Annotated in this window: 47 protein-coding genes (1 of these 47 running past the window's edge); 30 read left to right on the top strand and 17 right to left on the bottom strand. The window is 31.5% G+C overall.

Features of this window, described 5'->3' with window-relative positions; translation table 11 throughout:
* From Q4Q40_RS09075 to Q4Q40_RS09055, 5 genes are all read left to right on the top strand, one after another.
* On the top strand, nucleotides 1–64 hold the final stretch of the coding sequence (locus Q4Q40_RS09075; RefSeq protein WP_303301478.1) for a peroxiredoxin family protein. Its footprint begins 911 nt before the window's first position; the window shows 64 of its 975 coding nt (coding positions 912–975); its start codon lies beyond the left edge, outside the window; it ends in the stop codon at nucleotides 62–64.
* A gap of 79 nt (nucleotides 65–143) precedes the next feature.
* Nucleotides 144–1,376 carry a hypothetical protein gene (locus tag Q4Q40_RS09070; protein ID WP_303301477.1) on the top strand — a complete coding sequence of 411 codons (1,233 nt, stop codon included), beginning with the start codon at nucleotides 144–146 and terminating at the stop codon, nucleotides 1,374–1,376.
* Between the two features lie 200 nt (nucleotides 1,377–1,576).
* Entirely contained in the window at nucleotides 1,577–2,836 is a 1,260-nt protein-coding gene (locus tag Q4Q40_RS09065; protein WP_303301476.1) for a DUF8696 domain-containing protein, read from the top strand.
* Between the two features lie 352 nt (nucleotides 2,837–3,188).
* Nucleotides 3,189–5,411, top strand: a complete 2,223-nt coding sequence (locus tag Q4Q40_RS09060) for a TlpA family protein disulfide reductase (protein WP_303301475.1) — start codon at nucleotides 3,189–3,191, stop codon at nucleotides 5,409–5,411.
* Nucleotides 5,412–5,773: 362 nt separating this feature from the next.
* Nucleotides 5,774–8,548 (top strand): outer membrane beta-barrel protein, encoded by a 2,775-nt coding sequence (locus tag Q4Q40_RS09055; RefSeq protein ID WP_303301474.1) that lies wholly within the window; start codon nucleotides 5,774–5,776, stop codon nucleotides 8,546–8,548.
* A 50-nt stretch (nucleotides 8,549–8,598) separates the two neighbouring features.
* Here Q4Q40_RS09055 and Q4Q40_RS09050 read toward each other — a convergent pair whose 3' ends face one another.
* The 5 genes from Q4Q40_RS09050 to Q4Q40_RS09030 form a co-directional block, all read right to left on the bottom strand.
* A complete protein-coding gene (locus tag Q4Q40_RS09050) occupies nucleotides 8,599–9,429 on the bottom strand; it encodes a TPM domain-containing protein (RefSeq protein WP_303301473.1) in 831 nt (276 codons plus the stop codon).
* A 10-nt stretch (nucleotides 9,430–9,439) separates the two neighbouring features.
* Nucleotides 9,440–9,877 (bottom strand): TPM domain-containing protein, encoded by a 438-nt coding sequence (locus Q4Q40_RS09045; RefSeq protein ID WP_303301472.1) that lies wholly within the window; start codon nucleotides 9,875–9,877, stop codon nucleotides 9,440–9,442.
* The gene (locus Q4Q40_RS09040; protein WP_303301471.1) at nucleotides 9,877–10,464 is read right to left on the bottom strand and encodes a LemA family protein; all 588 of its coding nucleotides are present in this window, start codon (nucleotides 10,462–10,464) and stop codon (nucleotides 9,877–9,879) included. The genes Q4Q40_RS09045 and Q4Q40_RS09040 overlap by 1 nt, the downstream gene beginning before the upstream one ends.
* 107 nt (nucleotides 10,465–10,571) lie before the next feature.
* Entirely contained in the window at nucleotides 10,572–10,901 is a 330-nt protein-coding gene (locus Q4Q40_RS09035; RefSeq protein WP_303301470.1) for a MerR family transcriptional regulator, read from the bottom strand.
* Entirely contained in the window at nucleotides 10,901–11,872 is a 972-nt protein-coding gene (locus Q4Q40_RS09030) for a M23 family metallopeptidase (RefSeq protein ID WP_303301469.1), read from the bottom strand. Before Q4Q40_RS09030 ends, Q4Q40_RS09035 begins: the two co-directional genes overlap by 1 nt.
* A 228-nt stretch (nucleotides 11,873–12,100) precedes the next feature.
* Between Q4Q40_RS09030 and alaS the strand changes: the two genes are divergently transcribed.
* From alaS to Q4Q40_RS09000, 6 genes are all read left to right on the top strand, one after another.
* Nucleotides 12,101–14,716, top strand: coding sequence for an alanine--tRNA ligase (gene alaS, locus Q4Q40_RS09025; RefSeq protein ID WP_303301468.1), 2,616 nt, complete (start codon nucleotides 12,101–12,103; stop codon nucleotides 14,714–14,716).
* Nucleotides 14,717–15,742: 1,026 nt separating this feature from the next.
* Nucleotides 15,743–16,138 (top strand): GxxExxY protein, encoded by a 396-nt coding sequence (locus Q4Q40_RS09020; RefSeq protein ID WP_303301467.1) that lies wholly within the window; start codon nucleotides 15,743–15,745, stop codon nucleotides 16,136–16,138.
* Between the two features lie 48 nt (nucleotides 16,139–16,186).
* Nucleotides 16,187–17,152 carry a GSCFA domain-containing protein gene (locus Q4Q40_RS09015; protein WP_303301466.1) on the top strand — a complete coding sequence of 322 codons (966 nt, stop codon included), beginning with the start codon at nucleotides 16,187–16,189 and terminating at the stop codon, nucleotides 17,150–17,152.
* 573 nt (nucleotides 17,153–17,725) lie between these two features.
* Nucleotides 17,726–18,340 carry a DUF4230 domain-containing protein gene (locus Q4Q40_RS09010; RefSeq protein WP_303301465.1) on the top strand — a complete coding sequence of 205 codons (615 nt, stop codon included), beginning with the start codon at nucleotides 17,726–17,728 and terminating at the stop codon, nucleotides 18,338–18,340.
* Nucleotides 18,341–18,349: 9 nt separating this feature from the next.
* A complete protein-coding gene (locus Q4Q40_RS09005) occupies nucleotides 18,350–19,285 on the top strand; it encodes a pyridoxal-phosphate dependent enzyme (RefSeq protein WP_303301964.1) in 936 nt (311 codons plus the stop codon).
* A gap of 21 nt (nucleotides 19,286–19,306) precedes the next feature.
* Nucleotides 19,307–20,059 carry an enoyl-CoA hydratase/isomerase family protein gene (locus Q4Q40_RS09000; RefSeq protein WP_303301464.1) on the top strand — a complete coding sequence of 251 codons (753 nt, stop codon included), beginning with the start codon at nucleotides 19,307–19,309 and terminating at the stop codon, nucleotides 20,057–20,059.
* A 7-nt stretch (nucleotides 20,060–20,066) separates the two neighbouring features.
* Here the strand turns inward: Q4Q40_RS09000 and Q4Q40_RS08995 are convergent, their stop codons facing one another.
* Nucleotides 20,067–21,824: an aromatic amino acid hydroxylase gene (locus Q4Q40_RS08995; RefSeq protein ID WP_303301463.1), complete on the bottom strand. Its 1,758-nt coding sequence runs from the start codon at nucleotides 21,822–21,824 to the stop codon at nucleotides 20,067–20,069.
* 131 nt (nucleotides 21,825–21,955) lie between these two features.
* Between Q4Q40_RS08995 and Q4Q40_RS08990 the strand changes: the two genes are divergently transcribed.
* On the top strand, nucleotides 21,956–23,059 hold the full coding sequence (locus Q4Q40_RS08990) for a bestrophin family protein (RefSeq protein WP_303301462.1): 1,104 nt from the start codon (nucleotides 21,956–21,958) through the stop codon (nucleotides 23,057–23,059).
* A gap of 358 nt (nucleotides 23,060–23,417) precedes the next feature.
* On the opposite strand, the gene Q4Q40_RS08985 is transcribed toward Q4Q40_RS08990, so the two are convergent.
* Nucleotides 23,418–23,978: a DUF4136 domain-containing protein gene (locus Q4Q40_RS08985; protein ID WP_303301461.1), complete on the bottom strand. Its 561-nt coding sequence runs from the start codon at nucleotides 23,976–23,978 to the stop codon at nucleotides 23,418–23,420.
* A gap of 140 nt (nucleotides 23,979–24,118) precedes the next feature.
* Nucleotides 24,119–24,268, bottom strand: coding sequence for a C1orf53 family protein (locus Q4Q40_RS08980; protein ID WP_303301460.1), 150 nt, complete (start codon nucleotides 24,266–24,268; stop codon nucleotides 24,119–24,121).
* Nucleotides 24,269–24,407: 139 nt separating this feature from the next.
* On the opposite strand from Q4Q40_RS08980, the gene Q4Q40_RS08975 reads away from it, so the two are divergent.
* On the top strand, nucleotides 24,408–24,746 hold the full coding sequence (locus tag Q4Q40_RS08975) for a hypothetical protein (RefSeq protein WP_303301459.1): 339 nt from the start codon (nucleotides 24,408–24,410) through the stop codon (nucleotides 24,744–24,746).
* Nucleotides 24,747–24,986: 240 nt separating this feature from the next.
* On the opposite strand, the gene Q4Q40_RS08970 is transcribed toward Q4Q40_RS08975, so the two are convergent.
* Complete coding sequence (locus Q4Q40_RS08970; protein ID WP_303301458.1) at nucleotides 24,987–26,441, bottom strand: hypothetical protein; 1,455 nt, start codon at nucleotides 26,439–26,441, stop codon at nucleotides 24,987–24,989.
* A gap of 366 nt (nucleotides 26,442–26,807) precedes the next feature.
* Here Q4Q40_RS08970 and Q4Q40_RS08965 point away from each other — a divergent pair, with 366 nt between their 5' ends.
* From Q4Q40_RS08965 to hemL, 3 genes are read left to right on the top strand one after another with little or no spacing between them, the layout of a single operon-like run.
* Nucleotides 26,808–27,719, top strand: a complete 912-nt coding sequence (locus tag Q4Q40_RS08965) for a 1-aminocyclopropane-1-carboxylate deaminase/D-cysteine desulfhydrase (protein WP_303301457.1) — start codon at nucleotides 26,808–26,810, stop codon at nucleotides 27,717–27,719.
* Complete coding sequence (locus tag Q4Q40_RS08960; RefSeq protein WP_303301456.1) at nucleotides 27,712–28,515, top strand: glucosaminidase domain-containing protein; 804 nt, start codon at nucleotides 27,712–27,714, stop codon at nucleotides 28,513–28,515. The genes Q4Q40_RS08965 and Q4Q40_RS08960 overlap by 8 nt, the downstream gene beginning before the upstream one ends.
* Before the next feature lie 18 nt (nucleotides 28,516–28,533).
* Nucleotides 28,534–29,820: a glutamate-1-semialdehyde 2,1-aminomutase gene (hemL, locus tag Q4Q40_RS08955; RefSeq protein WP_303301455.1), complete on the top strand. Its 1,287-nt coding sequence runs from the start codon at nucleotides 28,534–28,536 to the stop codon at nucleotides 29,818–29,820.
* 157 nt (nucleotides 29,821–29,977) lie between these two features.
* Here the strand turns inward: hemL and Q4Q40_RS08950 are convergent, their stop codons facing one another.
* Entirely contained in the window at nucleotides 29,978–30,427 is a 450-nt protein-coding gene (locus Q4Q40_RS08950) for a DUF4890 domain-containing protein (protein ID WP_303301454.1), read from the bottom strand.
* Nucleotides 30,428–30,749: 322 nt separating this feature from the next.
* Nucleotides 30,750–31,967: a hypothetical protein gene (locus Q4Q40_RS08945; RefSeq protein ID WP_303301453.1), complete on the bottom strand. Its 1,218-nt coding sequence runs from the start codon at nucleotides 31,965–31,967 to the stop codon at nucleotides 30,750–30,752.
* A 294-nt stretch (nucleotides 31,968–32,261) separates the two neighbouring features.
* Between Q4Q40_RS08945 and Q4Q40_RS08940 the strand changes: the two genes are divergently transcribed.
* The 3 genes from Q4Q40_RS08940 (at nucleotide 32,262) to Q4Q40_RS08930 (ending at nucleotide 34,510) form a co-directional block, all read left to right on the top strand.
* Entirely contained in the window at nucleotides 32,262–33,140 is an 879-nt protein-coding gene (locus tag Q4Q40_RS08940; RefSeq protein ID WP_303301452.1) for an alpha/beta hydrolase, read from the top strand.
* The gene (locus Q4Q40_RS08935) at nucleotides 33,100–33,921 is read left to right on the top strand and encodes an alpha/beta hydrolase (RefSeq protein WP_303301451.1); all 822 of its coding nucleotides are present in this window, start codon (nucleotides 33,100–33,102) and stop codon (nucleotides 33,919–33,921) included. Before Q4Q40_RS08940 ends, Q4Q40_RS08935 begins: the two co-directional genes overlap by 41 nt.
* Before the next feature lie 148 nt (nucleotides 33,922–34,069).
* Nucleotides 34,070–34,510: a hypothetical protein gene (locus tag Q4Q40_RS08930; protein ID WP_303301450.1), complete on the top strand. Its 441-nt coding sequence runs from the start codon at nucleotides 34,070–34,072 to the stop codon at nucleotides 34,508–34,510.
* A gap of 115 nt (nucleotides 34,511–34,625) precedes the next feature.
* On the opposite strand, the gene lysS is transcribed toward Q4Q40_RS08930, so the two are convergent.
* Nucleotides 34,626–36,317, bottom strand: coding sequence for a lysine--tRNA ligase (lysS, locus tag Q4Q40_RS08925; protein WP_303301449.1), 1,692 nt, complete (start codon nucleotides 36,315–36,317; stop codon nucleotides 34,626–34,628).
* Nucleotides 36,318–36,595: 278 nt separating this feature from the next.
* Here lysS and Q4Q40_RS08920 point away from each other — a divergent pair, with 278 nt between their 5' ends.
* The 3 genes from Q4Q40_RS08920 to lipB are packed head-to-tail and all read left to right on the top strand — an operon-like array spanning nucleotide 36,596 to nucleotide 38,257.
* Nucleotides 36,596–36,754, top strand: coding sequence for a YqaE/Pmp3 family membrane protein (locus Q4Q40_RS08920; RefSeq protein WP_303301448.1), 159 nt, complete (start codon nucleotides 36,596–36,598; stop codon nucleotides 36,752–36,754).
* A 44-nt stretch (nucleotides 36,755–36,798) separates the two neighbouring features.
* Nucleotides 36,799–37,554: a hypothetical protein gene (locus tag Q4Q40_RS08915; protein ID WP_303301447.1), complete on the top strand. Its 756-nt coding sequence runs from the start codon at nucleotides 36,799–36,801 to the stop codon at nucleotides 37,552–37,554.
* A gap of 4 nt (nucleotides 37,555–37,558) precedes the next feature.
* Nucleotides 37,559–38,257 (top strand): lipoyl(octanoyl) transferase LipB, encoded by a 699-nt coding sequence (gene lipB, locus Q4Q40_RS08910; protein ID WP_303301446.1) that lies wholly within the window; start codon nucleotides 37,559–37,561, stop codon nucleotides 38,255–38,257.
* Here the strand turns inward: lipB and Q4Q40_RS08905 are convergent.
* The 5 genes from Q4Q40_RS08905 to rnhB all read right to left on the bottom strand — a co-directional run bounded on the left by Q4Q40_RS08905 (nucleotide 38,254) and on the right by rnhB (nucleotide 44,314).
* Complete coding sequence (locus Q4Q40_RS08905) at nucleotides 38,254–38,643, bottom strand: hypothetical protein (protein ID WP_303301445.1); 390 nt, start codon at nucleotides 38,641–38,643, stop codon at nucleotides 38,254–38,256. The two genes, lipB and Q4Q40_RS08905, sit on opposite strands and share 4 nt — an antisense overlap.
* 56 nt (nucleotides 38,644–38,699) lie before the next feature.
* Nucleotides 38,700–39,635, bottom strand: coding sequence for a zinc metalloprotease (locus tag Q4Q40_RS08900; RefSeq protein ID WP_303301444.1), 936 nt, complete (start codon nucleotides 39,633–39,635; stop codon nucleotides 38,700–38,702).
* A gap of 169 nt (nucleotides 39,636–39,804) precedes the next feature.
* On the bottom strand, nucleotides 39,805–40,854 hold the full coding sequence (locus Q4Q40_RS08895; RefSeq protein ID WP_303301443.1) for a nucleoid-associated protein: 1,050 nt from the start codon (nucleotides 40,852–40,854) through the stop codon (nucleotides 39,805–39,807).
* Nucleotides 40,855–41,210: 356 nt separating this feature from the next.
* Nucleotides 41,211–43,607: a ribonuclease HII gene (locus Q4Q40_RS08890; protein ID WP_303301442.1), complete on the bottom strand. Its 2,397-nt coding sequence runs from the start codon at nucleotides 43,605–43,607 to the stop codon at nucleotides 41,211–41,213.
* A 104-nt stretch (nucleotides 43,608–43,711) separates the two neighbouring features.
* Nucleotides 43,712–44,314: a ribonuclease HII gene (gene rnhB / locus Q4Q40_RS08885; RefSeq protein WP_303301441.1), complete on the bottom strand. Its 603-nt coding sequence runs from the start codon at nucleotides 44,312–44,314 to the stop codon at nucleotides 43,712–43,714.
* A gap of 574 nt (nucleotides 44,315–44,888) precedes the next feature.
* Between rnhB and Q4Q40_RS08880 the strand changes: the two genes are divergently transcribed.
* The 8 genes from Q4Q40_RS08880 (at nucleotide 44,889) to Q4Q40_RS08845 (ending at nucleotide 57,462) form a co-directional block, all read left to right on the top strand.
* Nucleotides 44,889–45,500 carry an RNA polymerase sigma factor gene (locus tag Q4Q40_RS08880; RefSeq protein WP_303301440.1) on the top strand — a complete coding sequence of 204 codons (612 nt, stop codon included), beginning with the start codon at nucleotides 44,889–44,891 and terminating at the stop codon, nucleotides 45,498–45,500.
* Nucleotides 45,501–45,806: 306 nt separating this feature from the next.
* Complete coding sequence (locus Q4Q40_RS08875) at nucleotides 45,807–47,015, top strand: FecR family protein (RefSeq protein ID WP_303301439.1); 1,209 nt, start codon at nucleotides 45,807–45,809, stop codon at nucleotides 47,013–47,015.
* A gap of 223 nt (nucleotides 47,016–47,238) precedes the next feature.
* A complete protein-coding gene (locus tag Q4Q40_RS08870) occupies nucleotides 47,239–50,769 on the top strand; it encodes a SusC/RagA family TonB-linked outer membrane protein (RefSeq protein ID WP_303301438.1) in 3,531 nt (1,176 codons plus the stop codon).
* 11 nt (nucleotides 50,770–50,780) lie between these two features.
* On the top strand, nucleotides 50,781–52,280 hold the full coding sequence (locus tag Q4Q40_RS08865) for a RagB/SusD family nutrient uptake outer membrane protein (protein WP_303301437.1): 1,500 nt from the start codon (nucleotides 50,781–50,783) through the stop codon (nucleotides 52,278–52,280).
* A gap of 27 nt (nucleotides 52,281–52,307) precedes the next feature.
* On the top strand, nucleotides 52,308–53,189 hold the full coding sequence (locus Q4Q40_RS08860; protein WP_303276127.1) for a substrate import-associated zinc metallohydrolase lipoprotein: 882 nt from the start codon (nucleotides 52,308–52,310) through the stop codon (nucleotides 53,187–53,189).
* 12 nt (nucleotides 53,190–53,201) lie between these two features.
* Nucleotides 53,202–54,602 carry a DUF4302 domain-containing protein gene (locus Q4Q40_RS08855; RefSeq protein ID WP_303301436.1) on the top strand — a complete coding sequence of 467 codons (1,401 nt, stop codon included), beginning with the start codon at nucleotides 53,202–53,204 and terminating at the stop codon, nucleotides 54,600–54,602.
* A gap of 299 nt (nucleotides 54,603–54,901) precedes the next feature.
* Nucleotides 54,902–56,728: a putative porin gene (locus tag Q4Q40_RS08850; RefSeq protein WP_303301435.1), complete on the top strand. Its 1,827-nt coding sequence runs from the start codon at nucleotides 54,902–54,904 to the stop codon at nucleotides 56,726–56,728.
* 557 nt (nucleotides 56,729–57,285) lie between these two features.
* Complete coding sequence (locus Q4Q40_RS08845) at nucleotides 57,286–57,462, top strand: hypothetical protein (protein WP_303301434.1); 177 nt, start codon at nucleotides 57,286–57,288, stop codon at nucleotides 57,460–57,462.
* Nucleotides 57,463–57,671: the final 209 nt, after the last annotated feature.

Here is a 57,671-nt window from a genome sequence, read left to right as displayed (position 1 = left end):
TATTATTTCTATAAACCCAACTGAAGAGGAACTAAAAGAACAGTTAAATCAATTATTAAAATAAAATACGTAATAAATAGTTTTTTAAAAAACAGTTTTAAATTTTAACAAACAATAATTTAATTATCAATCAAAAATCGAACATGATAAAAAATGTATTCATCCTTTTATTGTCATTAATTTGTACTTTTTCATTTGCACAACAAACAATTGAAAATCCAGATTATAGTTATAGTACCGTTCCAGGAGATTTAACTAAAATAGAAATTTTAGAAGATGCTACAGTATTGCATTTTCACATTAAGTACAAACCGAAATATTGGATTTTTATACCTAAAAAAACGTTTATAAAAAACGTCGATTCAGAAGAGAAACTTTTCATTACTAAAGCTGAAGGGATTCCTTTGTCCAAACGTTTTTTCATGCCAGAGTCAGGTGAAACTAGGTATAAATTATATTTTCCTAAATTAAATAAACCTATAAATAAAATTGATTTTGGAGAAGTCAATGATGGAGGTACTTGGTTTATGTATGATGTAATTATTAATGAGGATGAAAATGATTCAATGTTGCCAAGAGTGTTGCGTGGAGATTGGTTATTAACAGACGGTAGTAACCGTTGGGATTATACTTTTAATCCAAAAAATGCGATAGTAGATAAACGTGTTTGGACTTATAAGTCGGTTGAAAGTAAAGGAAAGACATATAAAATAACTCATGAGAGTTCTGGGGAATTTAAAATAGTTTATGGAAAGCTAAGTAAAAAAGGGAAAGTGGATTTTGGGTTAACCCCTAAAGCATTACAGACTTATAGTTTAGAAAAAACAAATAACCCTAAATTTAAGTTAGAAAATGATGAGGTTTTTAAAGCATCTAATATTCTTAATAAAGATTCAGCAATCTATTCTGGTGTAATAAAAGGTTACACAGAAAGAGTCGGTATGAAAACAGGAATGGTCTATGTTAACAATGTTTTTAAAGGAAATCAAGAATCTAATTTGGTTAAAATTTCTGCAGATGGTAGTTTTTCAATTAAACTTAATTTGAGGCACCCTCAGTTTGTTCTTGTAAGAATAGCAGGCCTTAATGAGTTTGTTTTTGTAGAACCTGGAAAAGAAACATTTCATTTTATAAATGGTAAAAAATCGCTTTTTATGGGAGATTGTGCTCAAGTAAACTCTGATTTATATGCAATGAAAGATATACGATATTTTGATTCCCAATCAGCAATAGACAGTATAGGGATAACATCTCCTGAAGCATACAAAAAAATGTGTTTTGATGTTATGGATGAAGAGTTGAAAGCAGTTAAGGAGCTTGCAGAAAAACAATTTATTAGTAATAATATCAGGAATCCCTCATTATACTTTAGTTAATAAAAAAGGAGAGATTGTTAAGCCTAAAATGGGGCATAACTCAAACGGAAAACTTAAAACTATTTTAGAAAAACAAATTAAAAGTGACATATAGTTTTTTGTATAAAAAAGAACAGTAAAAATTGTAGTATTAAAGAAAAGAGTATTGAATTAATCTAAATATTTCGATCGATAGATTTCGTGCTTTATTAAAACCAGCGATGAAAAAGAAACTCAATATAATACTTTTAATTTTATTTATTTTTTTAGGTTTAAAATTACAAGCTCAATTAGGGTTTTGTACAGGTAATTCTGGAGACCCTATTTTTAGTGAAGATTTTGGAGTTGGTTATAATGATGAACCAATATCTTCTGGTAGTACGACATATAATTTTACTACAGGAATACCAAGAAATGGGTATTATAAAGTATCTAGTAATACAAATTGGTTTGGATGGTTTAATACTAGAGATCACACACCAAATGATAAAAATGGAAGAGCTCTTATTGTAAATGCAAGCACTGAACCAGGAGAATTTTTTAAAATTTCAGTTTCTGGTTTATGCGAAAACACAACCTATGAATTTTCATCTTGGTTAATTAATTTGTTTCCTTATAATCATAAAGTATGTGGTTTTTTTAAAAATGAAAGTGCCATACCAATAAATGTAACATTTGAAATTTGGGATAGTACAGATACTGTGCTGATAAAAAGTGGAGATACAGGAAATATAAAAGGTTCTTATGCCCCAAATTGGGAGCAATATGGGTTAGTATTTCAAACAAAACCAGGACAAACATCGGTGATTTTAAAAATGAGAAATAATAGTATAGGTGGTTGTGGTAATGACCTAGCTATAGATGATATCATGTTTAAAACGTGTGGCGATTCTGTTATTATAGAAGATGCATCAGGAAATAAAAACAATATTTCTTTATCTAATAATGAATTGCCTTATTCTACAATACTTAAAGCTGCTCCAGACTTTTCAGTTTTTTCGACACATTTTTATCAGTGGCAAAAAAGTGAAAATGGTATTGATTGGGTTAATATTATAGGAGAAAATAGAAGTGATTTTTCAATAAAAAAGATAAGTACTTTAAGTTATTATAGAGTATTGGTTGCTGAAGATGCTGTTAACTTATTGAATTCATCATGTAATTCAACTTCAGAAATTTATAAGGTTGAGATTCCTCAACCAAAGAAAGGTGCCAAAATTCGAGAAAAAGTAACTCGAATTAATGTTATAAACCCAAAGGAGAGTATTAAAACTAAAAAGCAAGTTACCATAGTGATGAATGGACATAAAATTATTAATCATGAAGTATGGATTGATGGTGCTCTAGGTAAATATGTACAAACAAGTGAAAAGATAATAAAGCAAGGAGATATTAACGCAGGTGCAATTATAGAAGAAACTATTTATTATAAAACGGTTTACGGTTATAATTCTAAAAAAAGGATTTATAGTACAAAATAAAATTCAGCTGTTTTATTCTGAATAGAACCAATTATACAATGGTAAAAAGGAGGGGGGAGAAACTAAAATGAATCTTTTTGATGGGGAAACAGCTTGGAGTTTCTACAGATGAATGGAATTACTTAGCAGTGAAGTTCACTACATCGTTCCTTTGGAGCCATCAGAATGGCCTTTTTTGGCAGTTTTGGTTGGGGTGAAATTTTTGCCTCTAAAGGCAAAATGAAACTGGCGAAAACCTGTGCTGAGCGGAGCCGAAGTATACTCCTATGGCTAGCCTAGTGGATAGTCAGTATTTAAGAAAAATTATAAGATAAATATTTATATTTATTAAAAACACTTTTAATCATCAATTATGAAAAAAATCACATTTATTTTTTTACTAACTTTATTATTAGGCTTCAGTATTAACGCCCAAAAAACAATTAAGAACCCTTCTTTTGAAGTCACCATTAGTGGCATAACACATATCTCAAAAATAGAATTAAATATAAATGATACCAGAATATATATTCACAGTACCTTTTTACCAAAATGGTGGGTGAATTTTGAAAAAGATTTGTTTATTAAAGATTGCGAAACAGGAAAGAAGTATACCATAAAGGAAGTTGAAGGTGTAGCATTTGGAGAAAGAATATTTATGCCCGAATCTGGAGAGAAAACAAACGTTTTAATTTTTCCTCCCTTAGACACAAATGTAAAAAAGATAGATTATAGTGATCAGATTTTTGGAATCTCATTACTTAAAAAGAATAAAAGGCTAGTCAAAACAAAAGAAGTTCCAGAAAGTGTCTCTAAATGGCTGGGAGAAGAACTGGCTAAAGTTACTGCACCACCAGTTAAAGATTTTAATGCTTCTCAGTTTTTTAATAAGTCTGCTGCTAGATTAGTAGGTTATATAAAAGGCTATGACCCTCGTTTAGGTTTTGAAACTGGCATCATGTATATGGGTAACGACATAACCCGAGAAGATTATCCAGTAGTTATTCAAGTGCATCCGGATGGTCGTTTTGAAGCAGATATTCCATTAACGAACCCAATATATTCCCGTATGTCTTTTAAAAGAAGTATGACTTTTAATTTATATCTGGAGCCTCAACAAACTCTGGCTATGATTATAGATTGGGAGGAGTTTTTAATTGCTGATAAATTTAGAAATAAACGCCATAAGTTTAAGAATGTAATATTTAAAGGACCATTAGCAAGAATTAATGAAGATTTGTCTGGTTTCGAATTAAAAGAAATTAACTATAAGGCTTTTAACAAAAAGATAAAAAAATTATCTCCTGAAGCATTTAAAAAAGAAAAGTTAGGAGACCTTAAAGAAAATAAAGATAATCTAACAGCTTATTTAAGTAATAATACCATTACACCCAAAGCAGCGGTGCTATTAAAGAATAATATGCTTTTGGAACATGCAACGCAATTATTCGATTTTATAAGAAAAAGAGACTATGAGGCTAGAAAAGATACCATTAATGACATTTTAAAGACACCAGTAGCAAATGATTATTATGACTTTTTACAAGACATGCCTTTAAATAACCAAAGTCTTTTAGTATTGGATAAATTTGGAACGTTTGTTAATCGTTTTGAGTTTAGTAAACCTATACTTATTTATCCTAAAAGGAAGAAAAGTGCCTTAAACTTAAAACCAGAAAAAACATTATTAGAATATTTTAAAGAAGCAGGAATCATAATATCAGAAAAAGATAAAGAATTAATAGAGCTTCAAAAAAAGAACCCTCTTAAATCAGCGAAAGAGTATAATGAACAGCGTAAACTGTTTAGTGATGCCTATAAAAATGGATCAAAAGCATATTCAAAAAAATATGTTCAGCCTTTAATGGATGCGCAATCTAAGGTCGAAAAAATATCAATGGAAAAATGGAGATTAAGAGATTCTGTAGTTACTAATATCTTTAAATTGGAAAAAAATCTTGTTTATGATATGGTAAAAATAAGAGCACTTGATTTTGATATAAAAAGATCTAATAGTAAATCAGCACATGAATATTGGGAAACTCTGAAAAATGAAATTGTCCATCCTTTTTTAAAAGAGGAAGGTGATAGAGTTGTAAACAAAAAATTTCCTATGATATCCACGCAGAAGAATATAGATGGTAATATGAATACAAGAGAAAATATTCAAGCCATAACGACTAAATTACCAGAAGGTAGGGCGACAGATGTTTTTAGAAAAATTATAGAACCATTTAAAGGCAAAATATTATTTGTAGATTTTTGGGCAACATCATGCGCACCTTGTGTTGGAGGAATTAAAAGAATGAAAGACACCAGAAAGGAATATGAAGGCAATAAAGATTTTGATTTTATATTCATCACAGACGAGCGTTCTTCAACAATAGGGAAGTACACAAAATTTGTAGAAGAGCAAGAACTTAAAAATACATATAGACTATCGTTAGACGATTATAATTATTTACGCCAATTATTCAAGTTTAATGGTATTCCCAAATATGTGGTAATTGATAAAAATGGTGATGTTATTAATGATAATTTTTCTATGTATCTTTTCGATTATTTATTGGATGGGATTCTTGAAAAATATAAATAAAAACGATTATTAGTGACACTCAATTTTGAGAGGTCTAGCTAGACCTCTCAAAATTGTAAGTTGAACTAATCCCGCTTTTTAGCAGGATCTAGGTTTAATAGCTTATTATAATTATATGCCTTTGAAGTCGAGTTGCGATATTTTCTTACTAAAAAGGAAAAGGTATTCTAGTATATTATAGAAGATCATTCATTCTTTAATACTAATCTAAGCTTAAGTTGCCTTAATTAGTGCATTATATTCGTCTAAAACATATTAGGTAGTAAAAAAACGTCTTTTCGTTTTATTCGGTATAATATTTGATAGCTATAATGCTATTAGTCAATCAATCAATCAATCAATCAATCAACGAATCAAACCAAATGCAAAAAGTTATTTTCTGCCTAACATTTTTATGTGCTACGTTATCCTTTTCCCAATCAAATTCATTTAGTATTTCAGGAATATTAATTTCTGAAGAAGAAAACATCCCTTTAGAATCGGCAACAGTATATCTAAAACGAGTTAGTGATAGTACTTTAATTACTTATACAATTTCTGATAGGAACGGGAAATTTATATTGGAAAATAAAACGTCTGATAAAAAAGCAAATCTCTATGTGTCTTATGTAGGCTATCAAACGTATTTCAAAACAATTAATTTAGACAAACAGGTCATAGATATAGGTAAAATAAACCTAAAAATAAATACAGATGCTTTAGATGAAATTGTTATTACATCTGTAGCGCCTATTACAATTAAGAAAGATACTTTAGAATTCAATGTGAAGTCCTTTAAAACAAAAAAGGATGCCAATATAGAAGATTTACTAAAAGAAATTCCAGGTATAGAAATTGATGAAGAAGGAAAGATAAAAGTAAATGGTAAAGAAGTTAATAAAGTATTAGTTAATGGCAAACCATTTTTTGGAGATGATCCAACAATTACGACTCGAAATTTAACAAAAGATATTGTTGAAAAAATTCAGATTTTAGATACTAAAACCAAAGATCAGGCTTTTACAGGCGAGGAAGTTGATGGCGAGAATAAGACGGTAAACCTGGTAATAAAAAAAGAAAACAATAAAGGCGTTTTTGGTCGGGTAGCTGCAGGAGCGGGTACAGAAGATCATTATGAATATGCAGGGATGTTTAACTATTTTGATAACGATCAACGCATAAGTGTTTTGGCTGGAGGTAATGATATTAATTCTCCAGGTTTTAGTTTTGGTGAAATACGTAAAATGTTTGGTGCAGCTAATAGTATGAGTGTTAGTTCTAATGGATCATTTAGTATAGATGGTCGTTCTTTTGGCGGTGGACAAGGGATTACAGAATCTCAAAATTATGGAACAAACTATGCCGATAAGTTTGGTGAAAAAGTAGATGTAGCTGCAAATTATTTTTATTCAGGAAGTCATTCAGAAAATAAAAAGACTAGTAATAGAGAGAATATTTTAGCAGATTCCAGATATTTTACAACGTCTGGTTCTAGTTCTTTTAGCGATAGCGATAATCATAGTGCAAATTTTGAGTTTGATATAGAAGTGGATTCAACGCTTTTAATAAACATAGAGCCTTCTTTTAAATATGCAAAAAGTAAAACCATATATTTTGAAGACAATACATCATCAGATGAATTTAATGAGTTAATAAATAGGTCTACTTCAAAATCAAATGTTGAAACTTTTGGTAAAAACTTCAGTAATGATATTGATATTACAAAACGATTTGGTTCAAATGGCGCATTTTTAAGATTCAGTATAGAAAATGAAATAAATGTTAGAGAAGGTGATGATTTTTTAGAATCCTTGACTGAAATATTAGAAGATGATACAGAGAATATTGAAAGAAATCAATATACAGATAGTGAAAATAAGGTTAATAATTTTAGCTCTGATGTTACTTACAGATTACCACTAATAGGGAAAGAGTTCTTTTTAAAATTTAAATATGATTATAACAGGAACAAACAAGAAGACAGGAAAAGTACATTTGATAAAGATACAGACACTAGTTTGTATTCTGAGTTTAATACAGAATTAAGTACCGATTTTGAGTATATTAACGAAACCAGTACACCATCTTTTGAGCTTGAATACAAAAAGAAAATCTGGTCTGCTAGTTTTGAAACATCTTATGTTTTTAGAACTTTAGAAAATAGAGACTTGCTAAGACCTGAGTACAATCTAAAAAGGGATTTTGAAGCAGTGGAACTAAGATCCAGATTTCGTTACAAGTTTAGTCCTAAATCATCACTTAGTATGGGGTATTACCTAAGAAACAACCCACCACAATTATCCCAATTACAATCATTTAGAAATGTTTCAAACCCACTAAATGTTATAGTCGGAAATCCTAATTTAGAACCACAAAATAATCATAGTATTTATATGCGTTATAATGCTTTCGATTTTCAAAAAGGCTCTAGATTTAATGTGTATTTCAGGTCTGTTTTCCAAAATAATAAAGTAGTTTCAACAAGTATAATAGATGAGAATTTAGTTAGAGAAACGACATACGCTAATGTAAATGGATCTTATAATATTTATGGATATATATCGGTTAGCAAAAAAGTAAAAATTGATAACTTAAGAACAGTCAGTTTTGATATAGGAGTTGGACCTAATATTACAAGATCTATAAATTTTAATAATGGTATTCAGTATGCTAGTAATAATACGTCTTTATCTCCTAGCTTGAGATTAAGGCTAGTTTGGAAAGATGTTTTAGAGTTTAATCCTAGATATGTAATGTCGTTTACAAGAAATACATTTGATCTTGACAATTTTGAAAATCAAGAGTTTTTAAAACATTCATTAAATTTAAATACGGTGACTTTTTTGCCAAGAAAATTCGAATGGCGGAACGATATTCAATTTAGTTACAATCCTAATATAGCAGATGGCTTTCAAAAAAGTGCTTGGTTTTGGAACTCTACTTTAGCATATTCTGTACTTAAAGATAAAGGAACCATAACGCTTAAAGCTTACGATGTATTGAATCAAAATACCAATGCTAGAAGGGTGGCCACTCAAAACTATATAGAAGATGTGGAAAGCACTGTATTGCAACAATATTTTATGCTAAGTTTTAGCTGGAAATTCAATAGCTTAGGAAAGGCAGGAGAAATAAGAGACCGAGTAAGGTATAGGTAGATTTTAATTATTGCCATTTTTAAAATTGGGAACAATAGGGCTATCAATAATTACCAACCGCCAGAAGCGCCGCCGCCGCCGCCAGAGCCACCTCCAAAGCCGCCACCAAAACCCCCTCCAGAGAAACCGCCACCTGAATTTCCTCCAAAGCCGCCAGAAGAACCACTTCGGTAATTACCACGTCCCATATTGCTTAAAATAATAGCTTCTAAAATATCAACACCACTAGATCTGTTTCCTCTATTGCCTCCACCGCCACGCCTATTCTTAGACACCGAAATGAGGATAATGATAAATATAAAAATGAAGATAAATATAAGCTTACCGGGGAAATCACTATTATTGGACTTACGAGTGCCTTGATATTCTCCATTAAGTACTTCAAAAATAGCATCAGTTCCTCTGCTTAAGCCACCATAATAATCATTTTGTTTAAAATAAGGAATAATGTCTCTTTCTATAATACGTTTAGATAATGCGTCGGTTAAAAGATGTTCTATCCCATAGCCTGTATTTATTCCAATTTTCCTGTCATTCTTTGCTAATAATATTAGTATACCATTATCTTTTTTTACTTGTCCTATACCCCATTCTTTGAGCCATTGGGCTCCTAAAAAATTAATATATTCTCCTTCAGTAGAATTGATAATGGCAACAACGATTTGTGTAGAAGTAGTATCTGAATATTTCCTTAACTTAACAGCTAGTTCAATACTATCTTTTTTTGAAAGGAGTTTAGGATTAGTATAGTCGTATACAAAAGTTTGCTTTTTGTTAGAAGGTCTTTTAGGTATTTTATATTGAGCCGAAATTGTTCCTAAGGCGAAAAAAGTAAGGAACAAAGAAATAATAATACTTTTTTGTTTAACAATTAATTGCATACTTTAAATTCTATCCTTTAGAAATGTCGTTTGTAAGTTCATTGATGTCCGAATTTGTATAAGGAAAATAGTGTTTGAGTTGTTCTCCGCACTTAAAAACTCCATCAATCAATCCTTGTTTAAAATTGCCTTGTTTAAAATGTGACTGTATAACATCTTTGGTGCTATCCCAAAAATCATTCTCAACAACCTTGTTAATACCTTCATCACCGTAGATAACAAATGTTTTTTCTGCAATTGCTACATAAATTAACACCCCATTTTGGAGCTTAGTATTATCCATTTTTAGTATGTGGAAAAGCTCAAGAGCACGATTAGTAGCATCTTCTTTAGATGTTTTTTCTATATGAACTCGTATTTCTCCAGAAGTATTTAATTCTGCTAATCTTATAGCTTCAACAATTTCTTGTTCTTCAGCAGTAGAAAGAAAATCTTCAACTTTAGACATTAAAACTCTACTTTAGGGGCATTTTTACTATCTGGGTCAGATTTATATAAAGGCATGCCTTCAAATCCACCTATACTTGCAATAAAATTAGTAGGGATTTTTTTTATAGTAATATTATATTCACCTGCTATCTTATTAAATCTATTTCGTTCAACATTAATTCTGTTTTCAGTGCCTTCCAATTGTGATTGTAATTCTAAGAAACTTTTATCCGCTTTTAAATCAGGATAACGTTCAACAGTTAATAATAATTTAGATAATGCACCACTTAAACCTTGTTGAGCTTGCTGGAATTGTGCCATTTTTTCTGGAGATAAATCACCAGCATTAATTGTTGTTTTTGTAGCTTCAGAACGTGCTTTAATAACACCTTCTAAGGTTTCTTTTTCATGAGAAGCGTAACCTTTCACGGTAGCAACTAAATTAGGTATTAAATCAGCTCTCCGTTGGTAAGAACTTTCAACATTTGCCCATTGAGCTTGTGCTAATCCTTCTTTTTCAACAAGCATATTGTTTACTCCAACTCCCCATTTAACCAATAACAGAATTAAAGCAATTATAATAATCCATGGTAAAAATTTCTTCATAATAAAATTAGTTTTAGTATAATTTGTTAGTGGTTACTTATGTGAGACACTTAATTTTTAAAAATGTTACATAATTAAATGTATTTTTTAGTTAGAGTAGCCAATTCTTAAAGATGTTGCTTTATTTTAATAAGTTGATTTTTAACGTCTTCAAGTTTACTAATAATTTCAAAATTAGAAAGCGTATCTTTTTTGTCTTCTTTTAAATGCGTTTTTGCACCTTCGAGAGTAAATCCACGTTCTTTAACAAGGTGGTAAATAAATTTAAGATTCTTTATGTCTTCAGGAGTGAACTTACGATTGCCCTTAGCATTTTTTTTAGGTTTTAATACATCAAATTCTTTTTCCCAAAAACGAATCAACGAAGTGTTTACATTAAATGCTTTGGCGACTTCGCCAATAGCATAATATCGTTTTTCAGGTAAATCTATATGCATTAGTCCAGAGATTGATTTTCTAAAGAAGCATGCTCCAATAGTTTATTAAATTCTTCAGCAGTTAAACTACCGTAATAGAAGTTTATAGGGTTTATACGTGCGCCATCTTTAAAAATCTCATAGTGTAAGTGCGGTCCTTCAGAACGCCCTGTACTACCTACAAAACCAATCAAATCACCACGTTTAACCTTTTGGTTTTTTTTCACATTATATTTATATAAATGTGCATATAAACTTAAATATCCAAATCCATGATCAATTCGTATATGCTTCCCATAGCCGCTAGATCCAGAATCGGCACGAACAACTTTTCCATCGCCACTAGCATAAATAGGTGTGCCCCTTGGAGCCGTAAAATCCATGCCCCAGTGCATTTTTCGAGCTTTAGTAAACGGATCGGATCGCATACCGTAACCAGAAGCCATTCTAGTTAAATCTTCATTACTAACTGGTTGAATGGCAGGAATGGCAGCCAGAATCTTTTCTTTCTCTTCAGCTAAGATAGCAATTTCATCGAGTGATTTAGATTGTACCACAATTTGTTTTTGTAATATATCGATACGTTTATTACTTTCTATTATTAATTTAGAATTATCAAACCCTTCCAAATCTTTATACCTGTTTATTCCTCCAAATCCAGCTCTACGCTGTGCTTCAGGGATGGGGTTTGCTTCAAAATAAACACGATAAATATTATTATCTCTCTCTTCAATATTTGTTAAAACAGCTTCAGCTTCAGCCATTTTTTTATCAAGCAATTCATACTGTAGTTGCATGTTCTGCAACTCACGTTTCATAGCTTTTTCTTTAGGAGATTCAATATACTGACTAGCAATAAAAACGAAAATAAAAGCGAAGAAAGCACAGCCTAAAATAAAGAAGGACACATACTTAAAAGTAGTTCTCTTTTTTCGTTCTATTTTTCGGTATGAGAGCGATTCAGAATCGTAATAATATTTTACCTTACTCATTTCTTAAATTATACTATTTTTGCAACTAAATTGAGGTAATAGCAATCATTGCATTTAATATGCAAACGGGCAAACCTACAAAAAAATAATTATAATCTATTTACGATTATTTTTCAATGTAGGATTACGATACCTTAAATTTAGGGTAAATTTGAAGAGTAAATATAAAATAAAAATTGCTTCCTTTTAAAAGTAATTTAATAGAAACAAGATTTTTAATAAAAATACATGAAATCACAAGATATACGATCAAAGTTTTTAAGTTTTTTTAAGGAAAAGAAGCATAGTATAGTCCCATCTGCACCCATGGTGTTAAAAGATGACCCTACTTTAATGTTTGTAAATTCTGGAATGGCACCTTTTAAAGAGTACTTTTTAGGAAATGCGCAATCAAAGAATAGTCGAATTTCCGATTCTCAAAAGTGTTTGCGTGTTTCAGGAAAGCATAACGATCTGGAAGAAGTTGGTTACGATACCTACCACCATACGCTTTTTGAGATGCTTGGTAATTGGAGTTTTGGTGACTACTTTAAAAAAGAGGCGATTGCTTGGGCCTGGGAATTATTAACAGAAGTTTATGGTATTGATAAAGAGATACTATATGTGACTGTTTTTGAAGGGAGTGATGATACCGATAACCTTCCAATGGATACTGAAGCTTACGATATTTGGAAACAATACATTGCAGAAGACCGTATTTTAAAAGGTGATAAAAAGGATAATTTCTGGGAAATGGGAGAACAAGGACCTTGTGGGCCTTGTAGTGAAATACATGTTGATATTCGATCTGCGGAAGAAAAAGCGAAAATTCCTGGCAAAGATTTAGTAAATCAGGATCATCCACATGTTGTAGAAATTTGGAATCTGGTTTTCATGCAATACAACAGGAAAGCAAACGGTAGTTTAGAAGATCTTCCAGATAAACATATTGATACAGGAATGGGCTTTGAACGTTTGTGTATGGTGTTGCAAGGAGTGCAATCTAATTATGATACAGATGTTTTTATACCTTTAATTAGGGAAATAGAAACGATAGCTAAAATGAAGTATGGCAAGGTAGAAGATGTCGATGTAGCCATTCGTGTTATAGCCGATCATGTTAGAGCTGTAGCTTTCTCTATAGCAGACGGACAACTCCCCAGTAATACAGGAGCAGGTTATGTTATTCGTAGAATTTTACGACGTGCCATCCGTTATGGTTTTACGTTTTTAGATAAAAAAGAAGCCTTTATTTACAGATTAGTAGATGTTTTGAGTAAGAAAATGGGAACAGCTTTCCCAGAATTGAAAGCTCAAAAACAACTTATTGAAAATGTTATTAAAGAAGAAGAACAATCTTTTTTAAGAACTTTAGATCAAGGTTTGGTATTGTTAAACCGAATTGTTGAAGAAACTAAAGGTGATACGGTATCTGGAGAAAAGGTTTTTGAATTATATGACACCTATGGATTTCCGATAGATTTAACGGCGCTTATTTTAAGTGAAAAAGAATTAAAACTTGACGAAAAAGGTTTTGATGCAGAACTTCAGAAGCAGAAGAATCGTTCGCGTGCAGCTAGTGAGATGTCAACCGACGATTGGACCATTTTATTTGATGATGCCGAAGAAGAATTTATAGGTTATGATACGCTTGAAGCCAATGTGAAATTAACTAGGTATAGAAAAGTGGTGTCTAAAAAGGACGGTGAAATGTATCAATTGGTATTTAATATTACACCATTCTATCCCGAAGGAGGTGGTCAAGTAGGCGATAAAGGGTATTTAGAAGATGCCCACGGGGATGTTATTTATATACTAAATACTAAGAAAGAAAACAATGTGATCATTCATTTTGCTAAAAACTTACCAAAGCATATTGAAGAGACGTTTAAGGTTGTTGTAGATTCTAAACAGCGATATCGAACTGAGTGTAATCATACCGCTACGCATTTATTACATCAAGCTTTAAGAGAGGTTTTAGGGACACATGTAGAGCAAAAAGGAAGTGCCGTGCACTCAAAGTATTTGCGTTTTGATTTTTCTCATTTTTCAAAATTAACAGTTGAAGAATTACGTGATGTTGAAAATTTTGTAAACGCGAGAATAGCTGGGAAATTACCTTTAATAGAAAAACGGAATATACCTAAGGAAGAAGCTATAGCAGATGGAGCTATGAGTTTGTTTGGTGAAAAGTATGGCGATACGGTTCGTGCCATTCGTTTTGGACAATCTATTGAGCTTTGTGGTGGAACGCATGTAAAAAATACGGCCGATATTTGGCATTTTAAAATAGTATCTGAAGGAGCGGTAGCATCGGGAATCCGTCGTATTGAAGCCATCACCAATGATGCTGTTAAAGATTTTTATTTTGAAAATAACCGTGCTTACTTTGAAATGAAGGATTTGCTTAACAATACAAAGGAACCTGTAAAAGCATTACAAAGTTTACAAGAAGAAAATACGAGCCTTAAAAAACAAATAGAATTACTTTTAAAAGATAAAGCCAAAAATATAAAAGGCGAACTTAAAAGTGAGTTGCAAGATGTTAATGGCATTCAGTTTTTAGCTAAAAAAATAGATTTAGATGCAGGAGGCATAAAAGATGTTGCTTTTGAGCTAGGGAGTCAGTTTGATAATTTATTCCTGTTATTTGGAGCAGAGCAAAACGGAAAAGCCTTGTTGTCTTGTTATATATCAAAAGAACTAGTGGCTAGTAAAGAATTAAATGCTGGACAAGTAGTTAGAGAACTTGGAAAATATATCCAAGGCGGTGGCGGCGGACAACCATTCTTTGCAACTGCAGGAGGTAAGAATCCAAACGGGATTAATGACGCTTTAGAGAAGGCAAAAGATTATATAGAATAGTTTACCGAAGACGCAAAGCCGCAAAGTTATATGGATGTATTGTGAATATCCAAGATTGGATTAAATGCTGATCTGCAAAAACAACAACAAATAAAGCCTTTTTTTAAGCTTAGCGCCTTAGCGCCTTAGCGAGAAAAAAACATTACTAAATCACTCTAACAATTAAAAAAAACAAAATTGCATGGGGTAATGAAGGGGTTTTTAAAATGGTCTCGCGAAGCCGCAAAGACGCAAAGTTATACGGCGTATTGTGAATATCTACGATTGGATTAAATGCTGATCTGCAAAAAAACTAAATTAAGCCCTCTTTTTAAGCTTAGCGCCTTAGCGTCTTAGCGAGAAAAAAATATTACTAAATCACTCTAACAATTAATAAAAACAAATTGTATGGGGTAATGAAGGGGTTTTTAAAATGGTCTCGCGAAGCCGCAAAGACGCAAAGTTATATGAATGTATTGTGAATATCCAAGATTGGATTAAATGCTGACCTGCAAAAAAACTAAATTAAGCCCTCTTTTTAAGCTTAGCGCCTTAGCGTCTTAGCGAGAAAAAAATATTACTAAATCACTCTAACAATTAATAAAAACAAATTGTATGGGGACAAATGAAGCGCTTTTTTAAATGGTTTCGCGAAGCCGCGAAGCCGCAAAGTTTTATGGATGTATTGTGAATATCCAATTGGATTAAATGCTGATCCGTAAAAAAGAAAAACAAACAAATAAAGCTCCTTTTTTTAGCTTAGCGCCTTAGTGTCTTTGCGAGAAAAAAAATTACTAAATCACTCTAACAATTAAAAAAAACAGAATTGTATGGGGACAAATGAAGCGCGTTTTAAAATGATCTCGCGAAGCTACGAAGCCGCAAAGTTATATGATGTATTGTGAATATCCAAGATTGGATTAAATAGCTAATCCGCAAAAAGAAAAACAAACAAATAAAGCCCCTTTTTTAAGCTTAATGCCTTAGTGCATTAGCGAGAAAAAAAACATTATTAAATAATCTAAATAATTAAATAAATAAAATTATATGGGGAATAAAGAAGTGCTTTTTGAAAACTACTTAGCTACAAAAATAGTTGATTGTTGTTATCATATTCATGTTAATTTAGGTCCAGGTTTGTTGGAGTCCGTTTATGAAGAAGTTTTGTTTTCTGAATTAACTGAAAAAGGGTTTGTAGTAGAACGTCAAAAGCAGTTACCGGTAGTTTGGAAAAACAAAAAATTAGATTTAGGGTTTAGAACTGATTTAATTGTTGAAAACAAAGTGATTATTGAAATAAAATCCGTTTTAGAAATTCACCCCGTTCATCCAAAACAATTAATGACGTATTTGAAGTTAAGCGGTTTGAAACTAGGGCTTCTAATTAATTTTAATAGCCCTTTAATAAAAACAGGAATAACCAGAATGGTTAATGGTTTATAAAAAGAAAACTTTGCGACTTTGCGTCTTTGTATCTTTGTGAGAAAATAGATGAAACTTCAAACCAAAATATTATTACAAAAACAGTCTAATAATCTAATAGACTATAACTCTAATATGCTTCTATTAGGGTCTTGTTTTGTGGAAAATATTGGTAAAAAGTTAGATTATTTTAAATTTAAAAATACCCAAAACCCACTAGGTATTTTATTTCATCCTAAAGCCATTGAAAATTTAGTTTCTGATGCAATAAATGAAAAGACATATACAGAAGAAGACATCTTTTTTCATAATGAACAATGGCATTGTTTTGATGCACATTCAAAATTAAGCAACACCTCAAAGGATGATTTGTTGATTAATTTAAACAAGAACATAAGATCAACAAAACAACAGATTCAAGAATCAACGCATGTGGTTATTACTTTTGGTACTGTCTGGGTATATCGTTCTGTTGAAACCAAAGAGATTGTAGCAAATTGCCATAAGATTCCTCAAAAACAATTTACAAAAGAATTGCTTTCGGTAGGAGAGGTCTATACATCTATAAAAACACTAGTAAGTTTAATTAAAAGTATAAATTCTGAAGCGTCAATTATTTTTACTGTATCACCCGTACGACATATAAAAGATGGTTTTATTGAAAACACACAGAGTAAAGCACATTTAATAACAGGAATACACCAGTTTTTAAATCAAAAATCATCAATTGCTAATCGTCAATCATTCTACTTTCCCTCTTATGAAATTATGATGGATGAACTTCGCGATTATCGTTTTTATACAGAGGATATGATTCACCCAAACAAAACAGCTATCAACTATATCTGGGAACGTTTTCAAGAGGTTTGGATGGCTTCAATAGCATATAAAACAATGGGAGAAATCGATGTTATTCAAAAAGGATTACAACATAAGCCATTCAATCCAAATTCAGAAGCACACCAAAAATTTCTTCAAAATATAGCCGTTAAAAAAAATGAAATCCAATCCCAGTTTTTACATATCGTATTTTGAATATACTTATCAATTATAGAGGTTTTAATGAGAAAAATATGCCTTGGTACTGTTGGTAAGTATCTCTGTATTTGATATTTATTAATTAAGAGTGGTAAATAATATTATAACGCTTTATCTTTTTTAATAACGCTTTATCGAAAAATTGCGGATTCTAAAACTAATAATTGTACGTTTAAAATGCTATTAATCAGTTCATATCAAAAACATCAATGGTTTAAATCGATAAAAAGATTTACAATTGGTGTTTTTTTTATGCCATTTTTTTAGCCTTAAACATCCGAAATTGATTGTGTTATTGGGAGTTATATTATAACTTTAGTTTAACTTTTACTTAATATCACTGTTAAGCAAGTTTATTATTTTTGACTTGTTAGTTAAAATTTCATAAATGCATTAGTTTAGACTTCTTATGTCGGAGAAAACTAATGTTTTTTTGTTTAAACGAGAGAACAATTCTTCTGAAGCATGCGAGTGAGTATGAACAGAAGTTGTCATTCTAGTGAAAGTGAGAATGTATATTTAAGTATATATTGAAGAAGTATAGTTCCAAAATATTTCTTTACTTAGCATATGAGAAAAATTCTATTTGGCGTTATAATTACTTTAATTGTTCTGTTTACTTTTAAGTATTGTGGAGATAATCAGAAAGATAAAATAATACTTCAAGAAAGTTCTACACTAATTGAAGAACAAATTAAAAATGTTGGAAAGTTGGTTGTGACCGAAGGTCATTTTAGTGAAGTCTTTAATTATAAGAATTCTAAAGAGATTTTTGGTGACTATTTTACTTCAGAAAAAAAAGCATTAGTTGTTGTGAATGCAGATGTTACCATAGCTTATGATTTAAGCGAAATTGAATTTGAAATAGACGATGTAGGCAAAACATTAACTATTTTGAGTATTCCAAAAGAAGAAATAAAAATTAGCCCAGACTTTGAATATTACGATATTCAGTCAGATTTCTTAAATCCTTTTGAAGCTAAAGATTATAACGAGATAAAGCATATTGTAAAAACATCATTAAATAAGAAATTAGAAGCTTCCGATTTAAAAGCAAATGCTAAAAATAGGTTAATAAGCGAGTTGTCAAAATTTTATATTCTAACAAACTCTTTAGGGTGGACCTTAAAATATAATGAAAACCCAGTGTCTACACTAGATGCTTTACAAGGTTTAAAATTGTAGTTACTAATGATGGATAAACTTACCTTGCAAAAAGTTCACAATCTTATAAAACCCTATATTCATAGAACCCCAGTTTTAACATCACAGTTATTAAATACGATATGTGAAGCTGAGGTTTTTTTTAAGTGTGAAAACTTTCAAAAAATGGGAGCGTTTAAAATGCGAGGGGCGGTACATGCTATTTTAAATTTAACCGATGAACAAAAAAGAAAAGGCGTTGTTACACATTCTTCGGGGAATTTTGCTCAGGCCTTATCATTGGCAGCCAAAAGCCTGGAAGTGACTGCCTATATAGTAATGCCCAAAAATGCACCGCAGGTAAAAAAAGAGGCTGTAAAAACTTATGGAGGTGTTATTATTGAATGCGATTCTAATATAAATGCGAGAGAAAGTGGAGCAGCACGAATTCAAAAAGAAAAAGGCGCAACTTTTATCCATCCTTCAAATGACGATACTGTTATTTACGGTCAAGGAACCGCAGCTATAGAATTGCTAGAAGATTATAGCGATCTAGATTATATATTCACGCCAGTAGGCGGTGGTGGGTTGTTGGCAGGAACTATTTTAGCAGCGAATCACTTTTCTAATACGTGTAAAGTAGTTGCAGGAGAACCTAAGGCAGTTGATGATGCCTATAGATCATTGATTTCTGGAAATATTGAAAAAAATGAGACCTCTAATACCATAGCAGATGGTTTGCGAACTTATTTAGGAGATAGAAACTTTCCAATTATAAAAAAACACGTTGAAAAAATAATACGCGTTGAAGAAGATGAGATTATTAATGCCATGAAATTGATTTGGGAGCGTATGAAAATTATAATTGAACCATCAAGTGCGGTTGCCTTTGCTGCTGTTTTAAAGGATAAAAAAAAGATTAAAAATAAAAGAATAGGAGTCATAATATCGGGTGGAAATGTAGATGTTTCTAACCTGCCTTTTTAAATAATTATTGTAATTTACATCATGTCAAAATCATACGTTAAGTTAACCATTAGTAGCGATATAGGGTATATTGAATTCTTTCACCCAAATCGCAATTCTATGCCAAGTGATGTTTTATCTCAGTTGGTAAAAACCATTCAAGAAGCAGGGAACAATGATGCTATTAAGGTTATTGTTTTAAAAAGCGGAGGCGATAGAACCTTTTGTGCAGGAGCTAGCTTTAATGAATTAATAGCCATTGAAAATGCTAAAGTTGGTAAAGTTTTTTTCTCGGGTTTCGCTAATGTTATTAATGCCATGCGCAAATGCCCTAAACTTATAATAGGTCGTGTTCAAGGAAAATCTGTAGGTGGTGGCTTAGGCTTAGCTGCTGCAACCGATTATTGTATGGCAACAGTATATGCCTCAATAAAACTAAGTGAATTAAGTATCGGTATTGGGCCTTTTGTTATAGAACCTGTAGTTACTAGGAAAATAGGATTATCAGCCATGTCTCAAATGACAATAGATGCTGAAACTTTTTTTTCTGCGGAATTTGCAAAAGAAAAAGGACTTTATGCAGATGTTTTTGAAACAGTAGAAGAACTTGATGAAGCTGTTATAACATTGGCGACTAAACTAGCGTCTTATAATCCTGAAGCCTTAACAGAAATGAAAACTGTTTTTTGGAAAGGTACAGACCATTGGGACACTTTATTAACAGAACGTGCCGAAATAAGTGGCAAATTAGTGTTAAGTAAATTCACAAAAAAGACTTTAAAACGGTTTAGGTAATTTCTCGCTATACGCTAACAGTTTGTTTAACAATTTCTAAACCATCGTCAATTAAAAGGCCTACTTCTGGTCTGTTTTGTTTTACAGTTTCCAGATGATTTAAAATACTTTCACAAAGATTAGATTCGTTAGCGGTAAAAGCCAATTCGTAGAGTTCTACTGATAATAACCAATCATTAGGGTGTTTTTCAATCAATTGTTCTAAGACCTTAGTTCTGGAAATGGTTTTGTTTTTATTTTCTCTGTAATCTCTAATTTGTTGGTATAAAGCTTCTAATTGTAATTGTTCAGTTGATTTTTTTACATGAATTGTTTTAGTAGATGGTACATGTGTTATCAGATCAAAACTATTTAGATCGGCTGGTCCAGAATATGCAGAAACAATATCTTTACCTACAGCCATATCGTAAACACCCCATTCAGGAAAAAACAATGTAGTTTCATTATGTGTTACTGTACAGTTTTTAAAACTGATCAATATTATTTTACCTTGCAGATTTCGTTTCCCAGTAATAATTTCGCCAGAAACTTTTATGCCGCCTTCAAATTCTAAGGTGATACGTTGTTCTTCATAAATGGCATAGGCAGATAAGTCACGAGGGCTCATATCTTCAATCGCTAAATTAATGCCTTTAAGTTTTCCAACAGGAGATCCAAAACCTCTATGATGTGTGTTAGTACCATGTCCAACTAATTCTTTTTCTCTATAGGCTAAAGCCGTTTCTCCTGTGGTTTGTATATAAATAGGATTTCCATTGCTTTCAATTATACTGGTAAATATTCCAGAAATTTGTAACCCTGTACTTAGTTCTATGGTGCCTAAAGCTTCAGATTGTATGAGTTTGTTAATTCCAGAAAGTCCACCTTTACGCAAAGACATGGTATTTGCAAATTCCTCTAAAACAAGACTTAAATGTGCAAAGTCTGGTATAACAAAAAGTTGAGGTTGTGGTTTGGTGATATCAAAATCTTTATAAGCGGCATTGATATCGTAAGGAAGTTTTTTAACTTCATCAGTCATACACCAGGCACTTTCACCAATAGAAGAGAGTAGCCCAGCGCCGTATATTTTTGGATGTTCCAGAGTTCCGATCAAGCCATATTCAACCGTCCACCAATGCAGGTTTCTAATAAGTGCCATTTCACTTGGTTCACCCATGTTTTGTTGTAAATCTTCTACTTTTTTTTCCGTTGCAGCGATGTCGCTTTCACTAGAATTTGGTGCTTCTTTAATAATAGATAAAGCTCTTACGGCTTCATATAATTGATAGTCTTTAGCAGATGAAATGGCTTTACAACCAATTTCTCCAAAACGTCTTAAATACTCAGCATATTCTGGATTTGCAATTATGGGTGCGTGTCCTGCGCCTTCGTGAATAATATCTGGAGCGGGGGTGTATTTTATGTTTTCTAACTGTCTAATATCACTAGCGATAACCAATACATTGTATGCCTGAAACTCCATGAACGCATTTGGAGGAATAAAACCATCAACAGCAACAGCTGCCCAACCAATGTCTTTTAAAATCCTGTTCATGCCATACATGTTAGGAATGCTATCAATAGAAATTCCCGTTTGGTTTAAGCCGTCGAGGTAAGACTTATGAGCTACTGTACTAAGAAAATCAACATTTTTACGCATTACATAACGCCAAACAGCTTGGTCTATGGCAGAATAATCCTCGTAATTTTGAGGTTTTATAAACTGCATTAAATGCTTAGGCAAGCGATTTAAAATAGGATTAGATTCAATAGTGTTAGACATAATTAATTTAACTTAGACTTTTATGTAGTAAAAATACGAAATCTTTAAACGATTGTCGATTTTTTTGTGTTTTTAATAATGTTAAAGGGAATGCTTATTTTAGTGTTTTTATATTTTAAACCTTAAAAATTATGTATACAAAACGTATCTTTCCTATAGCAGGAGTTTTAAAATGGACTCGAAGACATATTTTATTATTTATAGTTTTAGCTTTTATTCCCGTTTTTTTATTTGATGTACTAGGTTTAAAATGGTTGCATGTTCCTTGGTTGCCATTAGGTGTATTAGGTACTGCAGTGGCATTTATTGTGAGTTTTAAGAATAATGCTTCTTACGATAGGCTGTGGGAAGCCCGAAAAATATGGGGAGGCATTGTTAATGCATCACGTTCTTGGACGATAATGGTGAAAGATTTTATAAATAATGACCATACTGATAAAGATAGAACAGAGGAGGAAATACAAGCAATTAAACGGGAGTTGGTGCATAGACATGTGGCTTGGTTAACAGCTTTGCGATATCAGATGAGAGAAGAAAGACCATGGGAAATGCATCTTAAATCTAAGCGGTCTAATATAGAATTTAGAGCTTCAAAATATAGAGTTTGCGAAGATGTGGAAGATTTAGAAGGTGCTATAAAATCATATATTTCGGAAGCGGAGTATAAAGAGGTTTTAGCAAAAGGAAATCAAGCATCTCAATTATTAGGAATTCAATCGCGACGTTTAAAAGAATTAATGAATCTAGGTTTAATTGAGGATTTTAGGCATATGGAAATGACGAACATGTTGGTAGAGTTTTACACGCTTCAGGGTAAAAGCGAACGTATTAAAAACTTTCCATATCCAAGACAATTTGCGACACTTAACTATTTATTTGTTTGGATTTTTATTTTATTAATTCCTTATGGAATTATGGAGGAATTTGAGAGTTTTGGTGAGAAAATCTTAGGATTATTAAGTAAACATGAAGAGCGTTCCTCTTTAATGCACGTTACACAAGAAGCTATTGCGAAGCATTTTGTATGGTTTTCTGTGCCTTTTAGCGCTTTAATCACCTGGGTATTTTATACTATGGAAGCTATTGGAGAAAATACAGAGAACCCTTTTGAAGGTGGTCCTAATGATGTGCCTATTACAGATTTGAGCAGGGGTATAGAGATAGATATAAGACAACTTATTGACGATACCGATATTCCAAAGCCTTACGTTTGGGAAAATGATATTGTGATGTGATAAACCGATAATTGGTATATAACTAACGTGAGTTCGGCATAAGAACAAAATTATTAAGTTGAATTTCAAAAAGTTAAAACTTAATATCAGGTTGAGCGTAGTCGAAACCTATTTAAATATCTAGATTTTGAAAGTTAGACGTGAATATCATTAATTTACTTGCCTCCCTGTTTACCAAGCTTCAGACATGGTAGATTTCATATCTATAATATGTTTGACAGAGAGAAAATCTGATTCGTGTTTATCTAAATTTACAATATCAGGAACGCAGTCGAGAACTAAAATACCTCATTAAATATGAAGGTTTCGATTGCATTCCAGACATTCAATTTTTATTTACCTTTTTAGATAATCTTTTTTATTGTTGAGCTCCAGGAGGATACTTCGTCATAATTTCTGTTACAAACTCTTTAATACGAGCTTCTTTTTTCTCCATACTTTTACTTAAATAACCCGTTCCCATACCTTGCCAAACAAGTTCTTTTTTATTAGAATCAATAAGGTCTATGTATAGAGAGCCTTGTGTGCTGGTAGATACATTAGGTTGTTGATTCCAACCCCATCCCCAACCAGGTCCGAAGCCTCCCCAGCCTCCCCAACCCCAGCCACCATAACCCCAAGAGTTATTGTAAACGTCTACACGTTGCTGAGATTTTGTAAAAAGACTTACTAAAAGATCAGGATTTTTAGATTTTGTAAAGCCTTTAGCTAATAATTCTGCTTCAATAGCACGAAGGATTCTCCGTTTATCTAAATCATTAATTTCTGCTTTATCAATACCTGTTTTAAAAAAAGCAAAGGTTTTGTATTCTCCAAAATTAGCATTCTTATCATAATCTGCTGCTACACGCACAGAACTGCATGAGGTAACCACAATGAGCAATGCCACAAGTGGTAAGGTTTTTAATAATTTTTTCATAGCCTTTTGTTTTTAAATTACATAACTAGCATTAAAATCATTGATTTAAGTGCTTTCCAATTTTTAGTAATAAGCATCAAGAATCATACCAAGCCTTTGATAAATGATTTTGTGCTGTGTTTACTATTTTGGTTTTAGTGTTATTTTTTTTTGTTATACCCGTATGGGCAATGTCTGCATCCGCTTTCACAACAATACCCTCTTCTTAAATGGTATTGTTCTGTGAAACAGCGATAACCTTCTGGTGTTAAGTAGTAATCACCTTCTTCAATAGGGATTATTTTTTTCATCTGATTGTATTCATTTTTTTAATCGTCAGACGCGATTTGCATACTAAGAATCTCAATTAACCTTAAAAGACTTAGAGGTGCTCATGTCATTTAAAACAAAGATAATATAATTTGGTTTGATTTTTGAATGTAATAAAGTATGGTTTTAATTTCGAAATATTTAGTTCCGAAAGGGTATACAGGTTTAACTGTGTTTCCTTTTGTGTTTTTGAGGTCGAAACATTTAAAAAAGGATGCTGTTTTAATGAATCATGAAAAGATTCACTTAAAGCAACAATTAGACATGTTAATAATGCCCTTTTATTTAATGTATGCTATTGAGTTTTTAGTACGGTTATTTCAGTATAAAACATGGGATTTGGCTTATCGGAATATTTCTTTTGAACGTGAAGCTTATGCAAATGAGGTCAACCTCGATTATCTAAAATGTCGTCCACCTTTTGGATTTTTGAAGTATCTTTTTGTTAATGATGTTTAAGTATAAAAGGTTTGGTTTATTGTGAAATTTATACTTTCTGCTGAGCTATCTATAATACAAAAGCCATGACATAAAAATTATAGCTTCTGTTATTTGCATTCAGGACGGCACCTGTCACAGCCGAAGCGCTAGCGTATATAACACTAGCTGGGATTATTATTAAAAAAACAGAATAAAAAAACTGTCCTAAAATGTTTTTAAGACAGCCTTTTTTATTTTCTGTAACTAAGATTTGTCATACTACTTTAATGTTCTAAGAAATTCTGATATTTTTTTATGTTGATCATCTTTCATTAAATCAATCTCTTTTTTACTTTTTCCTTCACTTGATTGAATATAAGCATCAAATATATGGCTTAAATATATTGGGGAGGTATTGCCAGCAAAACTTATAGGACTATGGCAAGAAAAACAATTCGCGAGATTTTTTACATTAATATCCGAAATGTTACTTTGAAATGTTTGTGTAAATGTTTCCATAGTAACATTAGCACAATTTAAAGATCCTCGGGCACTAGATCCTGGTGTTGCTGCACTTATAGAACTTCCTAATTTTACAATTTTTTGAGCTTGCTGAAGTGGTGTTAAGCTGTCTGTATCTATCCATATAGAACCATTGTAAAAATAGTTTTGCCAAACATCTTTAAGGTTTTTTGCAACACTTGCATTTATTTCTTTTATATTATTAAAGTTTTCAGGTTCACTTTGACTTGTTTTCATATAACCTGATGCCGTTACTGGAACTCCATATTGAAATAAGTCGAAAGCTTTACTTGCTAATACAGGCTTGTCGTCTTTAATAAATGTAATACCATCTAAACCTGTTGTACTGCCTTTAGCAAATAATAGTTTTTCAGTAGCGGAACTTGCAGAGTTTGCTTTCCAATCATAATTTGGCGCCATATCATTATGTTCGAAAGTGGCCCAGATAAATTCTGGATGATTTTCTACAACTCCTACAACATGCATGCCTAATAAAGCAACATTAGTATTTGTATATGTTTTACCATCTTTATTAATTACAGCTGCTGTAGTTGTATAATAATCTTTTAATTTGTCGTTTGGTATAGCTGTTACATCTACCCAGGAAACTTTTAATTCTAAAGAACCTACAGGGAAAGTCTCTAAATTGTTTGCTGGTAATTTTCCTGATGCTAAAGCTGCTTTAAAAGCCTCAGCTGACTCTTGCATGATCAAGCTTGTATGTATTGAATAGTGTACTGTAAGCGCTTTGTCTGTTGCACTATTATATGCTGGATTTACTTTTAGTATGCCATGACTAAAGCCTGCTTGTATTGTATCTGTTAATACAACACTAGCACCTGCTTGTTGCACAACTGGTTCCATAGCATCTGTAACCTGAATAATTTCTTTTTGGTTAAGAAATAATGGTAAATCTCCCTCAGGCTTTGTTACCCATAGAAACTTTTGCCATGACCATTGATGAAAAATACAGTTTGTTGTTGAGCTTACATCAAATGGACTTCCTTTACCTTCAGCGGGAGGAGGTGTTTGGCTGTGAGGAAACCAGCTTGCTTCAGATAAACACAAAGTACCTCCGTTTTCTTCATTGTATGTTGTTAAAACTTCTTTTTTTACATCCTCAGCTTTTTTTTCATTTTTACAAGATAAAAAGCATACAACTAAAATAGTAGTCAATAATGTCGTCTTTAGTGAAATAGTTGATTTTTTCATTTTTGAATAGTTTTTAATTTAGTTTATTTAATAAAAGTGAGTTTAGTTTTTAGGGTTATAATGTTTATTGGTTTCAACTGTAGTTGAAAGGATGTGGTTTAGTGCATTTTGCTTTCAGTTTTTAAAAACTTTTGATGCAAATTCAGTTTTATCATGGTTCTTTTTTTTCGGTATTTCACTAAATAGACTTTGAGTCTATAGAGTGATTTATTTGAAAACAACATCATAAATGTAGGTTATTTTTTACTTTTATAGTGTTTTTTCTTGCATTTTGTTTGTTGAAATCCAGATGTAAAGACATTTTTTTGCTTACGCAAACTTAAAAACAACATTCGTTTTGGGGATTTTTGAAGTATCTTCGCGCTAATGAATTTTAAGCTTGAGCACAGTATTAATCAACAGGTTTCTTTAGCAAAAGAAAAGGGCGTAGAACTGTTTGTAAAACGTGAAGACAAAATTCACCCTTTTGTGTCTGGAAATAAATATAGGAAACTTAAATATAATCTTCTTGAGGCTAAAGAAAAGGGTTTTAAAACACTTCTTACTTTTGGAGGCGCCTTTTCCAATCATATAGCTGCGGTGGCTTCTGCTGGGAATTTATTAGGTTTTAAAACGATTGGTGTTATTAGAGGTGAGGAGTTGGAAGATAAAATCGTTGGTAATGAAACTTTAAGTTTTGCAAAACAAAATGGGATGCAATTTAAGTTTGTTTCAAGAAAAGATTATAGAGATAAAACATCTGAGGCTTTTTTGATGGCGTTAAAAAAAGAGTTTAATGATTTTTACTTGATTCCAGAAGGTGGTACAAATGCTTTAGCGGTTAAGGGATGTGAAGAAATATTAACTGAGGCAGATGGTGTTTTTGATTATGTATGTTGTGCGGTTGGAACGGGAGGAACCATTTCTGGACTTATAAATTGTTCAAAACCCAGTCAACAAGTTTTAGGATTTCCTGCTCTAAAAGGTGATTTTTTACAACAAGATATTAGTAAATTTGTAACGAAAACCAATTGGGATTTAATAACCAATTATCATTTTGGTGGTTATGCCAAAATAAATGAAGAATTAGTAACGTTCATTAATCAGTTTAAAAAGTTAAATATCATTCCGTTAGATCCTGTTTATACAGGTAAAATGATGTTTGGGATTTTTGATTTAATTCATAACGGTTATTTTAAAAAAGGCTCAAAAATTTTAGCAATTCATACAGGGGGCTTGCAAGGAATTAAAGGTATGAATACAGTATTAAAAAATAAAAAATTATCAATAATTGAATAGAAGAATAAGAAGAATAGGGTTTGTGTTATGTTTAGGTTGTATTGTTTTTAGTTGCCGTACTAAAAAAACAGTAATTGCAAAAAAGCCAAAAACGAATACTGAAAACATAGAGAATAATAATAAAGAAACGAAAACAACGTCTGAGAGTTCGACCAAAGTATACGCGAATGCTACCGAGAAGTATATTGATGTATATAATGAAATTGCTCAACAGGAAATGAGTTTATACGGTATTCCTGCAAGTATTACATTAGCTCAAGGTATTCTGGAATCTGGTTCTGGAAAAGGACGTCTTTCTGTAAAAGCCAATAATCATTTTGGTATTAAATGTCATGGTTGGACAGGTGGTAAAATTTATCATGATGATGATAAAGCACAAGAATGTTTTAGGAAATATAAAGATGCGAAATATTCGTTTAGAGACCATTCCCTTTTCTTAAAAGACAGAAAGCGTTATGCGAAATTATTCAAACTCAAAAAAGGTGATTATAAAGGTTGGGCCAGAGAATTAAGGGCTGCGGGTTATGCAACCGATAAAAAATATCCTCAAAAATTAATTAGCATTATCGAGCAGTATAAATTGTACAACCTGGACAAAAAGGTTTTGGGAGATTCGAATATAGAATTTGAAATACCAACAACTATTGGAGGTGGTAATACGTATACCGTTTTAAAAGGGGATACGCTATATGCTATTTCAAGAAAGTACAATATCACGGTTAAAGAGCTTCAGAAATTAAACAAGTTAAAAGGCACAGATTTAAGTGTTGGACAAGTATTAATTGTAAAACCGTAAATAACCAATTATAAATTTATGAACTATAAAAGAAGTAGCGAGCTATTCGCAGATGCGGAAAAGGTTATTCCAGGTGGTGTAAATTCACCAGTAAGAGCGTTTAAAGCAGTAGGAGGAACCCCTATTTTTGTAAAAGAAGCAAAAGGTGCTTACCTGTATGATGAAGATAATAATAGATTAATAGATTATATTAATTCTTGGGGGCCAATGGTTTTAGGGCATGCCTATGCTCCTGTTGTAAATGCTGTAGTAGAAAAAGCAAAAAAAGGAACCTCGTTTGGGATGCCAACGGAAATTGAAACTAAAATTGCAGAGTTGGCAGTTTCAATGGTACCTAATATTGATAAAATAAGGTTTGTAAACTCAGGTACAGAAGCATGTATGAGTGCTGTGCGTTTAGCACGTGGTTTTACAGGAAAAGACAAAATTATAAAATTTGCGGGTTGTTATCACGGACATAGTGATTCATTTTTAATACAAGCAGGTAGTGGTGCGGTTACTTTTGGAAGCCCAAATAGTCCTGGGGTAACCAAAGGAACGGCTAAAGATACCTTGTTAGCTCGCTATAATGATATTGAAAATGTAGCGCAATTAATTGAAGCGAATCAAGGTGAAATAGCTTGTATTATTATAGAGCCAGTCGCAGGGAATATGGGATGTATTCCTCCAAAAGATGATTTCTTAAAAGCCTTAAGAGCTTTATGTGATACTCATAATATTTTGTTGATTTTTGATGAGGTTATGACGGGGTTTCGATTGGCAAAAGGTGGCGCTCAAGAGTTATTTGATATTAATGCAGATATTGTTTGCTTCGGAAAAGTAATTGGTGGTGGTTTACCCGTTGGAGCATTTGCAGCTAGAAATGAGATTATGAATTATTTGGCACCATTGGGACCCGTGTATCAAGCAGGAACTTTAAGTGGTAACCCTCTGGCTATGGCGGCTGGTTTTGCTATGCTAAATGAATTGAATAATGATATTGAGATCTTTGATCGTTTAGCTAAAAAGACAGAATACCTGCATATCGGTATTTCTAAAGTTTTAAATGATAATAATATTATTCATACTATTAACAGAGTAGGGTCTATGATTTCAGTTCACTTTGACGATTCTGAAGTTGTAGATTTTGAAACTTCAGCAAAAGGAAATAACGATACATTCAAGAAATTCTTTCACGGGATGTTAAATGAAGGTATATATATTGCACCAAGTGCTTTCGAAACATGGTTTATTACAGATGCTTTAACTTATGAAGATTTAGATTTTACCATTGCAGCGGTAAATGCCGTGGCAAAAAGCCTATAAACCTGTCATATAACTAACAATATTATGATAATCATCATTACTCATTGGTTATCAGTGTTTTGATGAGTTCGTTATATGATAGGTTATAAAAAAAGAGCATTTCAAAATTTGAAATGCTCTTTTACTCAAAAAACTCAACTAACAAATTAACTAATGTTTATTTTTTTCCATCCTTACCTTTCTTTTTGCCTTTTCTTTTAGAACCCATTTTTAATTGAGCTTCTTCCCATTTAGCATATTGCTCTTTATCTAATATCTTTTTCATTTTAGCTTTCACAGCAATTTTACGGTCTAATCTGTCATTTTCCATTTTCAAACGCTCTTCTTTAGTAGGTTTTTGAGCGGTTCCATTCTCTTTTTTTGCCTGACGAGCTTCCATCATTGTTTTGCGTAAAGTGGCATTTTCCAGATTTATTTTTTGAACCTCATTTTGTTGTGATTCACTTAAATCTAAAAACAAAGTCATTTTTTTTGTTTTTAAGGTTGCTATTTCTTCAGCAGAAAGGTTGCTCATTTTTTGTCCTCTTTCTGGTCTGTCTTTTTTTTCTGATTGTGCTATAGCTTGAATAGATATTAATGCTATAGCAATAATTATTAATTTTCTCATTTTTATACTTTTTAAGTTATTTGTAGATTGGACTTCTACTTTTTAAAAAAGTTTAATAGGTTTTTGATTTTAACCAAATATTAACAAGTTAATTTCATATAATGAATTGATTATAATGGATTATTTATTTATGAGTAAACATAAATATATTGAAAAGGTCTCGATTGCGCTCTTGACATTGTAACTGATAATTAAGACAGGAATGACACAAATTTATGTTTGAGGATTTCTGTAGGTTACATAAACACGAATCAGATTTACAGTCTGTCAAACCCTATATAGATTTGAAACCTACTGCCTCTGGATTGATAAATGTATAAGGTTATTTAAAAACAGGGATTTTTAGAGAGACGCCAGTTTGGAAATCTGGGGCGTTATGAATCAAGAAATCTTCTTTAAAATATATAGATAGTTTGTAGTTAGGATGACCATAAGTATAAATAAAAGACCAATTAGATAGTGGTCTGTATAATGTTGTAACACCATGTTGCCAACCACTTTTTATGTCTTCCCAATTACCCAAAAGTTTATAATAATCGGCTTCTTCTGCTTTATTGTAACGAGATTGGATTTGATAGTTTATACCAAAGGCATTATAGTTACCTTTTTTTGTGTATTTGGCTATTTCAAGATTAGTTTCAAAAGTTCCTAAAAATGGGTTATTACCCAAATCGATAACTTCTTTAAAGTCGATAAGGTTTTTGTGTAAAACACCCATTCCTAAACCGATATTGAGTTCATAGTTGTTTTTGAGTTGTATTTTTTTAATAATATTTGCGGAAACACCTATGTCTAAAGACGTATTAAATTTAGAAGTATTAATGCCTAAGTGGCTTCCAATATTTAGAAATATATTTCTGGTTTTATTTCTTGAAAGAGTAGGGTAATAAAAGTGATTCAATTCGATGCCACCTATAAAGAAATCATTGTTGTTTAACTCAAGTGTATTTCCATTTTTATCGAGATATTTAAAATTCACTTGATTTAAGCCGTAGAAACGTCTTCCAAAAGGATCTTCCCCGCCATTTATATTGCTATGAAACCATTCGATGGTTTCGTCGCCAGTAAAAAGTGAAAACGGTTGTTTTCCTTTTGTTATTAAATAAGACCGTAGTGTAATTCCTAATTCGTGTTTTTTACTTAACGGCATATTTATACTTACTCTAAATTCTTTTATAACTGCATCAATAACAATATTTAAATAATCGGAAGGCGTTGCTTGTTGGTCTATAAAGTAAAAAGGACGCTCATGCCAGATTATATTACTTAGCTCTTCTCTTATTACAGGATCTTTCGGGAAGTAGCCTTCAACAAAGGGATGAAAGTTATTTCCGCTTACAGAACTTATAGTAAGTGTTGGTTTTTTTGGAGGACCATGTTTAAAATTATGGTTAATTCTGGAGCTAAAAATACCAAAATGGTGTGTACTATTAAGGCTAGGATTATCAATACCGTTTTTTATCGATAAGCTATCTTTTTGTTGAGCAAAAACAAAAAGGTCACAAATACAAAATACAATAAAGAGTATTTTTTTTAGCATCGAGTAAAAATAGTCAAAAGTTTAAAATAGCAAATACTAAGCATTTATTAATTTTTGCTGAGATTATTTTAATAAATTTAAAAGTGATTATGTATAGGTCTTGATTATTCATCTTACCTTTCACTAGTTATAAAAACTTATTACAAAAAAAGCTTCTCGGTGTATGTCAATCCAATTGAAAGATTGCTTTAGGTGTTTCTGAAATTTATTCGATGCTATTATTTTCATAATTTTTAGAGTGCTATAATTCAAGAAATCAATTTGTCGTATCTTAGTATTCTAACGCTTTTTACGATGCCTTATTGGTTATACATTACTATTATTGTTTTAATTGTTTATGTTGTAATAAGCATTGCTTTGTATTACCTGCAGGATTATATGTTATTTAAACCAGAAAAGCTTCCTGAAGATTTTCAGTTTAATTATGAAAACCAAGCGTTTAAAGAGTATAATTTAGAAACAAGAGATGGAGCAATAATTAATGGTGTTCGGTTTTTTCCAAAGGGAGAAAGTAAAGGTATTGTACTATATCTAAAAGGAAACTCTAAAAGTATTAAAGGTTGGGGGAAGTTTGCCGTCGATTTTACCAGACATGGTTATAATGTTTTAATGGTTGATTATCGCGGTTTTGGGAAAAGCACAGGGAGGCGTTCACAGAAAGCTATAAAACGAGATTTACAAGAGGTTTATAACAAAATAAAAGAACTCACTACAGAAGATCGAATTATAGTTTATGGCAGATCTCTAGGGTCTGGATTTGCTGCTAAATTAGCCTCGATGAACCATCCAAAAATGCTTATTATGGATGCACCTTACTATAGTTTAACCAAAGTGACGGCACGTTATGCACCCTTTATGCCGTTGTCTATTTTATTAAAATATCCCTTACCAACTTATAAATGGTTAAAGTATGTGCAATGCCCAATACATATTATACATGGTACTAACGATAAACTTATCCCGTATAAAACGAGTGTTAAATTATCTCAAGTAAACTCTAAACTTACTAAGTTGCATTCGGTAATTGGTGGCGGACATAAAAACTTAAATAATTTTGAATCATATCATAAAATGATTCATGAAATCCTGAATATAGCTCCTCAAGAAATAGATTTATCAACTACAAGTATTCATGTTAAACATTCGTCAAAGAAAAGTAAAACAAAGGCTTAGGAAAGTAAGCATTGTTTTAATAAGCTTATATATTATGGTTGCTGCGTTATTATACTTCTTGCAAGAAAAAATATTGTTTCATCCTACCGTTTTACCACAAGATTTTAAGTTTGAATTTTCACATCCTTTTGAAGAATTATTTTTTAAGACGGATGTTGCTGTTATTAATGCAATCCATTTTAAAACAGATAAGCCTAAAGGAGTGATATTGTATTTTCATGGTAATGCTGGTGATTTATCCCGCTGGGGAATGATTACTGAGTTTTTTGTTGAAAAACAGTATGATGTTTTAGTGATGGATTATAGAACTTTTGGTAAAAGCACAGGCAAATTAAGTGAAGCAGCTTTATATAACGATTCGGAGTATTGTTATAACTATTTAAAACAATACTATTTAGAAAGTGATATTATAGTTTATGGTAGGTCGTTAGGAACAGGGGTAGCAACCTATATAGCATCAAAAAACAAACCCAGACAATTAATTTTAGAAACACCATATTATAGTCTAATTGATGTCGCTAAATCCAGATTTCCTGTTTTCCCTGTAAAGTATCTTTTAAAATATAAATTGCCTAGCTATAAGTTTATAACCAAAGTAGATTGTCCTATATCTATATTTCATGGAACTAACGACCAGGTGGTTCCTTATAAATCTGGAAGAGGATTATTTGAAGTAGCTCCAACACCTCTTACTAATTTTATAACAATAAAAGGAGGTGGGCATAATAACCTTATAAATTTCAAAGAATTTCATTCCAATATTGAAATTATTCTTCCTTGAAAATCTTAAAAAATTAACATCTCCATTCCTATTTCTTAAATAAAAGATAAAAGATAAATCGATAGTGTTAAAAGTTTCTAAATCATGTAACTACTTTCAGAAAAACGCATCAATTTTGTAGTGTAAATTAGAAAATGATTTCATTATTATGATAAAGTTAGGGTTTATTTTTAGCTCATTGTTTGCGTTAAATACAGCGGCTAATACAAATGTAAATTCAGATACATTTAGGTCTGCAACTTGTGAGGGACATTATTTGGATATTAGTAATATAGTGGTATATGAAGTCGAAGAAGAAATTGAACTTGGTTTTAATACTAAAGATTACTTGCCAGAAAATTTCAATCCATTAAAAGGAAAAGGAGATATAGACTGGAGCACGATTGAAGTTTACAAAATAGAAGAAGACGTTGAAATAAATTTTGATACAAAAAAGTATTTACCAAAAAACTTCAACGCATTAAAAGGAAAAGGAGATATAGATTGGAGCAGGATTGAAGTTTTCGAAATAGAAGAAGATGTTGAAATAGGTTTTGATACAAAAAAGTATTTACCAGAAAATTTCTCTCCCTATAAAGGGATGTGTTGAATAAAAATTGAGAGTTAGTTTTAAGTTTAATAAAGTAGTTAGTTTGTTAGTTAGTTAAAAAGCCAGTAATTTTTAAATTACTGGCTTTTATTTTTAGATAATTCAGGTTTATCTGTTATAACATTTCAACAAATAGACCATCATCCGTTTTTTCAACTTTGGCTAAACTATTTTTAGTTAATTCTTTAATAGTTTTATCCCATTTTTTATTCGATAAACCAGATTGCGATTTAAGATCGTTAAGTGTTAAGCGTTCTGTTTTTTTAAGTAGCTCTAAAAGCGCTTTCCCTTCTTCACTAATAGCTAAGGCCTTCTTTTCAGGACGCATTTGCGGGAAGAATAACACCTCTTGTATGGATTGGTTATTGGTTAAGAACATTATCAATCTATCCATACCAATCCCCATGCCAGATGTTGGAGGCATACCATATTCTAAAGCACGTAAAAAGTCATGATCAATAAACTCTGTAGCTTCATCGTCACCTTTGGCAGCCAATTTAAGTTGGTGCTCAAAACGTTCGCGTTGGTCAATAGGATCATTAAGTTCAGAATAGGCGTTAGCGATTTCTTTACCACAGACCATAAGCTCAAAACGTTCTGTTAATTCTGGGTTTTCTCTATGCTCTTTACATAATGGACTCATCTCTTTCGGGTAGTCTGTTATATAGGTTGGCTGTATATAGTTGCCCTCACATTTTTCACCAAAAATTTCATCAATAAGTTTGCCCTTACCCATGGTGTCATCAACTTCAATACCTAAATCTTTTGCGGCTTGTCTAATCTCATCTTCGGTTTTTCCTGTAATATCAAACCCTGTAAAATGTTTGATAGAATCTGCCATAGTAACACGTGCATATGGCGCTTTGAAATCTATTTCATGACCTCCAAAAGTAGCTTTTGTAGTTCCGTTTACGGCAATAGCACAATGTTCTAATAAGCGTTCGCAGAAATCCATCATCCAATTATAATCCTTGTATGCTACATAAATTTCCATAGCAGTAAATTCAGGATTATGCGTTCTGTCCATACCTTCGTTTCTAAAGTTTTTAGAAAACTCGTATACACCATCAAAACCACCAACAATTAATCGTTTTAAATATAACTCGTTAGCAATTCGCATGTATAATGGAATATCTAAGGCGTTGTGGTGTGTTATAAAAGGACGTGCCGCTGCACCACCAGGAATGGGCTGTAGCACTGGTGTTTCAACCTCAAAATATCCAGAGTCATTAAAAAACTGACGCATGGCATTAAACAATTTGGTACGTTTTACAAAAACATCCTTTACTTGCGGATTCACAACTAAATCTGCATAACGTTGTCTGTAACGCTGTTCAGGATCTGTGAATGCATCGTATACTATACCATCTTTTTCTTTTGGTAACGGGAGTGGTTTTAAAGCTTTACTTAATAAGGTAAAATCTTTAACTTTAACTGTTTTTTCACCTACTTGCGTGGTGAATAATTCGCCTTTAATACCTACAAAGTCACCAAAATCTATAAGTTTCTTAAAAACTTCGTTGTATTTTTCTTTGTCATCACCAAGGCAAATTTCATCACGATTAAAATATACTTGTATTTTCCCCTCTGCATCTTGCAATTGAGCAAAACTTGCTTTTCCTTGTACTTTTATCATCATCAATCTACCAGCAATAACAACCTGTTTACCCTCTTCAAATAGGTCTTTAACCTGTTTTGAGGTATGGTTTACTGGATATAAATCTGCTGGGTATGGATTGATACCTAATGCACGTAATTTTGCTAATTTTTCTCTTCTTACAAGCTCTTGCTCTGATAATTGCGACATATTCTAATACTGTGTAAATTTTAAAGGCACAAAGGTAATCATTTGATTTACGATTTACGATTATTGATTTACGAAATTTTTGAGTGTTATTATAAGCAAAAGCTATCTGTTGCGATCTCTTTACTCGTATTTTAGATAAGGTTTTTCTTTTGTAATGAAGTGGTTTAAATTTTTTTAATCTCTAACAAAAAATTGTAACAAAATAAAAAGGGTAACGTCAAATAAGTAACATCATCAATCTAAACTGAACTTATTTCAGTATTAAAATAAATCAAATTATGAGTTTTTGGAGAGTTCTACTGTCTATTATTTGTCCACCTTTAGCTGTTATAGATAAAGGGTGTGGCTCCATTTTTATTGTCTTTTTATTATGGCTTTGCGGTTGGGTGCCAGGCGTTATTGCTGCCCTGGTTATTATTAATAATCCAAAGAGATAAAAACGTATCTTTGCACATTAAATTAAAACCCAAAAATTAGTAAAATGAGCAAATTTTATATACTTATTATTTTTAGTATTTCTATTGTTTTTAGTAGTTGTCAATTTTCAGAAAATATTTATATAAATGAAAATGGTTCTGGTAAAATGGAATTTTCTTTTGATGGCTCTCAGCTAATGCAAATGGGGGGAGGTGAACTAGGTGTTAATAAAGAAGAAGCTGTAGATTCCACCTTTAGTTTTAAAGAACTATTTGATGCAAAACGTGATAGTATCTCTCAATTATCGGAAGAAGAACAATTAAAATTAAAAAGTTTAGAACCATTTAGTATGCATATGGTTATGAATCCAGGAACTTCAGAAATGATGTTTAAGATGTACACAGACTTTAAGGAAGTAAGTGAACTTCAAGATATGTTTAAAGCGATGAATAGTTTTAGCGATATGAGAGGAAAAAGTGAAGGAAAAGCTAGTACCCCTAACAATCCGTTTACTTCTTTCGGACTAGATGGAAGTACAACACTTGATTATAATTATGACGGTAAAATATTTAAGCGTGAGGCTAAAATACTTGATAAAGAAGCTTATAAAAAAGTGACAGATAGTTTAGGCGAAATGGCTATTATGTTTGGTTCTTCTATGTATAAATTAAATTATCATTTTTCTAAGCCGATTAAATCTGTATCAAACGAAAAAGCTATGTTTAGTGCCGATAAAAAAAGCGTTACAGTAGAGTTTGGTTTTATGGAGTACCTATCAAATCCTGAAGCTTTAAATTTAGAGGTTATATTAGAAGATTAATATTTTGAATAAGAAAGTTGCACTACAAGATTTAGGTTTTAAAGATTATAAGCAAATTTGGGATTACCAGGAAGTATTGTTTAAGGACATTGTAGATACCAAAATTAAAAACAGGCGAGAAGAAGCAGGATTACAAACCGAAAACCACTTTTTGTTTGTTGAGCACCCGCATGTGTATACTTTAGGAAAAAGTGGGGATTTATCTAATTTGCTTTTAAGCGAAGAACAACTCACAGATAAAGGGGCTACTTTTTATAAGATTAACCGTGGTGGTGATATCACATACCACGGTCCTGGACAAGTAGTGGGGTATCCTATTTTAGATTTAGAAAACTTTTTTACAGATATACATAAGTATCTTCGGTTTTTAGAAGAAATGATCATTTTAACCCTTGCCGAATACGGTTTAAAAGCCGAACGTAGTAAAGGAGAAACAGGTGTTTGGTTAGATGTAGATACGCCGTTTGCACGTAAAATCTGTGCTATGGGTGTACGAGCAAGCCGTTGGGTGACCATGCATGGTTTTGCGTTAAATGTAAATGCTAATTTGGGGTATTTTGATAATATTATTCCTTGTGGTATTCGTGGTAAAGCTGTTACATCTTTAAATGTGGAACTTGGCGTAAAAGAAGTTGCTATGGAAGAAGTAAAAGAAAAACTCCTAAAACATTTTGCAGATCTTTTTGAGGCGGAGTTTTTTTAAAAGCATTCAAAGTTGCTGGCTTCCCAAATTATTGTTTCGTTTGTTAAAATATCGGGGGTAATATAATTATCACCATTTCCAATTGTTCCAATATGAATCCCTTCGCAGTTATACACAAGAATAGCAGTATTGCAATATGGGCAACAATTCCTTAAAGCGTATACGGTTTGTTCGTTATATTTTGTTTCCGAAAAATATGTGAATTTTAAAAAAGTAGAATTTTCTTTTTCAAGTTCAGCGATTTGCTCTTTTAACCAATTTAAATCTTCAATAGGGTTAGTAATGTTACAAGCATTTTCAAAATCAGCAGCAGGAGCATCGTCATTATTATTGCATGATAAGATTGTAAGCAATAAAAGTGTTACAAATAAAAAAGTCTTTTTCATATTGGGGTATATTGTTTAAGTATTTTAAAGATGATGAAGACTTTAAAAGGTTGCGTTTAATTTGACTTATTATTAAGATATAGTTCTCTTCTTAAACCATCAGGATTAAAAAGTGCATGTATTCTTCTTTTTTGCCCTATAGAAAACATGTACATGGATGCATCATTTACTCTATCCATGAAGTTCATAAACATGTCGTTGCTATTACATGAATTTTGAGGATGTGTAGGACTTCCTATATGTTGAGATTTTTGATTGGGAGTATCATCAACCATGTCTCCATTTTCACAATTTCCATCTTCTCCATAAATATGAAATAAATTTAACCAATGTCCAATTTCGTGAGTAGCAGTTCTACCTAATTCATATCTCGATTGTAATGGAGGTAAGGTTCCAAATACTCTGGGGTCAATTATAACACCATCTATTCTTGGGTCTGCGTTTGGAAATTGCGCATATCCTGCAAGCCCTAAATTTCCATTGCGGTCACTTAGATCTGCAATCCAAATATTCAAATATTTATCTCTAGGCCATGCATCTTGCCCTCCTTTCTCTGTAAAAAATAGTTTAAGGTCTTCAATAGGGAAGTTTTCTGTTCCACTAATACCATCAAACCCTGTTACATCACTTTCGGTTCTTATTATTCCTGTTGTTGGATTACCATTAGGGTCTTTTGTAGCCAAAGTAAATTCAATACCAACATCGGCCACAAGATTGATAAACTCATCAGGTGTTTTTATATAATCAGAGTTTTTCTTTCTAAAATCTTTATTTAGTACATTAATTTGCGATTGGATTTTTTCATCACTAATGGTAAATGGATCTGGTTTATAATTAACCACATGTACAATTACAGGTATGGTGATCACTTCATCAAAAGGAACATTCCTATCTTGTGGGCTCTTTGGGGGAGGATTCTCGTCTTTACTACAAGCAGAACAAAATAGAATAAAGACGATTGTTATTAAAAAGAATATATATTTACGTACCATACTGCTATTAGGGCTTATTTGATCTATCTTGTGATTTTAAGATGAAGGAAGCTCTAAATGGTTGCGTTTAACTTGTAAGAATAGTTTTAAAACAGGAAGAAGACTATGATTAGTATCAGTGTTTTTAAAGGTTTATGTTTGTCTTGTTTTTTTAAATATTCTAAATAAACTAATCCTCCTCATTAAAAAACACCTTGTAATAATGCATTTTTTTCTCACCGTCATAGCCGCGTTCTAAATATTCTGCAGAAGCATCAGGTGCATCTATATCTAGTTTAATTTGTATGTTAGTATCTAGCTTAATATCAGTTTTGATCTTTTTCTTTTCTTTGGTAACAACACGTTCTGCAACATCAAATTGATTCCTTATAACCAAATTTTGTTCCCCTTCATATTCCTTTTTATAGTCTTCAAACTGCCTTATTTGCTTTTCACCTTCAAAAATATCTTCCTTGAAACGTTCAACATTTACAACTTCATTTTCTTTAAAAAAATCGATCGTTTTAGCTAAAAAAGTATTTTGTTCTTGTGCACCATAACTAGTTTTTAAAACCTCTGTCGAGAATTCTTTACAAAGTTCAATATATTGTTGGGTATGGTTATTGGCATCATCAGCATATTTAATATTTAAAAACTGATTAATCCAATATTGAGCATCATAACTATTATTATCTACACTTAAAATAACATGGCCTTCGGTATCACTTTGATTCAAAATTAAGCAGCCTTTATCTACTTTTTTAGAGCTAATCCCTTTTTGTACCAATACATCATAGCTATTATTCTCTAAATAGGTTTGAAAGAAATTAACCTTACTTTCTATTTTAAAAATGCCAATAGCATTCGTGGTCATATCTTGATATTCAATACCCTCAAACATCACCACTAAAACATCACCTGTTTTAATGTTAGCAGAGGTAGATTGCTCGAATAAATGCGTAACAATGTGTTTTGAAATATCTATAAAAGCTTCTTCATCATTAAAGAGTTGTGTGGCATAACTATTAATTTCGTTTAAAGAAATATCGGCATGATGATTAAACCGATAACTTTGTACCAGGCTACCAAAGGGACGAAGTAAAAACGGGAGCATTAAGTCGTAACTAGCTTCGTCGAAATCGACTATATTATCAGAAAAAGCATTTTTAGTATCGTTAAACTTATTTCCAACTTTATGAATAATGAATTTTGAAATTGAGGCGTTTTTTCTTGAAATCATGTATTGTTTATTAAGTATGCAATACTATTAAAATAATTAGAATTATGAGCAAAAAAAGAACGTCAAAGCAAAAGCTTTGACGTTCAAGACCTGGGGACTTTAGATTTGGTTATCGTTATATTTTTAAATTCATCAAATCAAGGTATGGTATTGATTAAATTTTAATCATCAATAATTTCCATTTTCACTTAATATTTATATCAATAATTTTCATAAATATTTTGAAATTTTTATTGTAGAAAATTGGTTGATAGCTCCCTTAAAGATAAAAATTAGTTTTTCATATACAAAAATTTCATAAAGTTTATACCTATATATAACTTTATAAGTTAATATGTTAAGAATTGGACTACGAACTAATTAATTTGATATAGAATAATAGAGTTACTTTCTCCTTTAGTAACAAATTCAAGCGTGCGATCTTTATCAATATTATCTAATATTATTGATGAGTTTCCGTAAACTGGAAAGTTGGGTAGTAATTTTGCTTGGCTATCGTAAAGATAAATTTTATGAGCTTGCATATCTGTAATGGCGACATAAATTTTATCGTTAATATAGAATAGACTAGGAGCAGAGTAGTCTCCATAATCGAGCTCTATAGTCTTATTTTTTATAGATAGTTTATTTTCATTTAATACTACAAGCGTTTTACTTGTAGTTTCTAAATAATGTTTTTCTAAAAGACTTAAACTTTTAATAGACGCATTACCTTTTGAATCTATGGCTATTAAATCCCCATTTAAAGTGGTGGTTGTAAAGTTGTTATTGTATAAAAATATTGGTTGGTTAGAATATGAACTAGATGTTTTTGGTGTGATTCTTGTTTTGCCAGTTCTATCTAAAATATAAAGTTTACTTTGAGTTTTAAATGTGATGTAATCTTTACTACCAATTCTATAATGTTTAGGCTGATGTAGTATCGTGTTGTTTGCAGATTTAAAGGTAAAACCGTTTATAATTTGCGCTCTTACATTGTACATTAAAAGGTTTTTGCCTTGGGTAATTAGTAATCTGTAATTTTTGTTTTTATCATAATCGAAAACAGATAACGGTTGGGTGATTTTATCATTAAATTTAATCGGAAACGGCGCAACATTATTACCATTTCTATCAATAACATAAACCCTGTTCGGGGTTGCGAAAACGAGTTGTAAACGGCCGTTTTTGTATATATCAATTTGTTCAATAGTGCCCAATATAGGCCCCTGTATTTGTTTTTTCCAAAGAATTTTTCCTTTGTTAGAAATTAAATATAAGTTGTTGTTTATGTCTTGCACAACCATCTCTTTTTGTTTGGTGATATGGTTTTTTACAAATTGAGGGTCGGTCAATATATCTGTATCTAGTTTAATATTTAGTTCTTCAGAAACAGAATTTAAAGATGCTCTGGTTTTGCTCTTTTTTATGACGCCATTTACATGTGCAAAATTAGTCTCGTAAATAAACTGTAAAGCAGATACATTGTAACTATCCAGCTTATAGCTCGAGTTTTCTTTAATATTTTTATTCAAAATAGTTTTTAAAGAAGCAGGATTTACCACATGCATTAATGAGGATGCATCGCTTAAATGATTTTTTATATCCTGAAAATATACTTTCTCATTTAGTGTTGTCTTGTTTTGGTAATTGGCAATAATATTTTGAAGCATTGCAGTACTGCCTGCAAACACAAAAAAGTTGTCTAGGATACAGTATTTATTAGCCGTATTAAATGATACTAAAGGGGTAAATGTATTAGAAAATAAAAGCGGAAGACCGAAACTAAAAATGTTAACACCTCTATAAGAATCAATTCTGTTTTGTTCACTTAAAAGAGCATCTTTGGTAGCAATAACATCAATAGAGTTTAATACTATGGCATTGTTTTTACCTTGATAAATAATACCAACTTCAATAATATCATTAAAAAGCGTTGTTTTAGCTATAGAATCTTTTTTATTAAACTTAGCTAAATTAGTTTCAAACGTTTTATAATTATTAAAAGTGAAACTCATAAAACCATCGCTATTAGATGGTGTGATATTGTAAGTTTGATTTTCTTGAGGAATCGTGTTCTTAAAAATATTAATTAAGCTTTCGGATGAGTCGATAGCTTTTGTAATGCCGTTAAAAAGAATGTTATCCTGATTTATACTAACATCAGCAGCTATATAATTGGAAAATGTTTTAAAAGAAAGAGAATCTTCAATAAAAAATGATTCTAAAAATGTGTTGTCAGGTTTTACAATAACCGATAAGGTTTTATTCGTGTTAGTTGTGTTATATATTTTTTCTAGCTCAGGATCTATAGCTGTATTATTAAAAATAGCATTAACATGATCTTTTGAAGAAGAAGCAAAAAAGATACTATCTATAATAGTGCTATAGAATGTATTATTATTTAATGTAGATTTTTTTATTGTTTTGTTTTTATATAAAAGTGTTTCTTCAATATAGTTTGGTAACGAATCTGTTTTAAATAGTTGACTATTAAATTTTGTTATTATTGAATATTGCAAACTGTCTTTTAAATCTTTAGACAAGCAAATTAATATATCACTTGTTGGCTTTAAATAAGTTAAGTTGCCTAATGTGTTTTCTAAGTTTTTGTATGAATCTGTTTTAGAAATTTTTTGTAAAAAATCATTATTGTTAATACTGTTTTTTAAACTCTCAAGATTTGGAGTTTTTATAATTATAGAGGCGTTTTTTGGTGTGAAATCGATGAGTTTTGAGCGGTTTTTTTTTGTGTTTGTACAGTTAAAAACCAATATTAAAAGGAGGGAAAAACAAAAAACTCTCATAAAATAAATTAATTTCTACAAACCTACATATTTTTCATTTTATAGCACGTATAAAAATAGAGTAAGTAAACTTACAAAATGTCTAACTTTAATTGATCAGGTAAGAGTCTAAACGATTTCCTGTGATACTTTGTTACACCATATTTTTTTATAGCAGCGCGATGTTCTTTAGTAGGATAGCCTTTATTTTGTTTCCAATTATACATGGGGTATTCTTCATCAATAATATTCATGTATAAGTCACGATATGTTTTAGCTAAAACAGAAGCAGCTGCAATACTTAAATATATACTATCACCTTTAATAATAGTTTCAAAAGGAATATCATTATAAGGTTTAAATTTATTACCATCAACGATTATAAATTGTGGCTTTTTATTTAACTCGTCTATAGATTTATGCATAGCTAGAATAGAAGCATTTAAAATATTAATACTATCAATTTCTTCTTGAAATACATGTGCTACACCAAAAGTTAAAGCTTGTGCTTCAATAATTGGTTTTAAAATATCTCTTTTCTTTTCGCTAAGTTGTTTAGAATCATTTAATATCGAATTTTCGAATTTCTTAGGTAAAATAACAGCTGCTGCAGTAACTGGACCAGCCAAACAGCCGCGCCCGGCCTCGTCTGTACCGCATTCTAAAGAGTAATTGGAATGGTTTTTTAATAACATTTAAACAAAAATAGTGTCAAATTTATAATTTTACCTACTAATTATTATGCATGCCTAGTAAATTTATTCATTTTTATGTGAATATGATAGTAAGTATTATTAAATTATTATTTTAAAGCTTTAAATATATTGATAATTCAATAAAAATAATGATATTATAATGATTTGATAATTATTAAAAGGTGAATTAACGATGGTTTATCTCTTTTTTTATGAGTTTTTTTGTTTTTTTAATATAATATTAAGATGTTTGTAACCGACTAACTCAAGATAAATATTCTAAGATCATCTTTAAGCAGATGACTAAATATTTAAAAGAAAGCCAGCGGTTATCGCTGGCTTTCTTTGTTTTAAATATTTTTTACTAAATTGTTTAAAGTTGGGTATGAAAAAGGAATCAGGTAGAATAGCGTTGTTTTTTAATTAAACCTGTAAGCTTTTTAGAAACAAAACGTTTAAATAATTAACAATTTCTGAACTTGAATTTTCACCTTTTTAACAAATAAAAAAGGAGAGTACTTTGTTTAAAGTATATGGACTAGACTAATCTAAATGTGTCCGTTTTTAGTAATTAATGAGTATCACAAAAGAAACAATACAAGAAGAATCTGAAGAAACTTGGGTTAAGTTTGTGGATGGGGATAAAAAAGCCTTTACATCTATTTATAATTTAAATGTAGATGCTTTGTTTTCATATGGGATGAAATTAAATCCAAATAAGAATTTTGTAAAAGATTGTGTCCAAGATGTTTTTTTAGATATATACGAGCATAGAAAGCAAATATCGAGACCTAAAAATATTAAATTTTATTTGTTTAAAGCGCTTAAGCGTAGCATGTTTCGGGAGTTAAAGAAAGAGAGAAAGAAAAGTAGTTTGCCAGAAAACGAAAACATGTCTTTTTTTACAACATATAATATTGAAACTAAGACCATAGATAAAGAAGTTGAAAAACAGCAACAAAAACTTGTTGCAACAATAACTAAAGAACTAACATCTAAGCAACAGGAAATACTCTATTTAAGATTTACAAAAGGCTTCAACTATATTGAGATTTCAGAAATCATTGATATAAATCATAACTCTGTTCGCAAACAGGTTTATAGAGCTATAAAAAAACTGCGAAAAAACCTTGTCTTAGATAATGTTACAAATTCAAATATGTATTCTCTTTTAATGACACTTTAATCTAAAAATTCTTCGAATTAGGGTGAGGGTTCCAATTCTCCTTTCCTTTAGAACTATCAGAACTGCCTTTTTTATCAGTTCTAGATAAGGAAAAATACAAAATTCTGTTCTTGACTCTAAGAGCAAAAATGAAACTGGCAAAATATCTCTATGGCTTGTCTTGAGACCAGTAAGTGACAGTTGGTTTAAATAAAATAGGTTAAATAATTGCCCATTATTAGGCGATTGTTGAATTTTTTTTGAAATATCTCTAAAAAAGTGTCCACAAAAAAGAGATTAATTCCCCTATAAGAATAAAAGTAAGATATGGAGCCTTATTCTAAGTATATAGAAAATGAATCTTTTTTAAGTTGGGTATATAATCCAACACCAGAAACAACCCGTTTTTGGCAAGATTTTATTCTAAAAAATCCACAGGAAAAAGAGGTGATTAATACTTTAAAAGGCATTTTAATAGATCTAAAAACTGAAGAGGCTAAGCTTTCAGAAAAAGAAAAAGAAGAAATACTTACTAAGCTATTAAATAAAATTGATAATAAAAATAAACCAAAAAAGGTATATAACTTGGTTAAGAGAGCTTATAAATACGCAGCAATATTGGTGTTGGTATTAATCGCTACAACCGTATTTGTTAATAATAATTTTAAAAAGACGAATGATTTTATTTTTGATAATATAAATGAAATGTCTTTAGATTCTGTAGCAAAAACAAATACCCAATTAATTTTTGAATCTGGAAAACCTTTGTTAATAGATGAGAAAAAATCTCTAATCGAATATACTAAGTTGGGTCAAGTTGTTTTAAATGAGAAGGATACAATAATTATAAATAAAAAAAACGAAGGTAAAATCTTACTTTTTAATAAATTAATTGTACCTTTTGGAAAACGAAGTAAAGTTATATTATCAGATGGTTCTGTGGTTCACCTTAATGCAGGAACAACGTTTGTATTTCCTGAAAATTTTGATTCTAAAGAAAGAGCTGTTTTTCTTTCTGGAGAAGCATTTTTTGAAGTAGCAGCTAATAAAGAAAAACCATTTATTGTAAAAACCATTGAAGAAAATTTTTCAATAGAGGTGCTAGGAACAAAATTCAATGTATCAGCTTACCCCATCGATTCTGATATTTTAACGGTTCTAACCGAAGGTAAAGTCGCAATTACAGAGAAAAATATATTTAGAACACAAAAAACGATTTTAAAACCAGGGCAATTGGCATCGTGGAATAAAAATGAAGAGCGTGTTGATGTTAAAGATGTAAATACAGATAATTATACATTATGGACTTCTGGGCTTTTATATTTTGAGAGTGCATCCATAGTGAATATTGTTAGAAAGATAGAGCGTTTTTACAATGTGAGTATCGTTTTCGATAACATGATTGAAGCAAAACATGTAAACGTAAGTGGGAAACTAGATCTAAATGATAAGATAGAACAAACACTAGAGAACTTAACAATAACAACAAAATTTAAATTCGAAATAATAAATAATAGCAACTATGTATTAAAATAAAAAAACAGAGAATGCGCCAACATTCTCTGAATAAAAAAACTGCTAAACGGGCAGTTCAAGTTTAATTAAAAACCAATTCAAATTTATGAAAAATAACCAAAATTTCTATGATTTCCTCTTAGATCTTAGGAATAAAACACACTTCGTGATGAAAAGCCTCAGCGTCTTTTTAGTCCTATTTGCATTGTATTCTTTCACTAATTCATATTCTCAAAGTAAAAAGTTGAGAATAGAAATTAAGGAAGCCACATTAATGAATATGATAGAATCTATAGAAAGCCAAAGTGAATTTGTATTTATTTACAATGATGAAGTATTACCCGAATTAAAAAAAGCTTTAGGTAACATTCAAATTAAAAGCAAGTCTATTTATAAGGTTTTAGATGGAGTTTTAAATAGCGAAAGGCTTAGTTACTCAGTAAATGAGCGCCAGATAATTTTAAATAAAAAAGAAGAAACCCTTAAATCTAGTGCACAGCGTCAAATTTCGGGAACAGTTACTTCCGTAACAGATGGCTTGCCATTACCTGGTGTTAATATAATTATAGAAGGAACATCAAGAGGTGTTCAAACAGATTTTAATGGTAACTATGCCATCAACGTTAGCGAGGGAGATATTCTAAAAGTTAGTTTCGTAGGGATGCAAACTAAATATGTTACAGTGGGGCTAAATGATGTTATTGATATTGTTATGGAAGAGAACCCTGAAGGTTTGGACGAGGTGGTAATCACAGGATATCAAAATGTAGATAGAGAATTATTTACAGGAGCATCGCAAACCATTAAAGCGGCAGATATTAAATTAGATGCAGTCCCAGATTTAACAAGAAGTCTAGAAGGTAGAGCAGCTGGTGTGAGTGTTCAAAACGTAACAGGAACTTTTGGCGCAGCCCCTAGAATTACAATAAGAGGGTCATCTTCTATTTTAGGAGACACAAAACCTATTTGGGTTGTAGATGGTGCAATACAAGAAGAAATTGTTGATATATCATTTCAAGACTTAGTTGCTGGTGATCTTAATAGTTTGTTAAGTTCTGCCTTAGCAGGATTAAATGCTAATGATATAGAGAGTTTTGAAATCTTAAGAGATGCCTCTGCAAGTGCTCAATATGGAGCAAGAGCTTTAAACGGAGTTGTGGTGATTACTACTAAATCTGGTAAGAGGAATCAAAAACCAACTTTTAATTATACTTCAGAATATGCTGTTAGAGCCATTCCGAGTTACGATGAATATAACCTTTTGAATTCGCAAGAAACGGTTTCAATTTACAGACAGTTGGCAAGCCAGCAAGTAGGACAAATAACAAATACAGGAGTAGTTAATGGACGAAACGGTGGTATTTATAATTTGTTATACAATTCATTAGAACCTAATGAACAAGGCGTTTTTGAAGTTAGTAATACTCCAGAAGGAAGAGCTAGATTTTTACAACAATACGAATTGGCAAACACAAATTGGTTCAAAGAATTGTTTAGACCAACACCTACCCAAACACATACTTTGAGTTTTTCCGCAGGTGGTGAAAAAAGTACCACATATGCTTCCATAGGTTATTTTGCAGACCCAGGATGGACTATAGCAGATAGAGTAAGAAGACTAACAGGTAATTTAAGAAACACATACTATTTAGGAGATAATGATAAATTAAAAATAACTACGCAGCTAAATGCCTCTATAAGAAATCAAAACGCACCAGGTACCTTAGATAGAGAATCGGATAACTTTTTTGGTTCATTCAATAGAGAATTTGATACAAACCCTTTTAATTATGCTCTTAATACAAGTAGAGCAATACGTCCAAGAGATAATAATGGCGATTTAGAATTCGTTCGTAACAATTGGGCGCCATTCAATATTTTACAAGAAATAGAGAATAATTCTGTTGAACTAAATGTTAACGATGTTCGTTTTCAAGCGCAATTAGATTACAAGATTAATGATCATCTTGAATATTCTTTTTTAGGAACAGCTCGCTATGCAAATTCAACAAGTGATCATGCTACTACAGAGTTTTCAAATGCAGCAGAAGCTTACAGAGCAAATGATAATACTATAATAAGAGATGCAAACACATTTTTATTTCAAGATCCAGAACTTCCAAATTCAAGTCCAAGAGTCGTGCTTCCAGTTGGAGGTATTTTAAGAAGTAATAGGAATACAATTACAACATATACCTTTAGGAATACTTTAGAATATAAGAAGCGGTTTAAAGATGACATACATGGATTGACACTTTATGGAGGTCAGGAATATAGGCATACAGATAGGTCGGCTGGATTTAATACGGGTTATGGCTACCAATTTTCAAGAGGAGGTACTGTTTTTACAGATCCAGATATCCTAAGAAAAGCAATTCTGGAAGGAGATGATTATTTTGGTTTTCAAGAAACCAGAAACAGAGAAATTACGTTTTTTGCCAATGCAACTTATGATTTTGACAAGAAATATGTTTTGAATCTTTCAGGGAATTATGAAGGCTCCAATAGAGCTGGTAAATCTGACGGTACCAGATGGTTACCAACATACACCGTTTCTGGAAGATGGAACGTGCATAGGGAAAACTTTATAGATAACTCGGGCATTATTAATAATTTAGTACTAAGGACTTCTTATGGTTTATCTGCTTTGATCGCTAATACCGCTTCTAATAATGAAGCCATATTTAGAAATCAAGTTACCGATAGAGGTTTTATATCAGATAGAGAAAATGCCATTGATATAATAGATTTGCAAAACTCAGAACTAACCTGGGAAAAGCAAATAGAATATAACTTAGGATTAGATATTGGTTTATTCAATAACAGAATAGCCATGAATATTGATGCTTATTTTAGAGATGGAAAAGACTTAATAGATTTTATAACAACCTCTGGGATTGGTGGAGAACCTATAAAATTAGGAAACTTCTCTTCTTTAGAAACTAAAGGAATAGAATTTCAGCTTAATACGGTAAATGTATCAAATGATGAATTTAAATGGAATTCTGGTTTTAATATATCATTACTTGATCAGGAAATTACAGAATTACAGCAAGAGCCCAATGTATTTGATTTAATTACAGGAGGTCAGTTTGGTAATGCAGTAGGTTTTGCTCCTAATTCTTTGTTTTCATATAATTTTGAAGGATTAGATAGTGATGGATATCCTACATTTACTTTGCCAGAAGATGGTATCGACTTTCAGTCAACCGATGATCCATTGTCTTATCTTAAATACGAAGGGCCAACATTACCTAATGTTACAGGTGGTTTCGCTAATAATTTCAAATACAAAAATTGGGATTTTAGTTTCTTTATTTCGTTTTCTGCAGGTAATAAAATTAGATTAGATCCAGCATACGCATCCAATTATTCAGATTTATCAGTTTTTCCTACTGAATTTCTCAATAGATGGTTAACCCCTGGAGATGAAAATATCACTAATATACCAGTGATTCCATCAACACAACTCATACAAAGACGTGGGGAAACGAACTCTAGACAGATCTATAATGCCTACAATTACTCTACAGAACGTATAGCAGATGGGGATTTTATTAGAATGAAAAATATTACCCTTGGATATTCACTGGATAAAAACATTGTTCAAAAATTGGGGATGAGTCGCTTCAGGTTAAGTTTACAAACTACAAATCCATTCCTGTTTTATTCTGATAAAAAATTGGCTGGGCAAGATCCAGAATTTATAAGGTCTGGTGGTGTTGCATTCCCAATTACTAGATTATATACGTTTACAGTTAATGTTGGATTTTAATAAAAAGAACTATGAAAAAATATAATTTAATAAAAATATCTGTCATTACGCTATTTTTAGTTTTAGTATCATGTGATGATATATTAGACGAGTCTCCAGACAATAGAACAGAGATAGATTCTTTAGAAAAAATAAGCGAGCTTTTAGTTAATGCGTATCCACAAGCTTTATATACTCCTTTTTTAGAACCAATGTCCGATAATGCAGATGATAAAAGTTTTTCTGCTGAAGAATCCCGCCTAAATGATTTTATGTATGAGTGGGGCGATTTTTTTGATAATGATGAAGATACACCAACCTTTTATTGGAATGGGGCTTACGAGGCTATATCACAAGCAAATCAAGCTTTAGCTTCTCTAGATGAATTAGGAGTAATTGATGTGAATCAAAGAGGAGAAGCGCTTCTGTGTAGAGCCTATGCTCACTTTATGTTGGTAAGTATTTTTGCAAAAGCCTATAACCCATCTACTGCTTCGTCAGATTTAGGAATTGCCTATATCACAGAGCCAGAAACTACATTGCTGCCTCAATATACAAGGCATACTGTGCAAGAAGTTTATGATAATATAGAAGCAGATTTAGTTGAAGGACTCAAATATATTGGCAATGATTTAAATTATAGTGAGCCAAAATTTCATTTCACAACAAGAGGAGCCAATGCATTTGCATCTCGTTTCTATTTAGTTAAAGGAGATTGGCAAAAGGTAATAGATTATAGTAATGAAGTTTTAGGATCTGGATCTGGTGTTAATGACTTAAGAGATTATGCAAATGAATACAGAGCAGCAGGTTTAAGTTATAGCGAAAGAGCTTTGAGGTTTTCTTCAACTCTAGAACCAGCAAATCTTTTAATTACAGTAGGTTCTTCAGTGTATAGCAGAAATCACGCTTCTTTGCGTTTTCAATTAAGTGGTGATCTGGCCAGAGAGCTTTTTTTCAATGGTAATGCTGCTGGTTTGGCGTGGTCAGAACAAGTGTTTGGCCAAGATTTGTTTTTCAACGTTCCAAAATATGATGAGTATTTTAGAACAACAAACCAAGCAGCTGGGATAGGACTTGTTTTTGTGCAAACCCCGATTTTAACAACCGATGAAACTATGTTTAACAGGGCTGAAGCTTACGCGATGCTTGGAGAATTTCAACTAGCAGCTGATGATTTAAATACATTATTGTCTGTAAAGTCTGAAGGATATACTAGTGCTGCTGTACTATCTACTGATGATATTACAACCAATTTCGGAATTGATTCAGATTTTTATACACCACATTACCAGATACCAGCAAATGCATTACCCTTTGTAAATGTCATTTTACAAACAAAACGATCCGTATTTTATAATGAAGGCTTACGTTGGTTCGATATGAAAAGGCATGATATAGTAGTTGAACATGAAAGACAGTTGACACCAAGTGTTTCAGAAACATTAACGCTACCTAAAGGAGATAACAGAAGAGCATTACAAATCCCAACGGAGGCGCAATCTCGCGGTATTTTACCTAATCCAAGATAGCCTTGTTAAACTTTTAAAATGATTAAAATGAAAAACATAAAAAATATAATATGGGCAAATCTTGTATTAGTTGCTTTACTAATAAGTTCATGCAGTGATTCTTCTGATACCATAAAAGAAAGCCAAATAGATGCAAGTACACCAATTCTATCAGATTTAGATGTATGGTTAAGATCTAATTTTGTTTCACCTTACAACATTGAAATATCATACTTATGGGGAGCAAGTAATACTGATATCGCTAGATTTTTATATCCTATGAAGGAAGATGATGTGCAACGCTGGTCTGAAACCATAAAAAGAACTTGGATTGATCCCTATAATAAATTGGGAGGTGAGGATTTTATAGCAGAAATTACGCCACGTCAAATAGTATATTCAGGAGGATTTAATTTTAATCCAAACAGCCCTACAATAACATTAGGTATTGCAGAAGCTGGTACCAGAATTACATTTTTTAATTTAGACTTTTTGGATTATTCTGATGTGAATAGTGTTAGAAGACCTCTACAAACATTGCATCATGAATATGCACATATCTTAAATCAAAAATTTCCTTTTACTGACGATTTTGGTTTAATTACACCTGCAGATTATACCGCACAGTGGTTTAATTTAGGTTTTGATGAGTTTGGTAATCCAGATCCTTCAGAATATTTGGATTTAGGATTTATTACAGCATATGCATCAAGTCAAGAAAATGAAGATTTTGTTGAAATTGTAGCAACTATGCTAACAAACTCCAGAGCAGATTTTGAAGCAATTATTGATAGTGCGAGTCCTTCTGGGCAGGCAATTATAAGACAAAAGTTAGAAATTGTGCTAACGTATTTTCAAGAAAATTTTGGTATAGACCTTTATGAATTACAGGAATTAGCATATCAAGCACTTTTAGATAGTTTGGACTAAAAAAAAATAAAAATGAAAAAAACAATTAATTATATATTCAGTTTATTAATGTTAACACTAGTTTTAAACTCCTGTGAAGTAGATAGAACTGAAGAAATATTTGACGATTCGCCAACAGTAAGAATAGATAAAGAAATAAGTGAATTAAGAACATTATTGCTGTCGGAATCGCAGGGGTTTTCTGGGGTATATTTTCCAAATGATGATGTTGTGGGAGGCATTAATTTTCACATGAATTTTACAGAAGATCTTAGGGTTAAAATAACATCAGACTTCAAAAGCACTACGAGTCTTACAGACACGAGATACGAGATTGTTACAGGAACTACTTCGGCAGAATTAGTGTTTACAAGTGGATCGAGACATATAACGGATTTAATCCAAGATGGAGCGGCAGGATTTGATACCTTTTTTGGGAGCAATTCATTTCAATATGCAGGTGAAGAAAATGGTAATATTACTTTTAAAGATGTGCGTAGCGATGGTGTTTTTGTAATGTCTCCCTCAGGTTTTACAGATTTTGATACAGAAAGTGTCGCTAGTGTAGATATTACTTATGCTAATAGACAAGCTTTTTCAGAAGTTGATTGTGCAACTGCGTCTGTGTATGATAACCTTGTGATGGAAATAAATAATGGAGGCGAAACCATTAGTTATATTTTGAACTACGATCCAAATAATATTTTCTTTGATGCTGAAACTACAGATGCAGGAGGTGTTAGTTCAAGGCAAAGTCTTGGAGTCGCTTTTACGTTAATTGGAGGAGAACAAGCAATATCAATTAGCCCTGTATTAGAGGTTGGAGATAATAGCTTCAGGGATTTTATCTTAGATTCCAGTACACCAGAAATTCAATATGTAGCAACTGTAAATGGGGCTACTGCAAGAATCCTTCAAACGTCGCCATCTGTTCCTACGGGAGAAGATATTTTTGAGTTACCAGGTTCAACGTATTTTTATGATACAGCAGACGGGACAAATCCATTATTAAGCCCTTGTTTTCAAGAACAGGTATTAGATCAAATTAATACTAATTTAGATAATCGATTTGGTCCAGGAGTATTAAGATTTTCTTTTTTTGCCGTTTTCTTAGATTTTGATGGTAACTGTACTAATTTAGCTGTCTTTTTACAAGATGCTAACGGTGATAATTTTAGAGCAAATTATTGTCATTTGGCAAGTATTCAAGATAATACATTGTTCTTAGAGTATCAAGGACCATTTTCAGGAGCTAACGATGCATTTTTTGAAGCAGATGTACTGCCTTTAATAGCGTTTTTTGGTAGCTCTAAAGGTTTGCTTTATACTAATGAAGGGGCGTTCAGAGGAAGTATCAGTAACTATAGCGATCCTGCGGGAGCTTTTACTAGTTTGGATTACGAATCACTTAGAGCTTATGGATTGTTTTTTTAATCGAAAAATTCGTCCGATAACATAAGAATTAAAATTAGCTAGTAATAATCTAACCCTATACTTGCGTCAAGTAAGTATAGGGTTTTTTGTGTTCGAAAAATATGATGAAATTAAAATATAATTTTCCCATTTTTCCACGTTATCATATTTTGTATTTACATTTGCACCGTTTACACATAATTATGAAGAAACTATTTTTAGCCCTTTTTTTAATATGCCTTTTTAATCCATTAAACGCGCAAACAAAGTCTAAGACTAAAAGGTCTTTGTCGGATGCAGTTGTGAAGAAACAAGATTCGATGACAAAGAAAGACCCTAAAGATCAAAAAGCTAAAATTCAGGACTACTTAATAATCTCTCGCGAGAATGATACCACTTTTGTAGATACGACGTTAACAATTCAAAAAGAATATAAGTTTAATTACCTACGAAGAGACAATTTTGGTTTAATCCCATTTTCAAATCTGGGGCAAACATATAATAGTTTAACTTATAATTTACAGAGTACTAACTTAATGCCTAGCTTTGGTGCCCGAGCAAGACACTTCAATTATATGGAGATTGAAGATATTAATTATTATCGCGTACCAACACCATTTACAGAATTGTTTTTTAAAACGGCTTTTGAGCAAGGGCAATTAGCAGATTCGTTCTTTACAGTAAATACATCGCCAGAATTTAATTTCTCGATAGCGTATAAAGGATTGCGTTCATTAGGGAAGTATCAGAGTATATTAACAAGTTCAGGTAATTTTAGATTTACATCAAATTATAGAACTAAAAATAATCGTTACAGTGCTAGGGGGCACATAGTAACACAAGATTTGATGAGCCAGGAGAATGGTGGACTTCAAGACGATCCTAGTGTAGCAAATTTTGAAACAGGGGTCGAAGAATTTTTAGAACGCTCTATCTTAGAAGTGAATTTAACAAACACCGAAAATATCATAAAAGCAAAGCGGTTTCATTTAGAACACAACTATAAAATTATCAAGAAAAAAGATTCACTATCAAAAAATAAACTTAGTTTAGGACATATCATATCATTTGAAGATAAATACTATCAATATGACCAAAATTCGGCAACAACTTTTTTTGGAAATGCATTTAAAAGTACAATTAAAGACCGAGTAACGCTGGAAAATTTTTATAACCAGGTGCAGTTAAACTATAGTAATAATATAATTGGTGATTTGCAATTTAATATATCAAGCAATAATTACAACTATGGTTATAATAAGTTAACAGAATTAAATGGAAACATAATTGTTAACAGATTAAAAGGAAATATATTTTCTGCAGGAGGTAAGTACCATAAACAATATAAGGGTTTCGATTTAGAAGGATCACTAGGACTAAATGTATCAGGAGATTTCGATGGCAATTTCTTAAAAGCAAAAGCAACCTTTGAACTTAATGATGATTTATCTGCAACAGCATCAGTAAACCATAGTTCAAAAGCACCAAACTATAATACTCTATTGTATCAAAGTGATTATATAAGTTATAATTGGCAAAATAATTTTAATAATATCGAAACAGAACAATTAGCATTTCAATTAAAATCGAAAAAAATAGCTAATATATCAGTCGATTATTCTACTATTAGTGATTATGTTTACTTCAAAGAAGATGAAACAAGTAGTCAGGTGCAGGCGTTTCAAAATGACAAATCAATCAATTATTTAAGAGTTAAATTAGATAGAGAAATAAAAGTTGGCAAGTTTGCTTTAAATAATACCTTACTATACCAAAATGTAGAAGATAGCGATAATATATTAAATGTACCAGAATTTATAATTCGTAATACCTTATACTATTCTAGTCATTTATTTAAAAAGGCCATGTATCTGCAAACAGGAGTAACCTTCAATTACTTTACTAAGTATTATATGAATGCTTACAATCCATTGCTGGCAGAATTTTATGTGCAAACCGAAAGAGAATACGGGGGCTTTCCTCGTTTAGATTTCTTTATAAACGCAAAAATTCGACAAACCAGAATCTATTTAAAAGCAGAACATTTTAATTCATCCTTCACGGGGTATAATTTTTATTCAGCGCCAAATAATCCGTATAGAGACTTTTCTATACGCTTTGGTGTTGTTTGGAATTTCTTTTTATAAACCTATCATATAACAGGCGTTTGGTTTAAAAGCCACACGCTATTTTGCCCTGTATAGTATTTAAAAATCTATTTAGGGTTTTTTTATGTGTAAAAGTGAGTTTGGTTGTTCTTTAGATCGACCAGTATTTCATGAAGAGAGTAAAAAGAAAACCGATTAAAGATGTTTAAGTCGAGTTTATTCTAAGAATAAAGCTTTATTAGATTTAGTAACTGGCCATTTTTCAAAGTTTAAAACCCTATAAAAACGAGCTTAGATAAAAACCTTGAAAGCTGACGAAAAAAAGTAGTTATAATAATAAGAAGAAAGCATAAAAAAGGCATATAAGAGTATAATGAGATTATTAACAATAATTATAGGATAAAAACCTGATTATAACTCACTGTATTTCAGGTTGTAAAAAAGTATCTAAAAATAAGATAAAAAAAGCTTAGGTTATCAGGAAATGGAGGGTATCTTTGCAGCCGCTTAGGGCTTAAGATTTGTAAGAATCGAGTAAAGAGCGAGGTTCATAAAAAGCTTCAAAAAATAAATAAAAAAAAGTTTAAAAAAAGCTTTTGAGAATTAAAAAAGGTTGTATGTTTGCAGCCGCTAAAAACGGCAGCGATGTTAAAAGCGAAGTTCATAAAAATAATGGTTTTTATATCGAGAAAAAAAGGTTAAATTTTTTTTTCAAAAAAGATTTAAAAAGCATTGTGGGAATGAAAAAAGGGTTTTATATTTGCACCCGCTAAACGAGGAGACGAGTTTAGATAAGATAAAAAAAAGTTCATAAACATATTGAATTGACAGCGTAAGAATGCTACTGGAAACGGTAGTGTTTAAACAAAGAGAATAAACCATTTTGAGTACTAGAAATTCCAATTAGTTGTTAACTGGATCTTTTATAAGATCTATAAAAATTAACGATGAAGAGTTTGATCCTGGCTCAGGATGAACGCTA

Origin of the sequence: Flavivirga jejuensis, assembly GCF_030540765.1 — a bacterium.
In the GTDB taxonomy this organism is placed as follows: Bacteria; Bacteroidota; Bacteroidia; order Flavobacteriales; family Flavobacteriaceae; genus Flavivirga; species Flavivirga jejuensis.
The sequence above is the reverse complement of the archived record's forward strand: the minus strand, read 5'-3'. Positions and strand labels throughout refer to the sequence as shown.

Excerpts from the sequence above, each read along its gene's own strand:
- Q4Q40_RS09070 (WP_303301477.1), top strand. The coding sequence starts at position 144 with ATGATAAAAAATGTATTCATCCTTTTATTGTCATTAATTTGTACTTTT.
- Q4Q40_RS09065 (WP_303301476.1), top strand. The coding sequence starts at position 1,577 with ATGAAAAAGAAACTCAATATAATACTTTTAATTTTATTTATTTTTTTA.
- Q4Q40_RS09060 (WP_303301475.1), top strand. The coding sequence starts at position 3,189 with ATGAAAAAAATCACATTTATTTTTTTACTAACTTTATTATTAGGCTTC.
- Q4Q40_RS09055 (WP_303301474.1), top strand. The coding sequence starts at position 5,774 with ATGCAAAAAGTTATTTTCTGCCTAACATTTTTATGTGCTACGTTATCC.
- Q4Q40_RS09050 (WP_303301473.1), bottom strand. The coding sequence starts at position 9,429 with ATGCAATTAATTGTTAAACAAAAAAGTATTATTATTTCTTTGTTCCTT.
- Q4Q40_RS09045 (WP_303301472.1), bottom strand. The coding sequence starts at position 9,877 with ATGTCTAAAGTTGAAGATTTTCTTTCTACTGCTGAAGAACAAGAAATT.
- Q4Q40_RS09040 (WP_303301471.1), bottom strand. The coding sequence starts at position 10,464 with ATGAAGAAATTTTTACCATGGATTATTATAATTGCTTTAATTCTGTTA.
- Q4Q40_RS09035 (WP_303301470.1), bottom strand. The coding sequence starts at position 10,901 with ATGCATATAGATTTACCTGAAAAACGATATTATGCTATTGGCGAAGTC.
- Q4Q40_RS09030 (WP_303301469.1), bottom strand. The coding sequence starts at position 11,872 with ATGAGTAAGGTAAAATATTATTACGATTCTGAATCGCTCTCATACCGA.
- alaS (WP_303301468.1), top strand. The coding sequence starts at position 12,101 with ATGAAATCACAAGATATACGATCAAAGTTTTTAAGTTTTTTTAAGGAA.
- Q4Q40_RS09020 (WP_303301467.1), top strand. The coding sequence starts at position 15,743 with ATGGGGAATAAAGAAGTGCTTTTTGAAAACTACTTAGCTACAAAAATA.
- Q4Q40_RS09015 (WP_303301466.1), top strand. The coding sequence starts at position 16,187 with ATGAAACTTCAAACCAAAATATTATTACAAAAACAGTCTAATAATCTA.
- Q4Q40_RS09010 (WP_303301465.1), top strand. The coding sequence starts at position 17,726 with ATGAGAAAAATTCTATTTGGCGTTATAATTACTTTAATTGTTCTGTTT.
- Q4Q40_RS09005 (WP_303301964.1), top strand. The coding sequence starts at position 18,350 with ATGGATAAACTTACCTTGCAAAAAGTTCACAATCTTATAAAACCCTAT.
- Q4Q40_RS09000 (WP_303301464.1), top strand. The coding sequence starts at position 19,307 with ATGTCAAAATCATACGTTAAGTTAACCATTAGTAGCGATATAGGGTAT.
- Q4Q40_RS08995 (WP_303301463.1), bottom strand. The coding sequence starts at position 21,824 with ATGTCTAACACTATTGAATCTAATCCTATTTTAAATCGCTTGCCTAAG.
- Q4Q40_RS08990 (WP_303301462.1), top strand. The coding sequence starts at position 21,956 with ATGTATACAAAACGTATCTTTCCTATAGCAGGAGTTTTAAAATGGACT.
- Q4Q40_RS08985 (WP_303301461.1), bottom strand. The coding sequence starts at position 23,978 with ATGAAAAAATTATTAAAAACCTTACCACTTGTGGCATTGCTCATTGTG.
- Q4Q40_RS08980 (WP_303301460.1), bottom strand. The coding sequence starts at position 24,268 with ATGAAAAAAATAATCCCTATTGAAGAAGGTGATTACTACTTAACACCA.
- Q4Q40_RS08975 (WP_303301459.1), top strand. The coding sequence starts at position 24,408 with ATGGTTTTAATTTCGAAATATTTAGTTCCGAAAGGGTATACAGGTTTA.
- Q4Q40_RS08970 (WP_303301458.1), bottom strand. The coding sequence starts at position 26,441 with ATGAAAAAATCAACTATTTCACTAAAGACGACATTATTGACTACTATT.
- Q4Q40_RS08965 (WP_303301457.1), top strand. The coding sequence starts at position 26,808 with ATGAATTTTAAGCTTGAGCACAGTATTAATCAACAGGTTTCTTTAGCA.
- hemL (WP_303301455.1), top strand. The coding sequence starts at position 28,534 with ATGAACTATAAAAGAAGTAGCGAGCTATTCGCAGATGCGGAAAAGGTT.
- Q4Q40_RS08950 (WP_303301454.1), bottom strand. The coding sequence starts at position 30,427 with ATGAGAAAATTAATAATTATTGCTATAGCATTAATATCTATTCAAGCT.
- Q4Q40_RS08945 (WP_303301453.1), bottom strand. The coding sequence starts at position 31,967 with ATGCTAAAAAAAATACTCTTTATTGTATTTTGTATTTGTGACCTTTTT.
- Q4Q40_RS08940 (WP_303301452.1), top strand. The coding sequence starts at position 32,262 with ATGCCTTATTGGTTATACATTACTATTATTGTTTTAATTGTTTATGTT.
- Q4Q40_RS08935 (WP_303301451.1), top strand. The coding sequence starts at position 33,100 with ATGTTAAACATTCGTCAAAGAAAAGTAAAACAAAGGCTTAGGAAAGTA.
- Q4Q40_RS08930 (WP_303301450.1), top strand. The coding sequence starts at position 34,070 with ATGATAAAGTTAGGGTTTATTTTTAGCTCATTGTTTGCGTTAAATACA.
- lysS (WP_303301449.1), bottom strand. The coding sequence starts at position 36,317 with ATGTCGCAATTATCAGAGCAAGAGCTTGTAAGAAGAGAAAAATTAGCA.
- Q4Q40_RS08920 (WP_303301448.1), top strand. The coding sequence starts at position 36,596 with ATGAGTTTTTGGAGAGTTCTACTGTCTATTATTTGTCCACCTTTAGCT.
- Q4Q40_RS08915 (WP_303301447.1), top strand. The coding sequence starts at position 36,799 with ATGAGCAAATTTTATATACTTATTATTTTTAGTATTTCTATTGTTTTT.
- Q4Q40_RS08905 (WP_303301445.1), bottom strand. The coding sequence starts at position 38,643 with ATGAAAAAGACTTTTTTATTTGTAACACTTTTATTGCTTACAATCTTA.
- Q4Q40_RS08900 (WP_303301444.1), bottom strand. The coding sequence starts at position 39,635 with ATGGTACGTAAATATATATTCTTTTTAATAACAATCGTCTTTATTCTA.
- Q4Q40_RS08895 (WP_303301443.1), bottom strand. The coding sequence starts at position 40,854 with ATGATTTCAAGAAAAAACGCCTCAATTTCAAAATTCATTATTCATAAA.
- rnhB (WP_303301441.1), bottom strand. The coding sequence starts at position 44,314 with ATGTTATTAAAAAACCATTCCAATTACTCTTTAGAATGCGGTACAGAC.
- Q4Q40_RS08880 (WP_303301440.1), top strand. The coding sequence starts at position 44,889 with ATGAGTATCACAAAAGAAACAATACAAGAAGAATCTGAAGAAACTTGG.
- Q4Q40_RS08875 (WP_303301439.1), top strand. The coding sequence starts at position 45,807 with ATGGAGCCTTATTCTAAGTATATAGAAAATGAATCTTTTTTAAGTTGG.
- Q4Q40_RS08865 (WP_303301437.1), top strand. The coding sequence starts at position 50,781 with ATGAAAAAATATAATTTAATAAAAATATCTGTCATTACGCTATTTTTA.
- Q4Q40_RS08860 (WP_303276127.1), top strand. The coding sequence starts at position 52,308 with ATGAAAAACATAAAAAATATAATATGGGCAAATCTTGTATTAGTTGCT.
- Q4Q40_RS08855 (WP_303301436.1), top strand. The coding sequence starts at position 53,202 with ATGAAAAAAACAATTAATTATATATTCAGTTTATTAATGTTAACACTA.
- Q4Q40_RS08850 (WP_303301435.1), top strand. The coding sequence starts at position 54,902 with ATGACAAAGAAAGACCCTAAAGATCAAAAAGCTAAAATTCAGGACTAC.